This is a genomic window from Paenibacillus gallinarum, from assembly GCF_014836635.1.
GTDB classification, from domain to species: Bacteria; Bacillota; Bacilli; order Paenibacillales; family Paenibacillaceae; genus Paenibacillus; species Paenibacillus gallinarum.
The window spans coordinates 1-57,671 of the sequence record NZ_JACSQL010000016.1; the positions used below are offsets into that span (position 1 = coordinate 1).

The window sequence follows — 57,671 nt, forward strand, 5'->3', positions numbered from 1 at the left end:
GGGATGTAGCTCAGCTTGGTAGAGCACCTGGTTTGGGACCAGGGGGTCGCATGTTCAAATCGTGTCATCCCGATATTAGTACGCGGGTGTAGTTCAATGGTAGAACTTCAGCCTTCCAAGCTGATAGCGTGGGTTCGATTCCCATCACCCGCTTCCATATTTTTATTCAAGTCTGGTTATGTAACTAGGCTTTTTTTTGTATATATTGATAGAAGTTTCGATGTTTCGATTATACCTGCCACCATTTACGGAAGAGAATGTACTTTTTGATATTTCAGTAGTTGGGAGTCGTTAGAATACAAAAGTAATGAACTAGGTGAAGTTCCTTAAGAAAAAAGGGCGTTCGCCTTTGTTTTTTAACAGCCTTATCAGACAGCGTTTGTATTTGCTTAGGTTTTAAAAGTACACTATAATATTAGGCTAATCTACACATAGTCAGGAGGAAACAATGGGATTTATCAGAAATCAATTAGACGGATATGGAATGAGCGAAGCTACGGTTGGTTATCTATCAAACTTGATCATGGCTATTTTTATAGCGTTGGTCTGCATTCTAGCCAATTTTATAACCAAAAAAATCGTGCTGAAGACGATTATTCATATCATTAATAACAATCGGTATACGTGGGACAATATTATTTTAGAGAAAAAAGTGTTCCATAAGCTGTCGCATCTCGTGCCAGCTATCATTATCTATTCTTCTGCATCAATCTTTCCGTCATATCAAATTTCGATTAAGAAGCTGGCAATAATTTATATGATTATCGTAACCACCAGGGTGTTTAGTGCGCTGCTTAATGCTGTTGAAGCGATTTATCGTACGTTTGAGGTTTCCAAGATCAGACCGATCAAAGGATACATTCAGGTGGCAAAGATCTTACTATACATCATCGCTACGATTTTAGTGATATCAAGCCTCATTGGTCAGAATCCCTTGATCATTCTCAGCGGGTTTGGTGCCTTATCAGCTGTTCTGATGTTAGTTTTTAAGGACTCCATCTTAGGCCTCGTGGCAGGCGTTCAATTATCCTCGAATGATATGGTACGTGTAGGCGACTGGATAGAAATGCCTAAGTATGATGCGAACGGTGACGTAATTGATATTACATTAAATACGGTAATGGTCATGAACTTTGATAAGACAATCACCATGATTCCTAGCTATGCCCTTATTTCAGACTCATTCAAAAATTGGAGAGGTATGCAAGCATCCGGTGGAAGAAGAATTAAGCGTAGTATTAATATTGATACGAGCAGTATCTCTTTTTGTACAAAGGAAATGATTGAGGAACTTCAGAAGATACACTATCTCACTGATTATATCACGACGAGATTGGATGAAATTAATATTTATAATATGGAACACCAGATTAATACGGAGAGCAAGGTGAACGGTAGGCAGCTTACGAATATAGGTGTATTCCGAGAATACATTCATCAATATCTGAGGAATCACCCTAAAATTCATAAGGATATGACGCTGATTGTCAGACAGCTAGCTCCTGGCGATAACGGGCTACCACTGGAAATCTACGCTTTTAGCAATGATACCAACTGGGCGGTGTATGAATCAGTTCAGGCGGATATTTTTGATCATATCTTTGCAGTTGCGCCAACCTTTGGGCTTCGTGCCTTCCAAAATCCTACGGGCCATGATATCGTTCATTTAAAAGAAAGCAAAGAATATTCGCGAGAATACTCAAGCTATAATTAGAGAGATGTTGAAGCAAGTTCTGGCTTTATTGAATGCTAATTTAATTCGCACTGGATATATACAGCTTGATGATGACAATTAAAAACCACCTTCATGGTGGTTTTTTCGCTTTTATAGAGCATCTTATCAGGAGCAAACGAGAATCACTTAAGTGTGATCTAGAAATCTGTTCAGGATCAGCTTTACTCGCAATAACAATAAGTTTATCTAACAGCTTATTGTCTCTCTGTTTGCAAAATAAAATCTTACACAAATCCCTGTTTTCTGAGTAATTCGAGTACATTCAGCAACAGTGAATCTGGTGAATTTCTTTCTCTTCAAGAAGGGTAAGAATACTATCTATAATTGCCTTTTTCGTGTATATAACTCTTCGGTTTCCTTTAATGCCTACCATAACGAATCTCCTCATTTAAACACAAATCATCTAACTCATATAACATTTATCAATTTAACAAACTTGTTCATTATGTTGATTTCATAACACAAAGAAAATATGTGTCGTTGTTATTGGATTTTTGCTAATTTATAATATTAACGTACTATTAAACAAACAAGTTGTATATTTAATGGCGATATGAATCAATTGCATCACTCATTAATTCAATATGCATATAAAAACTAGGGATAGTTAATGGAGGAAGAGGATGTCGTATATCAAGATTCAGGATGTATATAAAAAATATAAGGTGGGAGATACCGTAGTTGTCGCTAATAATGGGATCTCTTTTTCTATTGAAAAGGGAGAATTCGTTGTTATATTAGGTCCAAGCGGAGCGGGAAAGTCAACTATACTTAATATTCTTGGAGGAATGGAAAGTTGTGATTCAGGAGAAATCATAGTGGACGAGCTTGCTATTTCTACATTTAATAATAAGCAGCTTACTAAATATAGGAGAGATGATGTAGGTTTTGTATTTCAGTTTTATAATTTGGTACAAAACTTAACAGCCAAGGAAAACGTAGAACTTGCTACTCGAATCACCAAGAATGCGTTAGATGTAGATCAAACGCTTGAATTGGTAGGTCTTGATCATAGAAAAGACAATTTCCCGTCTCAATTATCCGGCGGTGAGCAGCAAAGAGTTTCTATTGCAAGAGCAGTAGCCAAAAATCCTAAATTATTACTTTGCGATGAACCGACGGGTGCTCTCGATTACAATACCGGAAAGCAAGTATTACAAACCCTTCAAGATACATGCAGGAAAATGGGAACAACCGTTATCGTGATCACACATAACTCGGCAATTGCACAGATGGCAGATCGAGTGATTAAAATCAATGATGCGAAGGTTCGAAGTGTAGAAGTGAATAAGAATCCAATTCCCATTGAAAATATTGAGTGGTAGGGGTACATGATGAAGCTTAAGCCGTATACGAAATTAACGATTAGAGAAATTTTATCTTCTAAGGCCAGATTTATTTCGATATTGATTATTATTCTTTTAGGGGTTGCTTTTTATTCAGGTATAAAGTCGTCGGGACCGGATATGAACAAGGCGATCAATCATCTATTTAATGAATATCATTTGATGGATAGTAAAGTTGTATCGAATTTTGGATTAGATGATGACGATGTTGATGTGCTTAGAAATGATGATCGCATCTTGGATTTTTACGCTACACATAGCATAGATGTGAATCTTACAAACGCTAGTAATGTAGTCAGATTTATGGAATACGATAAGGAAAGTAATATCAATGATTTCATCATTGTAGAAGGTCGCTTACCTGAGAACAGTGGAGAAATCGCGATAGATGAAGAAGCCTTAAAGCTTAATAAGGACATACAGATCGGACAAGAATATACAATCAAGACTGACGATGAGACAATGGAGAATTTTAAGCAGTCAACGTTCACGGTCGTAGGTATTGTAAGAAGCCCAATGTATATTGAAAAAGGATCAAGAGGCATAACATCTGTTGGTAAAGGCAGTATTGATTACTTTGCTGTATTGAATCGTTCTGATCTATCTATGGATGCATACACCGAGCTATATGTAAGATTCAAGAATGTACAAGGCCTTGATGGATATAGTGATGAGTATCAAGATGTAATGGATGAAAATAGTGAATATCTTGAAAACCTTTTTGCTGCCAGAAAGGAAGAAAGAACAGAAGAATTAAAGGCAGCTTTACTAAAACAATTTTCTCAAAGTACGGATAATATGGATCAAGCATCTGTTGATGAACGGGCAGAAGGTATGATGGATGTAGATCAGTTAGCGTACTATGTGTCCGATCGAACGGATAACCCGGGGTATTTAGGATATAAAGATTCCATTCATAGTTTAGATAGTATTGCTTCCGTGTTGCCGGTATTTTTCTTCCTATTAGCAGTAATGATCTGTTTAACAACGATGACTAGAATGGTCGAAGAAAATAGAATTGAGATCGGTACGTTAAAAGCCTTGGGATATGGAAATTTTGAAATAGCGAAGAAATATATTATTTATGCATCCTTAGCAAGTATTTTAGGATCTGTATTAGGAATACTCATTGGAGCGAGTATACTCCCAGGCATTATCAGTAATGCGCATGAAAGTTTATACAGCTTGCCTAAAGTAAGCATCGTTTATTATCCGTCCTATATCGTTCAATCGCTAGTAATCTCCATATTATGTACGGTAGGAGCTAGTTTGTTTGTTTTGAGAGTTGAATTAAGAAATAAGCGAGCTAATTTGATGAAGGTAAAAGCTCCGAGGGTTGGTAAAAAGATACTCTTAGAGAGAGTCAAGCCGGTGTGGAGAAGATTCAATTTTAATTATAAGGTGACATTTCGAAATATTTTTAGATATAAACAACGTATGCTGATGACGATATTCGGAATATCAGGTTGTATGGCATTACTTGTTACCGGATTTGGACTTAAAGATTCAAATGTAGGTATGGTTGACAGGCAGTTTGGACAGTTGTGGAATTATGAAGCGATGGTCATCCTAGATGGCGATTCTACAGATGAAGAAATGAAAGAGTATGATGATACGCTGAATGTGTTATCTGGATATGAAGATAAGTTAGATCTGCACCAAGAGGCTGTTGTATTTAGTAAGGAAGATATGAATAATCAAGAAGCTACCTTGTATGTGCCGCAATCTACAGACCATTTAGATGAATTTATCATTTTGGGTAATCGTGAATCTGGAGAAAAGTATAAAATATCAGATGATGGTGTTGTGATAACCGAGAAATTAGCCAAGCTCTTAGATGTTTCTGTTGGAGATACGGTATCAATGACAGATGATGATAATCATACGTATGACATTAGGGTAGAAGCGATCGCTGAAAACTACGTTAAACATTATATCTATATGTCACCTACGTACTATGAAAAGGTATTTGAAAAGAAGCCTGTATATCAAACACAGCTACTCAATTTCGATAGAGATATAGCTGATGAAGATGAGATATCATCCAAGCTTATGGATCATGAAAATGTGATAAATGTGACGTTAACATCTAACATGCAAGAAGCTAGTGAAGACTCCGTTGCGAATATGAACCTAGTCATGATCGTCATCATTATATCTGCTGGATGCTTGGCCTTTGTGGTTCTATACAATTTGAATAATATCAATGTATCGGAGCGTATAAGGGAACTATCTACAATAAAAGTGCTAGGGTTCTATGACAATGAGGTAACGATGTATATCGTAAGAGAAAATGTCATACTCACCTTGCTAGGAATCGTTACGGGTTCATTTTTGGGAAATGGATTACACGCGTTTATCATTTATACAGCAGAAACGGATACGATGATGATGTATCCTGATGTTTCAATTCTTAGTCATATCTTCTCTGCAGCTATAACGATATTCTTTTCAACCATCGTTATGATGATCATGCATGCGAAGTTAAAGAAAGTGAATATGATTGATGCATTAAAATCTAACGAATAGTATAAAGTACGAATACTATCAATTTATTGGGCCTATTCTAAAAGAGGTAACTCTCAAGCTACGTGAGTTACCTCTTTTCTTTTTTTATCTAGAATCAACCATCCCCAACTTCATTTAATCAGCCTTATATCCATTTAAATATTTTTTATTTGTTTAAATAGTCTAAAGAATATGTATTGGAGTATATTCCTATACTCGAACTGTTTCTATAGTATATTTGAAATAAATGTAAGTGCTTTATGCTATAGTTATAGGTTCTTGTTTTTGTCATCGTAAGTGATTATAGAGGAGGTTGATTCATATTATGACAAAGGAAGTTTCGATCTTACCCATTCAATCTGTCTATTCTATTGATAATCACATGATTACTGCCACCGTTTTACATGAAGAACCTTTAGTAATGAAATTTGATGATGTATTAAATGAAGAGGAATGTCAGATGTTTATTGATGCTGCTGTATTACGTCTTACAAAATCGAAACTGGTGAATAAAGAAGAGAGTCAAATTCGGACGAGCAGCGGTATGTTTTTTGATGAAAATGAAAGCCCTTTAATAACAAAAATTGAAAACCGCATATCAAACTTAATGCATGTACCTATCTCACATGCGGAAGGACTACAAGTATTACATTATGAACCTGGGCAAGAGTTTAAAGAACATTATGATTTTTTTGGGACGGGTAGTCCTTCTAGTCATAACAATCGAATCAGTACATTAATTATATATTTAAATGATGTAGAAGAAGGAGGGGAAACAACCCTTCCGAGGTTAGGTATTACGGTGAAACCAGTGAAAGGTTCTGCGATTTACTTCGAATATTTCTATAACAATCAGGAGTTAAACGAATTAACTTTGCATAGTGGACAGCCCGTTATCCGCGGTGAAAAATGGGTAGCGACTCAGTGGATGCGAAAACAACGAATACGAGAAGGATTCTAAAATAGGGAGACCACTATGTAGAGGTGGTCTTTTTTTATTGTTTCTATACTTATTCACAGAATTAACCAATGATGGTAAAATCAAATGATTAGTAGTTTTAACTAGATTGAACTAAAGCTTTAATACATAGTTAAGCATTGAGGAGAGTCATAGAATGAACACCATTGAATCCTTGGACACTCTGATTACCATGATTCCAATCTTAAAGGCAGCAGTTCCTGCTGAACTATCGATTGCTATTTGTGATACAGAGAAATTTATTGCGTATTGGCCTGGAGAAGATATTAATTTGGAGATTCATGTCGGCCAACCTTTGCACCACGAAGAACCATTAACGCAGGCAATTCGGGATAATATAGCACTAAAGGCAGAGGTACCTGCTTCATTTTATGGTTTTGAATTTATAGGGACGGCTACACCGCTCCACAATTCAAGTGGCCATGTCATTGGCGGTATAGCCATTCAGCTACGCAAACAAAGTGAGCTAATAGCCATAGCGGACCAAATCTCGCTCTCACTAACACAAGCCAACAAACAGATCTCAGAAGTGGCAGAAGATTCATCAAAATTAGCCGATTCTGCTCAGGAGTTGCTTACGTTCGCCCATCAGACGGTAGAACAGGTGAAAGAAACAGATAAAGTTGTAACGATTGTCAAAAGAGTAGCAGATCAAACGAATTTATTAGGAATCAATGCAGCAATTGAAGCAGCTCATGCAGGAGATCTAGGAAGAGGATTCGGTGTTGTAGCGAGTGAGATACGGAAATTATCCAAGGAGTCGCTTAACTCTACGAATGTGATTCAAACTACACTGAAAACATTTGAAGAGGCAATTAACGAAATGCGTGTATCCATTGAACAAATGACGGCAATTGTTGAACGACAGGCGATATCGTCCCGCCAGGTTTCCGATTTTATAGAAGAAGTTGATCGGATGTCAGAACAGTTGAATGAATTTGCAAAAAAATTATAACTTAGCTCTAATTAGCGTCAAACTTCATATATCAGTGGGGTCAACGGCTCTAAGAGACGACTATAGAATCCATTTGATGCTCAGTAAAAAGAACCAAGCGGGTGCTTGGTCCTTTTTTGTATACACTCATAGGTTCTAAACTAGTGATAGCTTTCCTTATGCTTACCGTTGTCATCATGTTGCGATTGTTTTCGGCGATCATTACGAGCCTGTTGTTGTTGCTGAGCATCCAGGCTGTTTACTGGTGTTGATTCCAAATCGTTTACTTCGTTGATCAGATTTTTGTCAGGTTGGTTTGGGCTCAATTGATTGATCCTCCTTATGAATTGGATTAGTTATTAAGAGTATAATGTGCTGGATATTGTGTAACTATTCGTTTAGAAAAATGTAACAACCGTTTCCCGGTGTATACCCAGAAAACGGTTGCTGCTTAAAACTTATTTTGTTTCAATAGGTATATAACTGATGATTATTCTTATTTCCCGATTGTATCCAAAACCATCGTAGTTAGTTGATTTACGGTATTCTTATGTATTGGTCTTTGAATTTCGTATATATCCATATTGCTGGCTAAGCGGGCTGTCGTGTCAAAATGCCATTTTGCTAACCCACTGTCTTGTATAAGGGATTTACGGTATGTATGACGATATAGAAGCGGTAACCGTTCTAACTTCTGAATCGCTCTTATTTGGGGATTAACACAATCTGTTTTAATGAGCTCAAATATACCGGCTAGTGGAAGGGTATCGGAGGAGAAATGAGATTCCACAGGAACGGCGTATTTGTTTTCACGTTCGAATAGGGGGCGAAATTGATTTGAATTCATTCCCAAAGTATCTAAGCTTTCTTGCCATAGCTTTTGCTGTGGGTAGGCCGGTGTTACATAAGGAATATTCTGATGATCTAGCGTGACGGCGATGACATCATCTGTTAATAGTTGATACCCTTGTTGCAAGAGAGCCGAAGCAAGTGTGGATTTACCATGTCCGGAATGTCCAACGAAGGCGTAAGCTTTGCCGTTAATGACTATCGCACTGCCATGTAAGGGAAGGACTTTTCGCTGCATTAAAATAGCACCCATACATGTTCCAAGTATATACAATCGTATTTTATCTTCATCGGCACCCTTCTCAGGGGAAATAGAGATGGTTTTTCCGTACTCTATGGAAAAAACAGCTAGATTAGCGACCCTGAACATGACTATGTTCTCCATACATACGGATGTTTTCGATGTAATCGAGAGCTTTGTCCATTGTTCTGTTAAGTCAGTGTAGCGAATGACAATATTCACATTGTGATTAGGAGAATCCAGTTGTTGTACCTCAGGTAAGGCGATTTCGCTATGTATGGAATACCCGAAGGCCGTATATAGGTTTTTGTTAAGGATTTGAGTCACTGTCCTCACTCCATTGTTTGAAATACGAATATAAAAAAGGATAGCCCGTATACCCGGTAAGGCGTATAGGGGCTGCTCTTTTTAGAGGTAATAGCTTTTTTAGAATTAGCTGTAGTTAACTGGATCATCGATATCCAATTGAAGTTCATCCAAAATTTTTCTACCGGGACCAGCCATCGTCATATTAATATCAAGAACTTCTAAAACAGGTATGTTCCATTCCTTTTTCATATGTATTTCACCTCCTTTCAAAAGTTTTTTTGGAGAAATCGATACAAAATTAAGTTGCGCATTAACACTCTGATTGGCGGGTTGTAGGCTTGATTTGGATCCAAGCCAAGACGGGCCTCTGATAAGGCATCTTGAGTGACAGGCATGTTTAGAATGCTCTGCATTCTAGAATCGTTGACCATCTGGTCAAGCTCTTCAATAAAAACTGGCCAGTCATCTAGCATTCTATAGATAGTATCTGCTGCCTGTACCCCTCTCGTTCGTTGATTAAGTCTTATGGTATCAGGCAGATAGCCTTTTGTAGCTCTGCGGATTAATGCCCGATCTACGCCACCCTGTACGAATTGTTCGAATGGAGTTGATAGGCAGAATCGAATTACCCGGAGATCATTGGTAGGGTCATGACTCGATACAGAATATCGAAGCGAAAGTTTACCTCTGCTTGCTCCAGTAATATTCCAAATATTTATACTATTAAAATGTCGGATTCTAGCTTCAAGTGGATCTGCAGGTTGGTCTAATGCTGATCCAACATCAACGAACTTGGAATCGCTAAGCTTATCATAGACACCAGTTCTTTTAGCAAAGTCGGTATTGATTACTTGAGGGTAATCATAGGTGGACAAGGAAGGTTTTAGACGATCGAGTAAGGGAAATGCTTTACGACCAATCATAGAATAGATCCGCTTGCGCCCTACATCTATATTTTTGCTGTATTGATTAACTTCCTTCGTTAGGAGAAGTACATTAAACTTTTTCATGAGTTTGGAGTAATAGTCAATGGCCGATCCCCAAGAGATACTGTAATTTCCTCTCGCTCCATTAAGCAGAATACTAATTCCACGTTGATTCGCCTGCTCATAAATTCCTCTTAGCCAAAAAGTATTGTCGTAGAACTTATAAGGTGACTCCATGATATCGATCCAATCATCGATTTCTGAAAATGAGCTTCTTCCATTAAAATTCAAATAATGTTCGGTAATGTTTCCTACATATTGAACTGTCTGCCTGATAAGTGGCCTCTCGTCTGCGAGCCTTCGCTTGGGTGTCCAGTCCACGAATCCATCCTCTGGTACATAGCTGAAGGTGTGAAGCGGGCGGTTATCCTTCTTCAAGGCTTTCGCAGCGAAGCTGGCAATAGAGCCGGAATCTAATCCCCCACTAAGCTGTGCGCCTACACTCTGTTTTGTTCGCTGAATCCTCGCTATGACAGCATTACTAAATACTTCTTGGAAACCCTCCACATATTCTTGCGATGATGAAAGTCTCAAGGGAACAATATTCGAAAGGCTATGGTATCTGTCAATGTATACTTGATTATTCTTAATTGTTATCGTATGAGATGGTGGTAGCTGCTCGATATGCTTATAAATCGAAGTCGATACATCTGGCGGTTCAAAAACACCGCTGATGGTGAGAAATTCAGCCAGCCATATTTCGTTTAGTTCCTTATGTATATAAGGCAAGGAAAGCAATGGATTAATGACTGTGCAGAAGGAGAAGAACTCCTTATTACGGTGATAGTAAAGCGTGCGCGCACCGGAGAAATCTCTAGCACCAAAAAGGGTCTGTTTACGTTCATCCCAGATAATGAATACAAAATCTCCAACTAGCTTTTCCGGCATTTGCTCTGACCAACATTCATAAGCCAATAGTAGAATTTCACTGTCTGTCATTTCGGATCTTAGATTTCTGGCAACCTGCAATTGCTCCATTAGTTCTTCTCTGTTGTCAATAATGGCATCTGCCGTTATGGCAAGCCCCCGGATCGGATCATAAGCGGGTAAGACTTCGTGAGTGGACTGTTCCGTAATCCACTGAGCATGACAGCCTAGCATAACTTGTTCTTTGTTCCATGTCGCGCTTTGATTAGCGGGATATTTCCTTAACGCTTCCATTACAAGCCGGCCGTGCTCCATGTAAACAGGTGCTCCATTAAAACCATAAATACCGGCAATTGCGCTCATTGTATTTCCTCCGTTATACCTATTGCAGTGAGTTTAGTTGTTAAAAAATGGTTCCATAGTCATTATACACTAACGATACTGTTTGTATCAATGTTTTTATGTCATATCCATATATATAAAATATATTAATGGTTTTGGCTCTAATATTATTGTTCTTTATTTGAGTAAAAATAAACATATAGCTAAACAGGCAAGGCGTCCTCTAACGAATCGTACATATTTCATATTTACGTTGCAGGGGAAAGGAACTATTGAGTAATTTAAGCTAGCTATCCAAAACTGAGGTTATCTTCATTTTATACATGATTGCCCACTGCTAATCTCTTAAAGAGTTCTACTTATATAAATTTCGTTCAGATGAGGTATCCATCCTTTTATTAATTAAATGGATAGTGTTAAAACCCTCTTGACATGATACGATTTGTATCGTAAGTTATGGGATGTCGATATACAAGTGTGTTTTTCGAAATTGATATGCAACTAGAATTAACGCCTTTAACATCAATCAAATATCGAACGTTTAGATTAGAATGTTTCAGAATTTTCTTAGGGGGGGGACTATATGGATCTTAAACAGTATTTTGAAGTTATTAAAAAAAGATGGTGGTTGATCACAGCTATTGTGATGATTGCAGTCGTAGCAACAGGAATCAAGAGTTTTTACTTTACTAATCCAATATATGCAGCTAATGCCAAGCTTATCGTTAATCAGTCATCTGGTGATATAACTTCAACCCTTAATACTAACACAGTTCAAACAAGCATTATTCTTATTAATTCTTACAAGGAGATTATCAATTCCTCAGCTATTATGAATAAAGTTGTTGAAAAATATCCTGATTTGAATAAAAGTTCTGCAGAATTACTATCAGGAATATCTGTAACATCTTCAAATAACTCTCAGGTTATGAATTTGGTCTATCAAGATACCTCATACGCAAAAGCTGCCGCAATCGTAAATGCTGTCTCAACGGTGTTTAAAGAGCAAATTCCTCTTATTATGAAGATTGATAATATTACTATTTTGAGTATGGCAGACACGACGGTTACTCCTGGGCCAATCAACCTAAATCCTATAATGAATATATTAATTAGTATGGTTGTTTCTCTTATGTTAGCTGTCGGGCTAGTATTTCTTCTTGATTATTTTGATGACACATTAAAGACAGAAGCAGACATCACTGAAATATTTGAAGTGCCAGTGCTCGCCTCGGTTGCAAATATTACACAAGAGGACCTAAAAACTATTACAAGACCGAAATCATTAGAAGTAGGTGACGGTAAGTATGCGACGCTCAATCAATAATAATAGCCTAATTGTGTCTGAAAATAAAAAAACTCCCATATCAGAAGAGTATAGGTTACTCCGAACAAAAATTTCTTTTTCATCAAAGGATATGGATTTAAAGACTATTGTGGTGACATCATCCCAGTCAGGAGAAGGGAAAAGCACAACTATCAGTAACTTGGCTATTACTTATGCACAGGAGGGTAAAAGGGTGCTTCTTATCGATGCAGATCTACGTAATCCATCTCTGCACCGAATTTTCTCCCAATTAAACCACCAAGGCTTAAGCACATTGTTAACAGGCCAAACAAATGTGAAGGAATCCATTCAGGAAACGTTTATTAGTCAATTGTCGTTACTCCCTTCTGGGCCATTATCTCCAAATCCGTCTGAGTTAGTTAATTCACTTGCAATGCATAAACTATTAGAGCAAATGAAAGAGCAATATGAAATTATTCTTATAGACACTCCCTCGGTGCTTGCTGTAACAGACAGCTTAATAGTCAGCGCTTTATGCGATGGCGTCATTATTGTAGTTGCTGCAGGAAAAGTTAAAAAGGAAAAGTTGAAGAAAGCACAAGAACAATTAGAGCATGTTAACGCTAAAATTTTGGGTATTGTTATTAATCGGGTTAATTAATAAATTCATGCTTAGATTGTTATTAATTATCCCTAAAGATAGCGATGAAAGGTAACTTGTAGATACTCGTATATGTTGTGGGTACTAAGGAGTTTAGACTTTATTGTTGAAGGTATCATATAAAAAAGGGTCATATGCCCTTAATAGAGTGAATGTTCCTTTTAAGTATAAATTTAATACATAAGTTGATCAATTACAAAATATCATTGCTGTTATCTTAAAGAGATGAGAAAGAATCATCGAGACCATAAAGGTAAACGTTTCCTTGGATACTTGGAGATTACTTTGAACACCGATTTGAGTTGGAGAATAATTTGTTTAGCAAAGATAAATTGATGCATTACATCGCTCATAAAATACAAGTATTTAATATATTCGCAGCAAGATAGGAGCAAATATTGCATAAAACTTTTTTGAAAAGATGAACTGTTTTGCAATTTTCCTTGGGCAGTGTAAGGGATTCAAATAAGATGCAAAAATAAAAACTTATTATTTAGGAGGATTTCTTCTGAAGGAGAAAGTCGCATATTGTATATTAGCTCATAATGATCACAAACATTTTGGGCGTATGGTTAATATGTTGAATTACAAGGCGGATTTTTATGTACATATTGATAAGAAAACCTCAGAGATTGATTTTCAAAGCGAGGTTACTCATTTAACAAATGTTTTATTTTTGGAAGAACGGTATCCTATTTATTGGGCTGGCTTTAATGTGATTAAAGCGACGATAGCTTTATTAAAAAGATGTATTTCCTCAGGTGTTAAATACAAAAAAATAGTTTTATTGTCTGGTTCAGATTATCCCTTGGTCAGCAACATACAAATCCATGATTTTTTTGATTTGTATCCTGAAATTGAATTTATTAGAGCATCTAAGATATCAGATAGCAACAGTAAACATCATCGTAATCATATTCTACGATACTTTTTCATGGATATTAATATTAAGAATAATTTTTTATACAAAGTGATAACGAAAATGATTACGACTCTCAATGGTTGTATCCCGATACACAAAAAATTATTTATTGAGATGGGTAAACAGAGGTTTGATGTTTATATGGGTTCGCAGTGGTGGGCTATTACTCAAGAGTGCGCAGAGGATTTATTAAAAATGATAAGAGAATATCCAAGAATAGATACTTATTTTAAGTATTCATTTGCTCCAGACGAGAAATATTTTCACACGCTCATTTATAACTCTATGTATAAGAATAGAACTTTTCTAGGTAAAGAAGAACCATTTCTAATAAGAGACTATAAATGGCCTATATGGCCTAATATTCATCATATTCATCCTTCCTTACAGAAATGGTATACATTAAATGACTTGGATGAAGTGCTTTCCTCAGATAAACTGTTCATTCGAAAAGTTAATACATTCGACTCATCATCATTGTTGGATAGTATCGATAAGCAAATTAAACAGACCGAAAATAAATTTGCAAATGCATAAATTTATATGGAGATGTTCCAATGGGCGGTTTAAGTATGAAAAGAATTATTCGAAATGATAGCTTAATAGGCACAATACTGCTCTCAAGTATTACAAACTTCTCAGTAATGATGTTGACCATGATACACTCTATTATCATAGCGAGAATGCTTGGAGTAGAGGGTAGGGGTGAACTGGCTGTAATCGTTTTTTGGCCAGTGTTCTTATCAGGTCTTGTTGGACTGGGGCTGCCTACTTCACTAATATACAATGTCAAACAAAATAAAAGTAATAATAAGGTTTCTGCCTTTGTGAAAGTGATATTTATTTATCTAATACCTATAAGTTTAATTACTGGTATAGTTGCATGGTTTTGTCTTCCCATATGGTTAGAGAACTATTCATTAACTGCAATTCAATTAGCACAAATGTACACACTTTTTTCAATTCCTTTAACTTTATCAACGAATATTCTATCTGCATTAGCTAAAAGTTTTGATAAGTTTCATATAAGTAATGGATTGTTGTTATCTGTACCTCTGTTGAATGCTATTAGTTTAATAGTATTGGGATTGAGTGGATATTTAAATTTAATAACTGCAACTATAAGTTATTTAATTCCCTCCATTCTTGCAGTTATAGCTGGGGGAATAGTTCTTAAAAGACAGATTTCAAAAAGCCACTTATATAAATTACCTATTAATGCTGAATCAACAAAACAGCTATTTAGATATGGAGTTAAGGTTTATGGATTGGATCTAATGAGTACCATATATACTCAAGCAGATAAGCTCATTATAGTTTCATTATTAACGCCAAGGGATTTGGGATTATATTCTGTTGTTTTTGCATTATCGCGTGTCTTTAATACAGTACAATTAGCAATTACTGATGTCCTCTTCCCAAAGGTTACAGGTTTAGAACGAGAAGAGATTCTATCAATTGTAGGTAAGTCATTCCGTATATCGATGATGTTAATGGTTACGTTACTTATACCATCTTTATTTATAGGGCGTTTTTTACTTGGGATACTCTTTGGAAAGGAGTTTCTTGAGGCTAGTACTACCTTTTATATATTATCACTTGAATGCATAATAGGAGGGGGTTCCTGGATTTTAGCTTCTTCTTTTAATGCAATTGGTCGACCAGAATTAGTCCTAATTAGACAAGCAATAGCAATAGCAATAAATGTAGTATTATTTTTTATTTTTACTCCTTTATTGGGATTGGAAGGATTAGCATTAGCCCTCCTATCAGGCGCTGTAGTAAGGTTAATTATTACTTTGGTTCAAATACCACACGCTTTCAATGTACCTCTAAGATGTATTTTGTATGATCATGCTGATTTTGCATATTTGAAAAATATATTAAAAGAAAAAAGAATTAGAAAAGGGAGAATGGTTTCATGAAAACTACCATGGAAACTCATCCAATGGATGAATTAAAAGGAAAATTGAAAGATATACTTAAAGTAGTTCCCTCTGGTTCGAATATATACTACATAGATTATCCATTGCACGACAATGGGGGAGATTTACTAATAATGAAAGGAACAGAAAAGTTTTTTGAGGATTATAATATTAATGTCCTAGCGAGATATTGTATCAATGATTTCCCTAAAAAAATAACTATTCCAAAGGACTGCACGATTGTATTACATGGTGGTGGAAATTTTGGGGATTTATATCCCAATTATCAAGGATTAAGGGAGAGGATAATACAAAGATATCCTAATCATCGCATAGTTATCTTGCCACAAACCATATATTTTGAGAACCAATCGGAATGTGATAAGTCAGCTGCCATCATAAACAATCATAAAGATATTCATTTATTTGTAAGGGATAAGGTTAGTCTTGAACTAGCTCATGAAAAATTTTCTTCCTGTAATCTGTACCTTTCTCCAGATATGGCACATCAATTATGGCCTATAGTATCATTAAAAGAGTCAAGCAAAGAAATGCTTTGTTTTCTACGTCTTGATAAAGAGGCTAATGGCAGCCAAGAGAGAAAAGAATTGAAAAGTGACAATGACTATCAAGATTGGGGAACGTTATACACTTTTCGAGAACAGTTAACTATAAAGATAATTTCCAAAATGATTTCTCTAAAAGGAAGAGTTGGAATAAGATTACCGATGAATTCTATATGGTACCTCTACTCAGAACATTTGTTAAATAAAGCCCTGAATTTATTTGGCACCTACAAAATGGTGAAAACATCTAGACTTCATGGGCACATTCTATCATGTTTAATGGATAAACCACACATTCTAGTTGATAACTCATATGGAAAAAATTCAAATTATTATCATACTTGGACTTTTCGCTGTAAAAATGCTCAATTAAATATTAGTGGGAATTAGATAGATGTTATTGAATAGATAAAGAAGTCAAGTTTCATTGCATTGTTGAAAGGGGGAAAATACAGTGAAAGTTTGTTTAATAAGTTCTACAGGAGGTCATCTAGTCGAGTTGCAGAAATTTATTCCGGCAGTATCTACACATAATTACTTTATAGTTACAGAATTAAGCGAAATGAGCCGTTCCTTAGCGAAAAGAGAAAAAGTCTATTATCTCCGGCAACAAGAAAGGCATGGTTGGTTTTTTTATCTAAATTTATTATTAAACATAATTAAATCATTGAGAATTTTAATAAAAGAAAATCCTAAAATCATTATTACCACGGGGGCTGGCGCTGTTTTTCCTCTCTGCTTATTTGGTAAGATATTGGGGAAAAAAGTAGTCTATATTGAAAGTTTTGCAAAAATTCTAACCCCTAGTTTGACAGGGAAGGTCATTTATAAATTTGCAGATGAATTTTATATACAATGGCCGAGCCTTATCGCGCATTACCCTAAAGCAAAATATAGGGGGTCATTATATTGATTTTTGTTACTGTTGGAACTCAAAAATTTCCTTTTACTAGATTGTTTCAGATGGTCGAAAAACTTATTCAGTCACACCTGATCACAGATGAGGTAATCGCTCAAGTTGGTTATACAGAGTACGCTTCGGATAGAATGACTATTTATAAATTTTTACAAGAAACTGAGATGATGGAAAATATTCTAGCTTCAGATATCATCATTACGCATGCAGGAGTTGGAACAATAACTAATTGTTTGGAAAACAACAAAAAAATCATTGTGGTTCCACGAACAATGGAACTAGGAGAGCACATTGATAATCATCAAATGGAAATTACAGATGTTTTCAAAAAAAAGAATTTAATTATGACTGCTAACAACCAGAAGGACATTGAAAGGATTTTTAAAAATCTCGAAATGGTAAATCTGAAAAACTATGTGAAAACAGAGACATCATTAATATCGGCTATAAAAGATTATGTAGATCAATATAATTGACTAGACCTATTTTGTGAAAGGAGGCATTCATGATGAAACCAACGGTTGTGGTCGTGGGTTCTTCATTGAAAGATATGGGGGGGATTGTCACAGTTATTCGAAATATAGAACAATCAACGATATCTAATTTTTTTCAATTACTTAGAGTTGAAACTTATATAACTGGCAATGCATATGTGAAAATAAAAATTTTCCTTAATGCACTCTTTAAATACTTGAAGATTCTGATGACCAAGCATCCTGACATTATACATATACACATGTCCGAGAGAGGTAGTTTTTATAGAAAAGCTATTTTTTTATTAATTGGGAAAATGTTTCGAATTCCGGTTATTTTCCATCTTCATGGTGCAGATTTTAATGAGTTTTATAATAGTAATAAGTTACAAAAAAAAATTTGTGAATATATATTAAACAAAGCCAATAAACTAATAGTTTTATCAGTTGAGTGGAAGAATTATTATTCTAATATTGTTCCAGTTGATAAAGTTGAAGTTTTATACAATGGAGTTTTTACAAATAAGAATATGATTCCCGATGAAAAAGATAATGATTATCCAATGTGTTTATTTCTTGGAAGACTTGGAAAAAGAAAAGGTACGTACGATCTAATCGAAGCAATATTAATGCTGAAAAGTAAAGGAATTAAAGCAAAGTTTATATTCGCAGGAGATGGCGAAATTGAGGAAGTTAAGAGAGTCATATCAGAGAAAGAGCTACTTGATTATATAGATGTTTTAGGTTGGATTGATACCGATCAGAGAGAAAAACTTCTGAAATTAGTTGACATTCTAGTGTTGCCTTCATATAACGAAGGGTTACCGATGGCGGTTCTAGAGGCGATGAGTAATTCGTTGCCAATCGTTGCGACTTTTGTGGGGGGGATTCCTGAAGTAATCTTAAATGGGAAAAATGGTTTTTTAATCGATCCGGGAGATATAGATGGTCTTACTGAATCATTGGAGACACTTATAAATGATAAAAAATTAAGACAGGCAATGGGAATGGAGAATAGAATCATTATTAGTGAAAAATTTGACATGAATATTATAACAAAAAAATTAAGAACTATTTATCAAAGTATAATTTGTTAATACAATTAACAAAACTAAATTATTGGAAGGGAGAATGAGATGGTGATTAGGTATCTTACATTCATCAATTAGAGCAAGTGTCATATTTCTGTCACTTTGCTTTGCAGCTATTATTGGATTCTTCTTACCAGGAAATTTAGCTACATTACTAATGGTTTTAGGTGTGATTGGATATGTAGTCCTTGTATTTTTGGCTACAAATGAGGTTAATATTAAGAATGTTATACCTCCCTTTTTAATATTGATCCTTTTTCAAGATACAATACAAAATCTACTAGGACCAGCAGGTGTTTTTCTTACCTATTTAGATGAGATGTTCGTGTTTATATGTATCCCTGCCTTAATAATTAACTTTTTAAGAGGAAAGAAAATTTTTGGAGGTCTAATATTTCTAGCCATAGTAGGGGTGTTGTTTTTTGGAACAATGTCATCAATTAATAACAATAATCCATTCAATATAAGTTTGCAAGGAATGCAATTAATGATTAAAGGATTATTGTATCTATTTGTTTTTTCAAATATATCTTTTAGTAATAGTGATTTATTGAAATATGTTAAATGGGTAAAATATGCAGCTTTGGGAGTGCTGTTTTTTTCACTCGTAGATCTAGCAGCACCAAGTGCTTTTAGAAGTCTCATTGGAATTAAAACTTCTGTTGACTATCGGTTAGGAATAGCTAGTTTACAGTCTTTATTTATTCATCCGGGAATTTACGGGTGGTTTATGGCATTTATTGGAGTGTATTTAGCCGTAAACTATAAAGTGCAAAGTGATTTTCGATATTTTTATTTTGCATGCATTTTTTTCTTTTTTGCAGTATTGTCATTTAGGTTTAAAACTATTATTGCAATTTTGGTGATTATATCTATTTTTTATTTAATATCTGGTATAAAAAACGTGTTAACTTTAATTATACCCGTAACAATAATTTCTGTAGTCATTTTTTTGTTAGCTGGAAACTATTTAGTTGAATTAACTGATCTAACAGTGTCAAGGTATGTCGAGGTAGATGTAATGAAATCAGCAAGGAAAGCAATGTATCATTTTGCTTTTGTAATTGCCAATACTAATTTTCCTTTCGGGGTTGGCTTTGGTCGTTATGGAGGCTTCATTGCAAGAGAGGAATACTCACCGGTTTATTATGAGTATGGAATGAATAATATCTATGGTCTGTCTCCAGAAAACCCCATATGGGCAACTGATACTTATTGGCCCTATATACTAGGCGAATTAGGGTATTGTGGAACAATTATATTGTTGGTATTATTCGCCTACTTATTAATAAAGCTTTTCTCTAATTATAAAAATATAGGGAATAAAATAGCTAAGAGTTTTGTTTTGTTTGCTGCATTTGTTCTTATACAGGCGCTTGTGGAGAGTTTCGGTGAGCCTGTATTTAATAGTTCACCTCAAAGTGTATTTATTTTTGTTACAACAGGAATCGGATTTTCTTTGATTTGTTCTCAGAATAAACTATTAGATTCATCCAATTTAAAAATAGTATACCAGAGTGATATAGTTCAAAAAAAAATTACTGAGAGGTAATCTTATTTGAAAAATAAAATTGATTTATCAGAGTTTTCTAATGAATTATTGTTTATTTTAAAGATAATTAATGGGAATTTAATTAAAGAAGAATCAATTAAATTGATTTGCTCAAGAATAGATTGGGATAAGTTTTTGGAAATTATTGATTTTCATAGAATATATCCAGTTATGTATATGGAGCTAAGTAAATTAGACCTTGACTTGATACCTCCATTTGTTATGGGAAAGCTCAAAACAAAGTACAGAAACAATGTAATGAAAATGCTTCAATTATGTTCTGAAATGGAAAAAGTGAATAAAGAATTTACGGACAGAGGGATACGATCTATACATTTAAAAGGACCAGTGTTAGCAAAGAAACTTTACGGAGATATTTCGCTACGTACATCTAAAGATTTAGATATTCTAGTACAACTAGAAGATGTTAGAAAGGCAGAAGAAACTTTAATAAGTCTTGGATATGTAACCGATGAGAGATTATTAAATGTATGGAAGTGGAAAAGTCACCATATTAGTTATTATCATCCATTAAACCGTACCGAAATCGAACTCCATTGGCGTATAAATCCCGAGTCTAGCAGTGCCTCGTTCAATGAGGTCTGGGAAAGACGAAGTGAGATTGTTTTTTCTAGTAATCCGCTATATTTATTAGGAAATGAGGATTTACTTGTTTATTTAGTAACGCATGGGGCAAGACATGGATGGATGCGCTTGCGCTGGTTAATTGATATTGATCGAATGATCCAAAGAGAATGGCTAGACTTAAATGTACTAATTAAAAAATTTCAAAACGATGGTATCGATCACTTAGGTGGTCAAGCAATTATATTAGTTAGCCAGTTACTTTCAACACCAATTCCTGAAGAGTTGAAGGTAACTTTGTATAGCAATCGTTCGATTCAGCTAGCTCAGAAATCACTTTATATTCTAAATAATACATTTGAAATATCACCCAATGGAGACATCCTAGAGAGTAAGGAATTTAAACGTTATATTTTTTCTTTATTAACCACCAAACAAAAAATTCAATATTTTATAAATAGACTCTACCCTAGTACACATGACGCTTCATTATTACCCTTACCGAGATCACTTCATTTTCTTTATTTTCCTCTGCGTCCTTTTCTTTGGGTCTGGCGACAAATGAAGCGACAATATTTTTAATTGGTTTAAAACTGGTACAGATATTAATATTGGTGCTGTATTAACTTGTTTCAAGGCTATAAATAATCAGATTTGCTAAATCCAATCAGAAAAATTAGGTATCATTTCTTAATATAATTAAGATTAGATACATATTCTCAAAGTTAAACTGTTAATAAGTATAATTCTGCACCACGAACTGAAATTAAATATCGTAATTTAATATAAGATCTGTTTACGTACTACTATATTTACAACTATAGTCACATTTTTAGATGCGCTAAATACTTAACGCTGAGTTTACGGTTCAGGTAAACAGTCGCGTGGATCAAACAAGTTTAGTCGAAAAGTTAAATCAAATCCCATTTAGGAGGTTAATGTCTATGAACGTTGAATTCATCACAGCCGACGATCTTATAGTACAATCCAAAGGTTTCCTAGTTAGTGATATGGATGGCGAAAAGGTGATGCTTAGCATCGAGAACGGTAAGTATTATAATCTGGGTCAGATCGGCGGCCGCATCTGGGAACTGGCTGCTTCTCCTGTGACGATCGCTGGCATGGTTGAGCAATTAGTAACCGAATATGAGATTGAACCTGAGGTGTGCGAGCAGCAAGTACATACATTTCTGAAGCAGCTCATCTCTGAGGGGCTTGTGCAGGTGAAACATCAGTAATGTGTCTCTGTAGAAAAGCACGCAAGTTTATGTCTTATCCACTCGATATGAAGCGGATGTTCTTTGAAGCTTATTTTTACCTTGCCTGGGGGAGGGTGTTTAAGCTACTTCCCTTTTCCAAGGTAGCTCCCTCTTTAGGGGAGCATATGAAGGAAACCCCTTCTACAGGCTATACGGAACAGGATCTTTTGCTATTGCGTAAGATCTCCAGAACAGTCCATGTAATGAGTCGTCTTACTTTATGGGAGAGTCAGTGTTTGGTTAAGGCGGTCGCTGCGATGAAGATGCTTGAACGAAGAGGGGTTTCGTGCACACTCTATCTGGGGAGTGGCCGGGATGAGAAGGGACAGATGGTTGCTCACGCTTGGCTACGCAGCGGTCCATATATTGTAACCGGTAAAGAAGGTCATGAAAGGTATGCTGTTGTAGGGATATTTGGGAAGATCGTAAAGGGAGAAAATTTATTGCCCATGAAGCGGTGATCTGTCATCCGCACAAGGAGTTATGTATATTGAAGGATCTATTTTATTTTATTCATAAAATGCACCATTTCGCAGGTATAAAGTTATACATAAATATGTCCATGACATTGTTCATCAGTTTACTAGATGGTATAGGAATTTATTTGATCGTTCCTCTCCTCAGCATTATAGGTATATTTAACACCAATTTGGATGGGATACCGCTGATCTCCTTACTACAAGACTTCATCAATTCATGGTCATTTGAACTGAATTTACCGATGGTGCTGGCGTTATATGTCATGATTGTTGGGGGACAGGCACTGCTTCAGCGGAGTCAGACCTTATTGAATGCGAAGATTCTACAGGGTTTTATCCGCAGACTTAGGGTGGAGACGTACCAAGGATTGCTGCAGGCGAAGTGGGAGTTCTTCTTACGAAGAAGGAAGTCGGATTTTAATCATGTGATGTCTAATGAGCTCGGACGTGTGAATTACGGAACATCTTTATTCTTGCAAATGATTACTTCAGTTCTGTTCACGATAATACAGATTGGTCTTGCTCTATGGTTGTCACCCATGTTAACACTCGTTGTTCTCATTAGCGGCGGGCTGCTTGCTCTATTCGGGCGTAGGTTTATTAAGAAATCAAAGCGTATTGGGGAGCAGACAACAGAGCTGTCTAAGTATTACTATGCGGGAATTAATGATCATTTCAATGGAATTAAGGATATCAAAAGCAATCGGTTAGAGGAGTCTCATATTCACTGGTTCAAAAATTTATCTCGAAGAATGGAAGATAATTTTATCCAATTTGGAAAAATGAATTCTTTGTCCCAGCTCATATATCGTCTCTCCTCGGTCGTTCTTGTTGCGGGCTTTGTGTATTTGGCGCTTGAGGTATTCCATACCCCAGCAGAGGAATTGATTGTGGTTATTCTCATTTTCTCGCGTCTATGGCCAAGGTTTATTAGTATTCAATCGAATACAGAGCAGCTTGCTTCCAATTTCCCTGCGTTCCGAGCTATGCGTAAGTTACAGATGGAATATGAGGCAGATCAGGAACTTGAAGATGTAACTGCCGTTACTAAACCGCATGAGTTCCAAATGGAATATGGAATTGAATGCCAGGATGTTGATTATCGGTATGATTCGAATTCATCTGTGTATGCTTTAACTGATATTAATGTTCATATTCCTGCCAATCGTATGACAGCAATTGTAGGGAAATCTGGTGCCGGCAAGAGCACGCTTATTGACTTGCTCATGGGGTTAATTCAACCGGAAAATGGGGAAGTCTTGATCGATGGGGTATCACTTCGAGATGATCAGCAGCTTCTTGGACTGCGCGGAGCCATCGGTTATGTAGCGCAGGATCCATTTCTTTTCAATGAGAGTATCCGGGACAACCTGAAGCTCGTTGCTCCTAATGCAGACGATGCTGAGCTATGGGAAGCCTTGAAGTTCTCTGCCGCGGATGAATTTATTCGTAAGTCTCAGCAAGGGTTAGACACGATTATCGGTGACCGCGGAATCCGCTTATCGGGAGGAGAACGTCAGCGGCTCGTACTTTCAAGGGCTATCTTGAAACGTCCATCAATTCTTGTATTAGATGAAGCAACAAGTGCGCTAGACAGTGAAAATGAACGCCTTATCCAAGATGCGCTTGAGCTTCTTAAGGGAAAAATGACGATTATCGTTATTGCACACCGGCTGTCCACAATCCGAAATGCCGATCAGGTCATCGTAATGGAAGAGGGCAACGTTATTCAACAAGGCGGATACCAGCAATTGTCGCAGGAAAGTAAAGGTACCTTCAGACAGTTACTCAATTACCAGACGGGTATTCAGGCGTAGAGATTATCTAGCCTTATGAATCTGTGCAGGCAGCTGTTCCTTAGGATTAAAGAGGACAGCTGCCTTTTGTATTATTCAGAATAGGATAATGCTTATCTTACAAATTAATTTTGTACCTCGCATATAAAGGATTTGGCTCTATTGAGATCAAACGGTGGAAACAATGAATCGTAAATGTCAGCGCAATCGTTGAAGATGGTTGTAAATCATGTGATAAAAGCGATTGTGTCGGGTTCAATGTCGTTGAAGGCAACCGTGGACTAAAATAAAAATTTAATATTGAGTATGGAAACCCCACAAGCCTTAAGGCTGTGGGGTGTTGTTTCTTTAGAATCTATGTCTATAGAGTTAAATGTCCTACTGTTACTAATGTGGGAGGTTAGCTAACTGATAACCCTTTTCGCTTGCATAGGTAAAGGAACTAAATAACCCTTTACAGATCGTTATTTCTAATTTAGGTATGTTTGCAGGGTCTGTTTATAGCATGAGTAGTATGCTCAAAGGAATAAGCAAGGCTGATCAATTTTTTTCGCTGTATAAAAAATGAAATACCAATAGGTTGAGTTATCTCAGAAAAGAGTAGATATCCTGTCATTGCGAATGATCAAGTAGTCGTCAGAGCCTCATTCCAACTCTTTTTATGTACAATACATATGTATCGAATACTGTTTTTCCTTTTTAATTTAATGGCTTGATTTCATAAGAATTTATATGACCTAAAGCCTTTGGATTGAACAGTGTGTCTCTTACATGCTCTATCTCCTGCCTATGATCATTGATGGGTATGTGTTCTTTTTTGCAAATTTATAAAGCAGATAATTGATCCCGAAATATTCATGAATCATCTAACAAAAAGTGGAACTTATAAAGATCATGTTTGGTATAAAGATAAAAGATTGACTAAAAATCAAAAGCTAAACCGAGTAGATAGCTTCATGAGTAGAGCTTATTTCAAAGAATTAGTAACAGGCGCAAGAGTATACGCATCAGCCAGGGTAGGTTGATTGTTCAGAATTTTTGATAGTCTAGGAAAGTGGTGGAACTATAGAAAATTAGTCACACATGGTATGACAAGCTCATATTATGCTGTACATCAAGTAACTTGCTCGACGAATACAACTTAACTGACGAGTTAATAAATTGACAAACAAGTTTACGATAAGACTGAATCAGACCTAACTACGGAAATGGTTCATTGGAAATTCAATAAGTTGTATTATCAATGAATTATTTGTTATGTGCACGACCGATGTCATTACTAATTAAGTAGAGGACGGTGGCTTAAAATGGATTACGGAAAATTAGCTATAGAGAGAAACGGTAAGTTAAAGGAAGAATTGACTGACGTCGGAATTTTTATTTCGCAATTTGGTGCTTTAGGAAATGGTTCGGACGATTCACAAGCATTCAAGAAGGCTATAGAACAACTAGGGGGAAAGGCTGGAACTATTATATTAAACGGTTCGAAAACATATGGTATAAAGGATACAATTACGATTCCTCATAATGTAAGTATTGAGGGTAATCTAGCAAAGATCATCCCAATAGACGGTGGGACCTTTACAGGATCATACTTGTTTTATGTTAATTCAAGATTATCGAACAAAACCATTGAAAAATGGGGGGGAGAAGTTGTCTCTACAATAAGGAACTTAAAGTTTGAGAACCCGTTTCTTATTCCTAACGTGAAAGGGTTTTATACTAGAGGAAAAACTAGCTTTAGAAATATTACTTTCAAGTCTTTCTACAAAGGTTTATTAAAAGAAGGAACTGAGGATTTTGATTATACCGATATGATGCACATCGAAACTTTATACTTTATAAATTGTCTTGGAACCGAAGCTTTAGTCGAGATTAAGTATAACGGTGATGGATTGTTTATCGACCGATGTCACACTTCAGGATCTGGGGATAGCAACTATAATTTCCTTAACCTTGAGTTTTGCAATGGTGGCAAGATTGCTAATTGTATCAATGGGGATATCAAAATATATAAGTCATCTGCTGTTTCAATCGAGAATAATCACTGTGAGCACGGTAAAATAACAATAATATCTAGTCAAGTATCTCTTCGAGATGGGTATCATTGCTACCATAAGGAGTATCAGCCGATTCCAATATCTATCATCAGCGCAGCAAACGATAAGCCCTCTATGCCTTGTGTCATCGAAAATTATACAATAGTTCATCATAAGGATAAAGGCAATCTCGCGAAGAACTACACGGATACAGATTATTTTGATGCTTACTTCAAAAATGTCAATGTGAAAATCACAAACTTCTTCAGACGTTCGATGTTCGAAAGTGATCCATCATTTGGCATGTCTACAGCGGTTAAAATCTCATTAGATGGGACCACATTGTTCAGAGATTGGGAGAATGCAGGTCAGTTGTATTCCAAGGCTAGTTATGTTTCAGACAATAAAATATTCACTAGTATTAATGAAACAAGTTTTTTAAGCAATTTTATTTTGTTCGGTATCTCACTACCAAATCATTCTACTTTTGACGAGGAAGTAGGGACATATTATTATCAGATTATTTATTATTTTGGGTCTACAGATAGGCTGATAGGGAAATGGGGCGGAGGGGAACAACGCACTGATGTGACCGATGTGTTGAATCAAGTCCCTTACCTCAACATTTCATATAAACCTGAAATGCAGCTCTCCAAAATTTGTTTATATCGTGGTAAGGTTTCTGGAGAATATTCACATTATGTGTCTATACCTATTGGAAACGGGGTTAATATCTACGATTATGGATACTTCATTTCAACTGGAGAGCGTTGGATAATGAGGAAGAAGGGGTCTGCTGAACCTTTTAATTCAGCGTATATAAAAGTTAAGTTAGAGGGGGAAAATGTTATTGCGTATGGTACAGCGATTCCAGTTTACGGGATATGGAAAAAGGGAGATCGTATTGTTAATATTGAGAAGTATCAGCTTGGTGAACCAGGGAAAAAATACATTTTAGAAGAATGGGAATGTATTGCAACAGGAAGCCCAGGTTCTTGGATAGAAAAGCGGTATTTAACCAGCGACTAAGTTAAATATTAAAGGATGAAGTAGTAGCAATTATAGTTAGTGAAATATTACTGTAAGTATAAAAGTTATAAGCACAGCTTGTTATTCTGGCCGATTGTTAATTCAAGTGCGACATTTTTTCAAAAGATTATGGGCAGTTCTCCATCCTAAAAATTTCTGTTGGTTTATTGTTAATTGTTAATGAGATGGAGAGCATTTCCTAGTTCTTCTTCCATCACTTCTCATTGGAATCATGCTGCCATGGAGAATAAGGATCGGAAAAATAGACTCATAATCCATAGATCTCTTTATGTTCATTGTAGCTAACAAATTTTTACGCTGTTCGAGAGATGCTTTTGGGATGCCGTGCAGTTGAATAATACATCTTTATGATAGTCCTGTACGATTAGATATTTTTTTCTGCACAATCCTTATTTTTTGATTTTTGTATGAGTTTATGCAATGTAGTATGGGTGACCTGCATAAAGCCACTGGTAAATGGATAACCATTCTGAGCAGATTTTTATACGCTACCGCATGGAAATTTGCTCGGCAGACCAGGTTTCATAAAAATGTTTCTTAATCTCATTACCGTTTCCTTTCGTCCATTTTTCTCAGAAACTGCTACTCGATGCTGAAGATATTGCTACTCAGACATAATTACAACAATCTGAGTATTGAACTCGTTTCAACTCCCCGCTAGTTGTAGTGTGATGATGAACCAGTTCCTGTGCGATGGAGCCTAGGAAAAACCTTAGTTGTTAAAGGAGTTCTATATTACTTCTTTTGACTATAGTGATATGTGAGTAGCTCATAAACTGAGATATTGGATTGGCATATTTTTTTAAATAAAAGTAGCTTTTTAATTGGATCTATGCTATACTAAGTTTATTGAATTGTTGACCTGAAAAATTCGCATAGCGTAGAGGGTTATTCTTCTAAAATAATAACCTTGTCCCCTATGTGTATTTTTATTTAAGGTAAGAATTTCATGTAAATTTAAAAATTAGGTGGTAATAACAATGGAAACAGGAACAGTAAAATGGTTTAACGCAGAAAAAGGATTTGGCTTTATCGAAGTTGAAGGCGGAGACGATGTATTCGTACATTTCAGCGCTATCACTGGAGACGGATTCAAATCTTTGGACGAAGGACAACGTGTTGAATTCAACATTGTTCAAGGCCAACGTGGCGCACAAGCTGAAAATGTTGTAAAACTATAATATCAGCTTTAAAAAGCCCTAAACATTATGTTTAGGGCTTTTTTTTATTTGAAATTACATTCAACGGTAAAGGTGTGGAAGGGATCTATGTAACCTAGATTTCTTCACAAAAACCCCGTTCCCTGAGTAAACAAGGAACGAGGCTTTATATAAAGAACAGCTTTTTACAAACTCTCTACTGAATTAATGAAGATTCAGATAGAAGAGCCTTAAAGTCTGGGTTTATTGTCATCGGTTATTACTGTTCTCATTCTCCAACTTATAGTTCTAAGCTATAGGTTAGATTATCTCCAAGTGGTTACCGTCTCCACAGGCAGGCGGTAGGATTCGAATCCTTCGCTGGCTGCTTTGCCGATGGTAATGAGCATAATCGGTACATAACGATCTTTATCAAGGCCATACACTTCAGCGATTTGATCCTTCTCATAACCACCAATAGCATTGGTGTCGTAACCGTGTGCACGTGCAACAAGCATAAGCTGCATGGAGACAAGACCAGCATCTAATACATTGGTTTCTCTTAGTGTTGTTTCAGGCATAACATCATAAAATTGCTTGATTGCGCTCATCTGACCCTCTTTCACTTCATTAGGCATATATCCTAACTCAACCGCTTTTTCGTAAATTTCTTCGATATAATCAAAGTTATCCATATCAGCAAAAACAGCGATTACCGCTGAAGAACTCATGACTTTATCTTTGTTGAATTTCGCAAGGTGGCTAAGTGTTTCTTTTCCTTCTTCGCTATCGATAACTACAAAACGCCATGGTTGCAAATTGACGGATGAAGGAGCGCGTGTGGCTTTTGCTATTATTTCTGACATTTCCTCACGGCTAATTTTTACGGTAGGGTCATAAGTTTTAATGGAACGGCGTCCCAGTGTAATTTCATTAAAATCGTTTGTTTTCTGAATGTTATGCATAGTATATTCCTTCTTTCGGTATGTTCATTTAGTTGATCCGTCAATATTTGACCCATCAATGTTTGATGTATCAACAATATATAACACTCAAACCGTTTTTGCAAATACATAAAATGACATCACGAAAAAAGGCTCTGAAAATAAAGGGTTCTCCTCAATAATGAAGATAAGCATAAGATCAATTTTACTGAACGGCACGGTTTTTAAGACGAGAAAATATATAAATACATAAAAGGAGTAGCTTTTTAGTTGGAGCTGTGCTATAATAAGTTTATTGAAGTATTGACCTAGCGAATTCACATAGCGTAGAGGGTTATTCTTTAAAAATAATAACCTTGTCCCCTATGTGTATTTTTATTAAGGTAAGAATTTCATGTAAATTTAAAAATTAGGTGGTAATAACAATGGAAACAGGAACAGTAAAATGGTTTAACGCAGAAAAAGGATTTGGCTTTATCGAAGTTGAAGGCGGAGACGATGTATTCGTACATTTCAGCGCTATCACTGGAGACGGATTCAAATCTTTGGACGAAGGACAACGTGTTGAATTCAACATTGTTCAAGGCCAACGTGGCGCACAAGCTGAAAATGTTGTAAAACTATAATATCAGCTTTAAAAAGCCCTAAACATTATGTTTAGGGCTTTTTTTTATTTGTATTAAATTTATTTAAGTCTATATAGACGAGGTGGATCAGCGAAACTATGGCCTAATCTTATCGCTTTTTGATAGTACATGAATAGTAGTTAGAACATATGCGAACACTTTTGAGAGAATGTTTGTCGATAAAGTGGTCTATGCTCAAATACAGGCATCATGATAAATGGAGGAGTTATCAAATATAAATGGCTAAATCCATCGTAGAAAAATTAAATTTACATAAATACAATGAAGTGGCTGTTTTGAATGCCCCAGAAGGCTCTGATTACTTAGCTGAATTAACAGGTTATGATACAGAGCTTAGAGATCATCATGCATATGATCTTATTTTTGCTTTTGTGCTGGATATGGATTCATTAAAAGCCCTGGTAGATCGTGTGATTGCGAATCAGTATCTTCAGACAGGCGGATATCTCTTTGCAGCGTATCCTAAAAAGGGAAACAAAGTCTATCCCACATTTATTCACCGTGATGAATTGTTAGAAGGGCTTGGCAGTGATGAGAATGGATATGTAGGGACAAGTAATATCAAATTTGCGCGAATGGTGGGATTGGACTCCATCTTTACCGTAGTTGGACTTAAAGAAGACGCGAAGAACAAGCAGAAAGCTTCCTCTAAACCAAGCGGGTATGTAGATGATTATATTTCATACATACCAAGTGTCGAACAGGATCTCTTAGATACGCCGGATTTACTTGTCTTCTACCAATCATTAACCCCTGGCTATCGCAAAGACTGGGCACGTTATGTCTACAGTGCAAAACAAGAGGAAACGATAGAAAAACGACGTGAAGAGATGAAAATGATCCTTCGTAAGGGGTATAAAAGTCGTGAACTATATCGCCGAGACCAATCTTAGAAAGTCGTATAAAATAAGCGGTGGTACACTCATCTAAATGGGGGGCATCGCTTGTCCAATGAGAAGGAATAGCACCTATCTAATTTATTCCACATTATACCTGTATAAATGAGTAGCTAAATGTCCTCAGATGTGCTATAATAAGTTTATTGAAGTATTTGACCTAAGAAAATTCGCATAGCGTAGAGGGTTATTCTTTAAAAAAATAATAACCTTGTCCCCTATGTGTATTTTTATTAAAGGTAAGAATTTCATGTAAATTTAAAAATTAGGTGGTAATAACAATGGAAACAGGAACAGTAAAATGGTTTAACGCAGAAAAAGGATTTGGCTTTATCGAGGTTGAAGGCGGAAGCGACGTATTCGTTCACTTCAGCGCAATCACTGGAGACGGATTCAAATCTTTGGACGAAGGTCAACGTGTTGAATTCAACATCACACAAGGACAACGTGGTCCACAAGCTGAGAATGTTGTAAAACTGTAGTATTCAGTTTTCAAAAGTCCCAAACTTTAGGTTTGGGGCTTTTTTTATTTCTAATCTTTTATTCGGACACAAATAGAGCCAAAGCCATATTATATAATGGCTTTGGCTCTATTTGTTGTTTATACGTTCTTCTAAGGAACAATACATTATGAAGCCTCAAAAGTTCCACACATGTCATTGTATGTTATTCCTTAACAAGGAACAGCTGAATTAACATTTCGTAAGAATAAATGAGCATCGTGTTCACATCAAAATCATAATCTGTCATTTCGGATTCAAAGGCATGATTAATAACCGAAGACAAAATAAAGATTAATAATTCTACGGTTTGATCTTTACCCACTGGTGTAGGTGTATTCGGAATAGTTGGGCATTGAGGGATAAAGACCCCTTTTTCAACTCCCTCTCGATAGATTTCTCGAACACATTCTCTTCGATTTTCACTAAACGCTCTAAATTTCTCCCAATCCTCCGGAAAATACTTCTTCAGTTCATTAAGATGTCTCTTACGGAGCGTCTGGATGTTGTATAGATAAAAAACAGCGCGCAGTTTTTCGACATAATCATGTTTCTCATGAATGATTCGGTTCAGTTCCTCTCGGTCATTAGCGATAAACGAATCACAGATCGAGCTGATCAAATGATTTTTGTCTTTAAAATGGAGATAGATTGTTTTCTTGCTGATTCGCAAATTATCTGCCAGTTCGTGCATCGTGAATTTACGGAATCCATACTCGTCGATTAACTTTTTTCCTTCTTCGATAATCCGTTGTTCAGTATTCATATCAGCACCTCCTCTGTGAAGTTTATATATTCATGGAAAATATAAATACCGAGATACCTTATTATACAGATTATAGTCTCCAGTAAAAATGATAAAAAAACGAACTAATTTTAGAACCTGCTTATTTATATGGCTCTGCTAAAGAATTAACAGTTTGTTTCAGGTTTATGCAAAATGGCACAATACTTGCAGCGACCAAGCAAATGCTCATTACGATATATGCAGTTACAAAAGAGCCACCTGATTCAGTCACAAGATTGCCAATGATGATAGGGGCAATAATTCCTCCCATAAATGCCCCAATATTGATGACAGAGAAAGAGGAACCGATGATCTGATTGGATACTAAGCGATACGGTAACACCATGTAGGCCGTGAAGGCAAACATAAGTAAGATAGAAATGGCATACAAGAGTAGAACAGTGATGACAAAATGAGTCGAATAGATAAACCCGATTAGACAAGCTGCAGCAGCCAGAGAAGAGAGAGTAATGAATGTTTTCTCCTTCTGTTTAAAATATTTGTTGATCAAGATGCCAGCCGCCATCGTAGCAACTGCCATAAGTATAGAATTACTCGTTAGCAGATATCCAATTTTTGTGTTGTCCATCATATGAAAATTAGCTTTTAAGACGGATGGCAGCCAGGAGATAACTCCCGTAGCTACTAAGTTCGTAAATAACATGCCAAGCGCAATATAGAGTACATTTTTTTCTTTCCATGCATCAAAAAGAGATACAGACTTCTTCGATTTTGTTCTTTTCGGAGATTGCTCTTTTTCTTTCACAAATATAAACATCATCAACCACAAGGCAATATAAAAAACAGTGATTAACCAGTAAGCAACTCGCCAATTACTATTGATTATTTGTGTTCCAATAGTAAATGCGAGGACACCGCCAACTCCAGCTGTGGCAAGTGCTTTAGATTGAATAGAAGCATGATGCTCCCCGTCAAAATTTGTGCTTATAATTTTTGGTGTACCGGTTGTATAACTTGCATGCCCAAGACCAACACCCATCCGCATCAGGGCCAGTGCAATCAATGAGCTGGATAAACTAAAGAAGATGGTAAACAGAATGAGGACAAACAATGAGGATAAAATAAATTTACGATAACCAAATCGGTCCACCAGCCATCCTCCAGGAATCGTAATTAACGTAAAACCGATATAGTAGACACTAAGAATAATTCCCGTTTGATTCGGCAACCAGTGGAATTGATCACCCAAGGCCAAAACAGTCATCGAAATCATATTTTTATCCATAGAGATAAAACTGCCCATAATTAAAACAGTTATCGCAATTTTCCATTGTTCTTTTGTCAGTATCACGGTGTGCACCTCATATGCTGTAAACTTTATCGATCATTTTAATAAGATCAGCCTATTAAAAAAGCTAACTACAACCAATGAATATTGGCGAAATCGTTGTAGTTAGCTTTTATACTTATCAATTATCTGAAAAAGGGAGGAAAAAGGTTAGTTTTGTCAGGTATAGCCTTGATTAAGCGTTACTTCCGACTGCTTGTTCTGATTGTTGCAAAGATGCAGATTCATATTTAGGTTTTGTTTTAGCTGCAAGGAAGTACAAAGCGGCACTTACACAAGAAAGTACAATGAGCACAGTTAAAACTAAGCCATAAGAATTATTAATCCCATACACAACTCCACCAAATACGGCACTGAGTGCAGTTCCTAAGGAAGAGAACATAGAAACCGTCCCAAAGATGGAACTGAAATCTTTTTCACCAAATAGGTAAGCTGTAATGTAAGATGGAGCGATCGTAAGTGCAGTTGCACCAAATCCTGTGAATGTTGCATAGAGAATACCTGCGATTTGTCCATCTGCATGTCTTAAGAATACAAAGCTGAGTACGTTACAAATTCCTAAGAAGAAGATCATAAGTGTTAATCCCATCTTGTCAAACATTCTGCCGACGAGCAGCTTGCCGACAATGACCATTGCTGATCCCAAAGATAATAGGAATGCAGCTCTTGACGAAGTAGCACCGATATCTGTCAAGAATGGAGCAAGGTTGATAATCATGGTATTCGCAACGATACCGGTTACTATAATAGCAGCGCACAAGATCCAGAATGATGGTGTTCTTAATACATCTTTTTGGTTCATACCCGTTAACACTTGATTTTTATTTTTAGTAGGCGCTTGACCAAGTGGTGTCAAACCCATATCCGACGGGTGGAATCTGACAACAAACGCAGTCAGGGGAACGATGGTAACAGCAATCATAATCCCTATGATCAGGTAGGTTGTTCTCCAACCCACTGAACTAATCAAGGAACTTACGACGGGACTCAGAATAATACCACCTAAGCCGCTACCTGATAAGGCAATACCTAGTGCTAATCCACGTTTCTCATTAAACCAGTTCGTAATGAGCACGGAAGAGGGAACAATGGATCCTGCAATGAGTGAAATACCTTGAAGAACAGATAGTGCATAGAAAACATAGATGTTACTTGCAAAAGAAAATCCGACAAATGATAGTGCACCTAGAAGGGTACATACCGTCATAAAAACTCGAATATTCACTTTTTTAAGTATTTTCCCCGCGATCGGAGCTGCTACTAAACCAACCAATGTAACGATGGTAAAGTATAGACTGAACTGAGATCTTTCAATACCGAGCTCCTGTGATACAGGGTCTGTAAAAAATGAGATTAAGTTAACAATTGGTGTGAATAGGAATGTCATTGACATAAAGGCTGTGATTACGATCCACCAGCCATAGAACATTTTGTTGTTTTTAGCCATGATTTGCACCTTCCCGAGTTAGATATGAATAATCTCTATTCTTGTCCCAATAAATCCAAGATTAATTGAACTTCTACTTTTGTACCGTTAACCAATGCTTCTTCCATTACTCTGAATTTAGGATGGTGGTTCATATAACCGCATCCTTCCTCTTCTAAGCCGGCGCCTAATAACATGAAGCAGCCTGGAACGACTTTGGTATAAGCAGAGAAATCCTCACTTGCCATTAGCATAGGAGATTCATAGACTAAATCTTCACCAAGCACTTTCGTAGCAGATTGATATGCAAATTCAGCAAGTTCAGGTGTGCTGTAAACGGCAGAATATCCACGGACATAATCAAGTTCAACCGTAGCGCCGTATGCAGCAGCTACATAATCAATAATTTCTCTAACCCGTTTTTCCATTAAATTGCGAATTTCTTCATTTGTCGTACGAATGGAACAGCTTAATGTAGCCGTATCCGCAATAATATTAGGAGCTTGGCCGCTGTGGAATTCACCAATGCTTAAGATCGCCATTTCGCTCGCTGGAACATTACGAGATACAATACTTTGGAGTGCCATAACCATATGACTGCCGACTACAATGGGGTCAATCGACAATTCTGGTGTAGAAGCGTGAGATCCTTTGCCTTGGATTTTCAAGAAGAATCCATCAGCTGCAGTAGTGGTATAACCTGTTTTTACAATTCCAAGAGAGCCTGTTTTTAATCTTGGGATAATGTGAATGCCGAAGATTTGATCTACGTCCTTAAGTACACCTGCATCAACGAGTTCTTGAGCACCGCCAGGCACTTGTTCTTCTGCATGTTGGAAAATAAATTTAACGGTTCCGGCTAGTTTATCTTTCATACCGGATAGTACACTTGCTGCTCCGAGCAACATCGCAACATGAGTGTCATGTCCGCAAGCGTGCATTACACCGTCATTAACAGATTTGAAATCCACATTGGTTTCTTCTTGAATGGGCAAAGCATCCATATCTGCTCGAAGTGCAATCGTTTTTCCATCTCCCGCACTGCCGACTAAGGTAGCAACTACACTGGTTGGGGTAGGGCGTGTTAATTCAAGATTAGGAAAAGTAGATAACGTATCATAAATATATTGAGAAGTTTTAAATTCTTTGAATGAGAGTTCAGGATGTTGATGAAGATGTTGTCTCCATTCCGAAATTTTCTCTACAGGTATTTGATCAAACCAGTTCATCATATTAAAAAACTCCCTTCTAATTGAAAGATAATATTGTGAAACAATTCACACATCAAAATAAATATGAAAATAGAAAAGCTGACTTTAGTAGAAATAAAGGGTGAACGTTCTTTCTTGGGTACCAGCAACAAAGGACTGTTCTTGTCTATAAATCTAGAATATCACGAAACTAAAAAACTTTCTATAGTTTCCTAGTGTTTAATTTGTGAACGCAAAAAAGAGATTTCTAGTAGGTTTTGGAGAGCGTGTTGTGAAAAATAAGATGCCTATATGTGTTACAAACGCTTGTTATATTCACTACAAGGTGTGTTTTTATTTAAACGGTTAGGCGCAAAAACGTGCGTTTATAAATAAATTAAATTTTTATTGTTGTAAACTTTATCACTGATGGATAAAGCGATTTCTGTCCTTCGGTATCATGAATCAAAACATAACGAATAGAACAAATTGTAAAAAATAGAAGTTTTTAAATTCTAGGAAATCTGTTATTATGAAATCAGTAGGCGCATTCTTAGTAATATGCAAGCGCATACAATAGGAAATATGCAACTTAACATTCTAGTCTTATCAACATCATTACATATTCCTATTACTAGAATAGGGTAGATCAGGAGGAAATCATTTGAGTTCACAACTTATTGGAGTTCCATTAGAAGGCTTTGCAGAATTCAGTAGAAAAGTCGCGGCAGAAGGTGCAGTTCTCTTAAAAAACGAAGGAATGGTTCTTCCTATACAGGTTTCCGAAAACGTTTCCGTTTTTGGTCGCACTCAGGTTAATTACTATCGAAGCGGTACAGGATCAGGCGGAAGTGTAAATGTCGTATACACGACAAATCTGCTGGATGGACTCCGGGCCAAAGCACAAATTAGCGTTAATGAAGAACTGGCATCCGTATATGAGAAATGGATTGAAGAGAATCCATTCGATAATGGTGGAGGCGGCTGGGCTGCAGAGCCATGGCATCAACAAGAAATGCTTTTAACCGATGACTTGGTAGCTGCTGCAAGACAGAAATCAGCGAAAGCGATCATCGTCATTGGTCGTACCGCTGGAGAAGATCAAGATAATGCTAATGAGCAAGGAAGTTATCAGCTGACTGATGATGAAAAAGCAATGCTAAAGATCGTTACGAAATATTTTGAGCAGACGATTGTGGTACTAAACGTATCCAATATTATTGATATGAGCTGGCTGAATGATGAGAGCTTTGTGTATCCAGTATCAGGTGTGATTTACGCTTGGCAGGGCGGAATGGAAGGCGGAAATGCAATTGCGGACGTACTGGTCGGTGATGTAACACCAAGCGGGAAGTTGACGGATACGATTGCTTACTCTATTGAAGATTATCCATCCACACAGAATTACGGCAATGAATTTAAAAACCTCTATGAAGAGGATATTTATGTAGGTTACCGTTACTTTGAGACATTCTGTCCTGATAAGGTTCAATTTGAATTTGGTTATGGCCTGTCTTATACCACTTTCCAGGTAAAGCCTGAAGAAGCTAAGCAGATCACAAAAGACGGATCGAAGTATATTGAGATTGAGGTGACTGTCACAAATACCGGAGATACTTATGCAGGTAAAGAGACGGTACAAGTCTACTATGAAGCACCTCAAGGGAAGCTCGGGAAGCCGGCAAAAGCACTTGCTGCCTTTGCAAAAACAAAAATCATTCAGCCGGGTGAATCCGAACGTTTGACCCTGCAATTTTCTGTGAATTCAATGGCTTCGTATGATGACAGCGGGGTAACGGGATGCACATCTGCTTATGTTTTAGAAGGAGGAAGCTATCTATTTTATGTTGGTACAAGTGTAAAACAGTTAGAAAAAGTATCGGTGGATGGACAGAATGGTTACCATATGGAGGAACTTACTGTAGTTGAACAGCTGCAAGAAGCAATGGCGCCAACAGAAAAATTCAAAAGAATGATGCCGGGTGTTCGTAAAGAAGATGGGGTTTATGAATTGGCAGAAGCTGAAGTTCCTACCCGCCAAATTTCTTTAGCAGATCGAATTGAGGCAAATTTACCGCAAACATTAGATCAAACAGGAGATCAAGGTTACAAGCTGAGTGATGTACATGAACAGAAAGTCAGCATGGATGCTTTTATTGCTCAACTCAGTGATCAAGATTTAGCAGCTATTATTAGAGGTGAAGGCATGAGCAGCCCGCTTGTTACACCGGGGACAGCATCTGCTTTTGGCGGCGTAAGCGACAGTCTTCTTAGCTATGGTATTCCAGTCGGCTGTACATCTGACGGCCCTTCGGGGATCCGAATGGACAGTGGTCAGCAGGCCACACAGGTTGCGATCGGAACATTGCTTGCGGCAACTTGGGATATTGAACTAGTGGAAGAATTATATGTTTTGGAAGGCGAAGAGCTGGCGCGTAACAATATTGATACTTTGCTCGGACCAGGACTTAATATTCGCCGTAGTCCGCTAAATGGACGTAACTTTGAATATTTCTCAGAAGATCCGCTGATCTCTGGCTTATTCGCAGCAGCTTGTACCCGCGGAATTCGTAAGGGTGGTTCGCATGCAACTCTGAAACACTTTGCCTGCAACAACCAAGAGCAATACCGTACTAAAGTGGATGCGGTCGTATCTGAGCGCGCTTTGCGAGAAATCTATCTAAAAGGATTCGAAATCGCAGTAAAAGAAGGTGGAGCAAACTCCATTATGACTTCGTACAATCCGATCAATGGACATTGGGCTGCATCTAATTACGATCTGAATACGTCGATTCTCCGCGGTGAGTGGGGGTTTAAAGGGATTGTGATGACTGACTGGTGGGCTGTGATGAACGATGTCATCAACGGTGGACCGGCTGATCGTAAATATACGAATTACATGGCTCGCGCTCAAAATGATCTATATATGGTCGTTAGTAATTATGGAGCTGAAACGAATGTCTGGGGCGACAACACGATAGAGTCACTTGAAAATGGTACCCTTACCCGCGGTGAGTTACAGCGGAATGCAATGAATATTTGTGAATTTTTGATGCAAGCACCTGTATTCTCTAGAGATGAAGTTACGGAGGAGAACATCGAGACATGTAAGGCAGATGCTACCCTGCAAGCAGAAGAGGCGCAAATCGTAGGGCATGAGGAGCAGGTAAAAGTGATTCCATCAGGCTCAACAATTATAAAAGTGAATGAGTCAGGCGTATATCGTATGTTTGCTGGCCTGATGTCTCCAGATGGAGAGCTGTCACAAAGTGCGTGCAACCTCATTCTGAATGATCAAGTGGTAACGACCATTCAGACCAACGGTACAGAAGGCAAATGGATCAAGCTGAAACAAACGAAAGTAGAGCTGGAAGCAGGGCTTTACGAAATGAAGTTTGAACATATTAAGCCTGGTATGCATATCGATTGGATTGAATTTAAGCAGGTATAATCAGCGACAAAAACTTCTTTTTTGCTAAAAAGTCTGTAGTTATGGTCCTCCTAGAACAAAGAGGATCTCTACAGACTTTTTTCTATATAAATGAAGAAAGGGGATAGGTTTCCTCATTTCCATTTTATACATTTATAATATATGTGGCTAAATGTTCGGAGATATGCTATACTAAGTTTATTGAAGCATTGACCTAACGAATCCACATAGCGTAGAGGGTTATTCTTTAATAATAACCTTGTACCCTATGTGTATTTTTATTTTAAGGTAAGAATTTCATGTAAATTTAAAATTAGGTGGTAATAACAATGGAAACAGGAACAGTAAAATGGTTTAACGCAGAAAAAGGATTTGGCTTCATCGAGGTTGAAGGCGGAAGCGACGTATTCGTACACTTCAGCGCAATCACTGGAGACGGATTTAAATCTTTGGACGAAGGACAACGTGTTGAATTCAACATCGTTCAAGGCCAACGCGGTGCACAAGCTGAAAATGTTGTAAAACTCTAATTAAGAGTCTTATGCCTCAAACGTATCGTTTGGGGCATTTTTATTTATATAGCCTATTCAGATACAGAAAGAGGGATGCGAATGTACAATTCTCGAAGAAAACCAATGGAAGATGTACCGATGGAGTTAACGGCAATATGGTCTTGTTCAAACGACGGATGCAAAGGATGGATGAGAGATAACTTCGTGTTCTCCGTAGTTCCCGTATGCCCTCAGTGTCAGTCTAGCATGATAAAAGATGAGAAAATGCTTGCAACAGTGACGAACACGAGTCCTAACCAGAATAAAAAGTAAAGAATAAAGAGTTTTACTCTCTATTCCTCTATAAAGGCACCGATTCTATTGCTTCGGTGCTCTTTTTTTTATTTGCGGAGTCAATCGAATAAGAAAGGGTTGAATTCTATGCAGTTGTTTCAAGATTATAATTTAAAAGTGAAGAAGACATTTAACGCAACGAATACCGAAGAGGTACTTACCGTATCAGAGGCGGGGAATCTACTGGGTTTATCCAAAGACCAAATGAAATTATATGTAGATAAGAATAAATTAACCAAAGTTCCGATTAATAGAAGTGTACATCGATATCTTTTACTAAAAGAAGAAATTGATAAAATAGTTAAAACGTAATGAACACCAACGATATGGTGTTTTTTTTATTGGGTAAAAGATCAAGATGAAAGTAAAAAATAAGAAGGGTGTCTTAGGCAATTCATTAGATTGAAACCTACGCATCATTTTTTATGTATTATAAGGTAAAGATTCTTCTAAAGGAGGAGATATCCATCGGTATTCTTTCTAGATTCAGAGATATTATGAAAGCGAATATGCATGACTTGGTTACCAAAGCAGAAGATCCAGAGAAAATGATGAATCACTATATGAAGCAACTGAACATTGACATAGGTAAAGTGAAATCAGAGACGGCTTCGGTAGCAGCGGAAGAAAGAAGAGCGAAGAGAGCGCTGGATGAGGTCAAAGCAGAAGTCAGTAAACTGCAGCGATATGCTGAGAAAGCAGTGGAATCCGGAAATGAGGAGCAAGCTTTGCAGTTTCTGGACCGGAAGGTAGCACAGGTAGAAAAATTAGGCGAACTGGAAGCTATTTATGAACGTGCTTCTTCTAACAAGAAAAATATGAAGCAAATGCAGGATAAACTGAGCTCTGATCTTAATGTTCTTGAAGAACGCCGTGCAGAATTAAGCGGGAAGATAGCTGCTACGACTGCCCAACAGAAAATAAATGCGGTGGGCTCAAATAAGGATGTTAGTGGTTCTGTGTTCGATGTAATCGAAGAAAAGGTTAATAAAGCATATGATGAAGCCATGGCTATTACTGAACTCAGAGAGCAACCGAAGGACGATCTTGATGATCTTATTGCTCAGTTGGAGAGGGAGAACAATAAGAGTTCGGATAGGAATGCAGAAGAGGAGCTTGCCGCGATTAAAGAAAAACTCAACAACAAGAAGTCATAAATTCTTGGGTGGGTAGTGAGGTGAACATATGCCAGTCATAGAATATAAATGTCCGAACTGCGGAAGCAGCATGGTTTTTGACAGTGAGTCAGGGATGCTGCATTGCCCGAGTTGTGGCCGTGACGATAATATTGAGGAAATCCCGGATCCTTTAACCAGAAATGTGTTTACTGAAAATGAAGTGAATGAATACCACTGTACCAGTTGCGGCGCGGTCATCATGACAGAGGCAGAAACAACAGCTACGGTATGCAGTTTTTGCGGTTCTTCTGTTGTGCTTGGCGACCGGCTCACGGGAGAGCTGGCCCCGGCCAAGATTATCCCATTTTCGATCAGCAAAGAAGAAGCAATGCAAGCTTTTCGAAAATGGTGCAGAAATGGACTGCTTACGCCCAGTGATTTTATGACAGCGGACCGAATTAAAGGGATTACAGGAATCTACGTGCCGTTCTGGTTATATGGATTACATAATCACATTGAAGTTCGTGGTCTGGGTACAAAAGTGAGGAGTTACACAAGAGGAGATTATCATTACACGGAAACGATGCATTTTGAAGTATACCGTAAAATCCGGCTCAATTATGATAATGTACCGATTGATGCGGCAGAGAAAATGAATGATGAACTGATGGATAAGCTCGAACCCTTCCCATACGGACAGCTGAAAAGCTTTAAATCCCCTTATCTTGCTGGCTTTATTGCCGAAAAATATAGCTATGATGAATCAGAGCTGCTGCCGCGAGCAAAGGAAAAGATTCGTCAGTATATCGATTCTTACATTCAGTCATCAGCTTCTGGTTATGCCACGGTAAGTTTCACGGATAAGCAGATCGATACAACTTTAGCGCGTGCCGATTATGTCCTGCTTCCGGTATGGATGGTGCAATATGATTATAAAAAAGCCGAGCATACGTTTGCGATGAACGGACAGACAGGTAAAGTGGTGGGCAAACCTCCGATTAGCAAAGGGAAAGTAAGTGCTTGGTTTGCAGGAGTCTCTGGCATTTCATTTCTATCGCTGAAACTGATTTCCTGGATGATGGGAGGAGGATTTTGGTGAAAAAGATGAAAGCCATCCTATCTATTCTCCTGCTTTTTTCCTTTATTTTCGTTCTTGTTCCTCATGACCTGGCGGGAGCAGCCGAATCAAGTTCTACAGCTGCGGATAAACAGTTAATCTACGATGAAGCAGGGTTATTAACTCAGGCGCAAGTAGACAGCTTGAATGCAATGGCCAATGAGTATGGGGCCGAGCGGAACACGGATATTATCATCTATACGACATTAAACGAAGAAGGTATAGATGCTGGAATTTTGACGGAAGACTTCTATGATGAGCATGCTCCGGGATATGATCAGCCGCATGGGAATGCCGTTATTTTGACACTGGATATGAACAATAGAAAGACGTACTTAGCAGGGTTCTATAAAGGGCTGGATTATCTTAATGACAGCAGGCTTGATCAAATACGAAACAAGATTCGTTCTGACCTAAGCTATGGTAATTATGAACTTGCATTTGAGAATTATATTCTAACCGTCCACGAGTTTATGGAACACCGCCCAGGAGTTTTATTTAATATTTGGTTTCAACTGGCCGTTTCTCTGGGGATCGGGGCTCTAGTCGTCGGGATGATGGCTTATCGCTCTGGCGGACGTATCACGGTGAACCGGCAGACATATGAAGATGCAAGTACATCAGGCATACTGGATCGTCAAGATCGGTATCTGAGAACAACAGTGACCAAACGCAAGATTGAACGGAATAATAATAACGGCGGTCCTGGTGGCGGAGGTGGCGGAGGAATCAGCAAGGGTGGCCACTCGCATAGCGGAAGCAGAGGATCGTTCTAAACGGAAGGAATGAGAATAAATGTCTTTTTTCAAAAACCAGTTTGCAAACGTAGTCGAGTGGGAAGAGTTCAGAGATGATATGATTTTCTGGAAGTGGAGCAATAGAGAGATTAAAAAAGGAAGTAAGCTCCTTATCCGATCCGGGCAAGATGCGATCTTTATTCATAACGGAAAAATTGAAGGGATTTTTGAAGAAGAAGGCGAGTATAGCATTGAATCTGACATTGTTCCATTCCTGTCTACACTGAAAGGGTTTAAGTTTGGCTTTAACAGTGGAATGAGAGTGGAAGTGCTCTTCGTCAATACAAAAGAGTTCACTGTCAGATGGGGGACGCAGAACCCTATTCTAATTCCAACCTCGCAGTTACCGGGCGGAATGCCGATCCGTGCGAACGGTACGTTCAATTTCAAAGTAAATGATTATGTGACTCTCATTGATAAAATCGCAGGGGTGAAGAACAGTTATCTAGTAGAGGACGTTAAGATTCGGATTACTTCTGTGCTGGATCAGCTGCTGATGAAATGGATTAGCCGTGAAGGTAAGGATATGTTTAACTTGCAGGCCAATGCATCTGAAATCGCAAGTGGAATTCAGGAAGATTTGGATATGCAAGTGATGAATAATGGGATGACAATTACCGGGTTTCAGGTGATGAGTTTTAATTATCCAAAAGAGATTCAGGACATGATTACCAAGACGGCCTCTCATGAAATGATTGGTAATCTGCAAAAGTATCAGCAGGTCAGTATCACCGATGGAATTGCATCTGGCAACCTCAAAGGCGGCAGTACGGCTGCCGATATGATTGGTATACAAATGGGAATGAATGTAGCAAATCAGATGATGAAGAATATAGAAACTAACGAGAAACCCGCTGCTTCTGAAAATTCAAATGCGAAACCTTCGGCATCTTCTTCTGCAGAAGAAGGCCAGAAAAAACCTAACTTTTGCCCAAACTGTGGTACAAAAACAGAAGGAGCCAACTTTTGTCCAAACTGCGGTCAAAAATTGGGGTAAAAGATAACGTATTAATGTGAAATTACCAAAAGACACCTGAATGGTGTCTTTTTTTTGTATAGTTTCCATATAGATATGCCTCTTCATATATGAATAAAGTGTAGCAAGGGAACTTTATTTATATTTTTCGTTTATTAGCAGCTATGATACCATATGGGTGGAAAAGAGGGTGATGATATGATGAATGCTTCTTATTGGTTAACCAATGTAAGATTAGAACAGGGCTATATCGTGGAAGATGGACAAGTAGTGGGTACGAAGACAAAGATCTGTCACGTTCGAATCGAAGACAGTGTAATTGCTGAAGTTGTGGAGGCAGGTACCGAGATCGTGAGTCATCTTCCCAAATACGATGGCAAACAATTATTAATGCTTCCTTCTTTTGAAGAGGCGCATATTCATTTGGATAAAACGTATTATGATGGTCCTTGGCAAGCGGTACGAAAGGTAACCAGTATCTTCGAAAGGATTGAAGAAGAGAAGCGTTTATTACCGAAGCTCCTACCGACGGCAAGACAACAAGCAGAGCGTATTTTGGAACTTATACAGGGATATGGTTCTACATATGTTCGAAGCCATTGTAATATTGAACCGGTGAGCGGACTACATAGGTTAGAAGCAACAAAACAAGCTTTGGATACATTTTCGGGAAGAATCTCCTCTGAGATTGTAGCTTTTCCACAGCATGGATTGCTTAGATCTGATTCTGTACAGTTGGTAAAGCAGTCAATAGCTGAGGGCGCAACTCATGTAGGCGGGGTAGATCCATACACGGTTGATGGAGATATCGAGAAATCACTGCAGACAATGGTAGAGATAGCTGTAGCGGGGAAAGCGGGAATCGATATTCATCTGCATGATAGAAATGAAGCGGGTAAGCAAACATTAACGAGACTTGCTGATTTGACAGAGGAAGCAGGATTACAAGGGAAGGTTACTGTGAGTCATGCCTTCTGGTTTGCCAGCGCTGAAGCGCACGAAGCAGAAGAGTTAGCAGCCCGAATGGCTTCGCTTGGCATGTCGATCACATCAACCGTACCGATCGGAAGATCAACTATGCCTCTTCCTATGTTACATAAGATGGGAGTGAACGTTAAACTGTCAACGGACAGTCTAACAGATCACTGGTCCCCTTTTGGGAATGGTGATCAGCTAGAAAAGGTAGGGCGTTACGCAGAATTATATGGATGTAATGATGAGTTGTCTTTATCTCAGTCTCTTGGTTTCATCACAGGGGGGATAACACCGCTTAGTTCCAAGGGTGAACAAGTGTGGCCTAAAGTAGGAGACACGGCAAGTTTTGTGTTGGTGCATGCCAGTTGCGCCGCTGAAGCAGTTGCCCGAAGATCGGAACGAGCAGCCGTATGGTACAAGGGGCGTCTTGTGAGCGGTGCATTATTATAATTGCAGTCAGTGGATAACAAAAAGAGGTTTCCTATTAGGAAACCTCTTTTACTTGATTCGAGCGAAGGATTAGTTAAATGCACCTGCTTTTTCAAGCTTTTTCTTTCCATTAAACGCGAGGATAATCAGTACGATATTAATAACCATCATACACGCAATGCCAATCAACACAGGAGTGTAAGAACCGGTTGCATCGTAAATATATCCATATCCAGGCAACGCAATAATTCCTGCTACAGCGAGTCCTAGAGCTACGATTGCATAAATCTGACTGTACTCTTTGTTACCGAATAGAGCTGATGTCAGCAATGGTCCAAGTGTCCCGATCGCTGCCACAACAAATCCGAAGATTACCATTGCAATAGAGAACATAACCGAGTTATCAGCTGATGTTAATAGAATGGTTACAGGAACCAGACCTAATACCATCGCGAAAATTGCTGTGTTTCTCGCACCAATCTTATCAGATAAGAATCCGAAAGCTAAAGCACCAAGTAATGCACCGACCATCCATCCAGCCATTGCGTTACTTGCAAATATACCATCATAACCAAGTTGCTCTTCTGCAAATGTTGGAACATGCTGGGCGAAACATCCGATGGCAGTAATAAAGAAGAAGAATGCAATTAATGTATAGAGTGCAGACGATTTCTTCGCTACTCCAAGTGTAACCCCTTTTTCAAGTACAGGTGTTTTCGATTCATCTTCTTCAGTAACTTCATCTGCGCCATAAGGCTGCAGACCTTTTTCTTTTGGAGACATTCTAAGTGTGAAAAATACAACAGGAATGACGATGATGATAACTGCCGCACCAATGATAATATATGCGTTTCTCCAGCCCTCATTAGCAATCAAGGTCCCAACGATGGGTTGAAGTACTGCGCCCAAACCACCGGATACAGCCATCATAATACCGATCATCAGACCTTTATTCTTTTTAAACCAATTGTTGATCAGTACCGGACCTGCCATCTGTGTAAGAAAAACGGCTCCGACAGCCATAGGAATAGAGAACAAATACCAACCCCATACCGAGCTCATGAATCCAAACATAGCAAATGAACCAGCTTGCAGTACGGCCGCAACCATGAGTAAACCACGGATATTGTACTTAGCCATCATCTTACCAGCGATGGGTAGGAAAATCATAGTAACAATAGAAGCAATACTAAAGTATATGGATAAGTCCCCCTTACGAATGCCTAAATCCTGAGTAACTGGAGTTAGGAACAGTCCGCCTGAGCTATTGAGGCCACCTCTTGTTAATCCGACCATAATTGATACGCCAACAAGTATCCACCAAGCAAAGTGAATTTTTTTCTTATTCTTATTCATGATGTCTCCTTAATTCCCTTTTAGGGTATGTATAAATCTAAATTTTGTGTAGTTTTGTGAAAAGATATATTTCTAGATGTGCGAAAAATAATGATTAGAATGCGTAATACTTTTCCGTGTTCAGCGACTTTTTTCACAATAACAAGAAGTTTTTGTGTTGTATAAGATCGTCATTGGTACACATCGGTGGGGCAAAATGCTTGTCACTACTATAGCGCACTGTTTACAAAAATAGCTCTTCAGTTCTGGTCAACACTGCCCACTCCATCAGTGATATTCGTTGTTTTCTCTCTAGTTGTTTCTTCAGATGTAATTTCCTTCTTTTAAAAGGTAATGTAAGCGATTTTAAAACAGATCAAAGGAATAAAATTTTTCCATCTTTATGATCCCTGTACTTTCTTAATGAGACAAACCAATATTTTTCTATAGCTACACCTCTTGAAAGATTAGAATTTTAGGTAACTTTTTATATACGAGTTACTTTACATAACCATATTAACTCTTCGATAAATCTGTGTCAATATTGTGAACCTAAATAAAACGCAAGATTTGTCAAGATTTTAGAGTTGAAAAAGTTGTGGTAGAATAATATAAATAGGTTATTTAATGTTACTTAGTTATATATTTGAACATAAGGAAATAAAAGTAATGACGAAATAATTCGGAGGTGTAGGTTGTGACTGAGCAGAGCGATACACGGGAGGCATGTAATAAAGTCGAAGAGGGGTATAACTTTCTAGGTAAGAAGTGGATCGGTATTATCATTCATACCTTATCTAAAGAACCCAAGAGATTTAGTGAAATTTTAGGTGCTATTCCTGATTTGAGTAAGCGGATGTTGAATGAGCGGATGAAAGAATTAGAAGATTACGGCATTGTGGTTCGAAACGTGATAACGGATCGTCCTGTAAGAACGGAATATTCATTAACCCGAAAAGGAAACGAACTCGGAGTTACACTCCGTGTGTTTGAAAAATGGGCTGAGAAATGGATGTAAACTTAGAATGCGTGAGATCTCTCGTAAGTGGATTGTTGTAATGAAGTCTACATCTTTTTTGCGATATCCTAACTAACCACAACCGCTCGAGGTTGTGGTTAGTTCTATTTTTCAGGCTTGATGTATTTCGTCCAGACTTCTTATTCTTTCCATCGTCGTACATTCCTCTGTATCTTTAATTAAGCTTCTCAACACAATCTACATCAGGAAGTACATAATTATCGTCCAAATCTCAGAACATGTCATTATTTCTCGGGAAATAGCTAAAAACCATAACAATAATACCAAATTATAGTAAAATAACTCTAAAAGTGTAGAACAATTATCCTTTTACATAGATTGCAGGGGGAGATACATTGTGAGTTTACTACAGGTTAAGCAAGTTCGAAAAAATGCGGGCAGCAATGTGCTTATTCCCTATGTTGATTTCGAGGTTAAGCAAGGACAGTGTGTCGCTATTCAGTGTAATCATGAGCTGGGCAGCCAGCTTTTGGAGTCGATTATGGGGCGAATATCTATATCTGATGGTGAAATCTTTCTTGATGGAATACAGGTGAACATGGCCTCGCAAGAGATAGTAAGAAAAAGCGTAGGAGTTCAGCGCCTGAACGAAGGCGTATATGAGCGGCTCAAAGTAGCGGAGTTTCTACGTTTTTACGCGATGCTTCATGAAGTGAAGGCAGACCTTTATACGTTGCTCAGAAGATTAGGGCTCTCTGAAAAGGAAAATACGTTGATTAGCAAGTTATCACTGTCAGAGAAAAGAAGACTTTTAATAGCCAAGGCACTAGTTCATGAACCGAAGTTGTTGCTCCTAGAAGATCCGGAACAAAATGTGGACTTAGAAACCAGTTATATCTTACGTAATTTAATCGCCTCATTGGTTGAAGAAGGAAAGTCCGTACTTATTACAACGATGGTGCTCGAACAGGCGATATCGGTAACAAGTGAGGTATATTTGTACAGTCATTCTGGATTAAAAAAGTTGGACACTTCTTCAGAAGTTCCCGAGACAGAAGCGCCTGAAGACGGACTTAATGTTACTACGATAGCAGACGGAGATACGGATCGGACGGATGGTTTGCCCACAGACCAAGCGAACCGAGAGCTATCAGTTGATAACTCTGAGGAAGATATAAACACTTTACCCTACATAACAGAGAACGAGGTAATGACGAAGGAATCAGATACAGCACAAATAAAGAACAAAACGGCAAGGGATGAAGACAAGTCTGAGGTCTTTGTTCAACCCGTTCGCTTGGAGAAAATTCCGGCTAAGGTGGGAGACAAGCTCATTCTATTTGATCCGACAGAAGTGGATTATATTGAAAGTCAGGAGGGAGTAGCAAACCTCCATGTTTTGCAAGGAACATACCCGTGCTCTTTTTCTCTTACCGTTCTTGAAGAGAAACTCAAACCATATGGCTTCTTCCGCTGTCATCGTTCTTATCTCGTTAATTTGCAGAAGGTAAGAGAAGTCATCACTTGGACCAGGAACAGCTATAGTCTTATTTTGGAGGATACAGAGAAAAGTTCAATTCCATTATCTAAAGGGAAATATGATGAGTTAAAGCAGATTTTAGGCATCTAAGACAATTCTTCGCTCAAAATGATGCTTCATTCAGGTCCTTATATGCAGGTTTTAGCTCCGTTTATCCTCCTTTCATCCCTTATATAATGCGGTGTGGCGCGGTTTTTCGTAACATGAGGATATCAAAGCGATTGCGCCAAACGAAAGGGATGGATGACAAGTGGAAACAATCATTGAAGTAAACGGACTGGTCAAAGCATTCGGGAATAAACGAGCGCTCAGCAATATCAACTTTACTATTAATAAAGGTGAAATCTTCGGGTTTCTCGGACCGAGCGGGTCAGGCAAAACAACAACCGTGAAAATACTCACCTCTCAGCTGCTGGCGACTGGGGGAACAGTGAATGTGTTCGGGCAGGAAATTAGAAAGATGAATGATGCCGATCACAAACGCCGGATTGGGATTTTGACTGATAATAGTGCCCTATATGAGAGGCTTACGATTCAAGACAACTTGGAAATGTTCTGCAGCTTATATGATGTAGAGAATAAACGAATTGCTGAGGTACTGGAGGAAGTAAATCTTGCGAATGATCGTAAGACATTAGTAAAAAAATTATCTAAAGGAATGAAGCAACGCGTTATGCTTGCAAGAGCTATGTTACATAAACCTGACCTGCTATTTCTGGATGAGCCGACATCGGCACTTGATCCGGTGAACACTCTTCATATCCATGAAGGGTTACGCAAGCTGAACAGGGAGGGAACGACGATCTTCCTTACGACACATAACATGTCTGAAGCAGAGAGTTTATGTAATCGGGTTGCGTTTATTCACGAAGGTGTGATCAAGACCATAGGTACACCGGAAGAACTCCGTCTGCAGCATTCAGATGATTCCTTAACCGTAACCGTGAAAGAAGAGGGGCGAATGATACTTCAGCAAAATGAAGAGTCTGCCCGGCGGATTGCAGGTTGGATGCAAGCGGGTAAACTATTATCGATTCATTCCAATGAACCGACGTTAGGTGATATTTTCGTACAAATGACGGGGAGGGAACTACAATGACATTTTCAATGAAGAGATTTCAAGCAATCGTTCAAAAGGAATGGAAAGATAGCATTCGAAATCCGCAGGTACTAACGATGACCGCTTTTCCGATCGTGTTTGCCTTCTTATTTGCACGCATGGGCACAGACCGTACGGTTAGTGAAGATATCCTCATGGTAAGTTTCCCGATCCTTATGGCATTATCTATGACCGGTTCTTTCGTACTCGCGATGATGATTGCTGAGGAAAAAGAGAAGCATACCTTGCGGGCGCTTATGCTGTCTCCGGCCAGTACACTCGAAATATTGCTTGGTAAAAGCTTTTTGACAGCGGTGCTTACGGTGGTTGCCATTTTGTTCTCGATTATGGCGAGTGCAATCCCAGGTGTACCTGCAGGTATCCTGGCCCTGTTTATACTCATTAACCTTATTATGTTTATAGCCATCGGCCTTATGATCGGCCTGCTTTCACGTACGGTACAAGAATCTTCTATTATTGGTTTACCCGTGCTGCTTGTCTTTGTCATGGCACCTATGTTTGCTCCTATGCTAAATAATGAGCTATTAATACAAGTGGTAAGTATACTCCCTACACAGAAGTTTATGGACATGATGAACAGCATGGCGATGGGCCAAGGCTGGCAAGAAATAGGTGGAGGTCTCATGATCTCGATCCTTTGGATGATTGCTTCTATTGTAGCCGCAGTAGCCATTTACAGCCCCAGACGTTTTGATAACTAAGGTCTAGTAGACGAGAAGAATTGCATTCGTTACAAAAAAACAAACCCGAATTCTCTTAAAAGAATTCGGGTTTGTTTAGAGAGACTGAACTCTCTCTGATATTTTCGTTAAGTAAGATATCGGTGTTTTAATGAATGTAGATTCTACGTTGTTTTTCCTTATGCTCTTCTTGTCTTACGAAGAATAAGACTAAGAATAGCAACGAGAACGATCGCACCAATCAGTGCAGGGAAGATATAAAATCCACCTGTTTCAGGTCCCCATTCTCCGAGTAGAAGACCACCAAGCCAAGCCCCTACAAAACCAGCGATAATATTACCAACAATACCGAATGGAATATCCTTGCCGACGATTAGACCTGCTAACCAACCAATAATACCACCAATAATTAATGCCCATAACCAACCCATATTTAACATCACCTTTCAATTGTTTTTTCGTTTGCTGTTGATTTTATAACCGTATAATCGAAGTTCTAATCATAAACAGAGAAATTATTTGAATTTTGGGTGGTGTCTTAGTAAGGGTTCAATGGCATTAAATGATCGTTTTTCTGTGGTACAATAACAAAATGTGAGGATATGGAACGGATTGCTATATTGATTTGGAGAGTGATGGAACGTCATGCAGGAGTCTTTGTTAATGTTGCTTCAGCTGTTAGAACGCGCAGCCCTTTTGCTGATGTGTTTATTTGTGCTGACACGAATACCAGGATTTAAAGCTTTCTTTGAGCAAAGAGAAAAAACAGGATATGAACTTATTCTAGCAACCATCATTTTCAGTGGGTTTGCCTTATTTGGTACCTACAGCGGCATTAATGTAGAAGGTTCACTTGTGAATGTGCGAATTATTGCCATCTTATCGGGCGGGATCCTATTTGGACCTTGGGTCGGTCTTGCAACAGGGATTATCTCTGGAATTCATCGTTTTTTGATTGATATCGGGGGGGTTACTTCCTTGCCCTGCCTGATTACAAGTATTACAGCCGGATTAGTGGCGGGACAAATATACCGAATTACATCCCGGGAACGCAGATGGAAGATTGGCATCATCGCAGGTATGGCATGTGAAGCATTAACGATGATTCTAATTATCATATTGGCAGAGCCTACTTCGCTTGGTATGGTTATAGTTTCTCAAATTGGCTTCCCCATGATTGTCAGCCAAGTCAGTGTGGGTCTTATTGTCATGCTCGTACAGAGTGTTGAAGGGGAGAAGGAACTAGTTGCAGCCAAGCAGGCTAAACTGTCTCTCGATATTGCGAACAAAACACTGCCTTATTTTCGAAGCATCACTCCGGATTCGCTTCATACCATTTGCCATATTATCAAGGATGAGATTGGCGCAGATGCGGTGTCGATCACCGATACGAAGCAGATTCTGGCTTATATTGGCGTGGGTGAGGAGCATTATAAGGAGCGGCATGCCATCATCAGTGAGGAAACGAAAAACACGCTGAAAAGCGGGGAAATCATGATTCGTAACAATGATGCGGAACATACAAACCCTTTTATTAAATCCCTGATTATTATTCCGCTGAAAGAAAAGGGAGAAGTAACCGGAGCCCTTAAGATTTATTATGCGAAGGCACATAAAATTACGGATTCCCTACAAGCGCTGGCAGTAGGATTGTCGCAGATGATCTCTACACTCATGGAAGTGTCGAGAGTAGAGGGAATTAAAGCTATGGCAAATAAAGCAGAGCTGAAGGCACTTCAGACGAAGATCAATCCTCATTTTCTATTTAATGCGCTCAATGCCATCGCTTCTTCTATTCGGACTGATCCTGATAAAGCGAGAGAATTGATTGTAAACCTGTCTGGTTATATGCGTTTTAACCTGGAGCTTAGTGATGAAATGATTGATATCCGCAAAGAACTTCAGCAAGTAAACCATTACGTAGAGATTGAGAAAGCTAGATTCGGCAATCGGCTTGAAGTGGAATATGATATTGACGAAGTAGAAGTGTACATTCCAAGCCTTATTATTCAGCCGCTTGTTGAGAACGCAATAATCCATGGTATTCTGAAGGTTAAGGGGCCGGGTAAAGTGACGATCTCGGTCAAGGATCTCGGAGAAAACGTAAGGATTAGCATCACGGATACAGGAGCGGGAATAGCGCCGGAGATTATCCGAAAAGTGTACAGTGACAATATGCCTGATAACAAAATTGGACTATATAATGTTCATCAGCGTGTGAAGTTGATCTATGGAGAAGGTCTTCGTATCCGCCAGTTGGAGCAGGGGACAAGCATTGATTTTGATGTGACAAAAAGAGGTGTTCAGTAAATGAGAGCAATCATCGTGGAAGATGAAGTATTAGCGAGGCAAGAGCTGCGTTATTTAATAGAAACACATAGCAAGATCAAGGTAGAGGCCGAGTTTGAAGATGGTCTGGATGCACTGAAATTTTTGCAGAATCAAGAGGTTGACGTCCTGTTCTTGGATATCAATATTCCTTCTATTGACGGGGTATTACTTGCCCATAATATCAGCAAATTTTCTGTTAAACCTTACATCGTCTTTATTACTGCATATAAGGAACACGCCGTGGAGGCATTTGAGGTAGAGGCCTTTGACTATATTCTAAAACCTTACAGTGAGTCCCGCATTACATCTATGCTAACAAAATTGGAAACTGCACATATAGGGCAGCGCAGAGCGATCCCGGAACAGCATTTGCCTTCGATTACAAAGGTGAATCTATATAAGAATGAAAAAATAATCGTGGTTGATGCAGATGATATCTATTATGCCGTTGCTCAGGAGAAGACAACAGAGGTAGTGACGAAGAACGAGAAATATATGATGCAACTCAGTATCAGCGAATTTTATGAGCGCCTTCCTAAAGATATCTTCTTCCGCTGTCATCGTTCCTATCTTGTGAACACAGAGAAAATTAAGGAGATTGTCCCATGGTTTAATAATACATATTTACTTCGGTTAAGTGAGATTGATGCTGAGATTCCAGTCAGCCGCAGTAAAGCTAAAGAGTTCAGGCAACTTATGCGACTATAGAGGCATTTCATTCCGAATTCAGGTTATTTCATTCCGAATTCAGGTTATTTCATTCCTGTTTTCGCTTTTTTTCTAAATGTAAGCGCTACAATAAGAGTGTGTTAAGAGCTCAAGTACACTTACATTAGACAAAAGAAAGAAGGAAAGCAACATGAATGGAAAACCTGTAAATCGCCTTCTTATTGTTCTTGGTACCGTTATTATGCAGATGGGTCTTGGAACCATCTATACATGGAGTTTATTTAATTCACCGCTTGTTGATAAATTTGGATGGGAGCTTAGTTCGGTCTCCATTACCTTTTCAATAACTAGCTTTGCGCTCGCCTTTTCAACTCTTTTTGCAGGGAAAATACAAGAGAAAATCGGGCTTCGTAAATTGACAGCTGCAGCCGGCATTCTGCTTGGCATTGGGTTAATACTTAGTTCGCAAGCAAGTTCACTGGCTTCTCTGTATATTCTAGCTGGTGTTATTGTCGGATTCGCCGACGGTACAGCATATATAACTTCTTTATCAAATCTTATGAAATGGTTCCCTGATCGAAAAGGGCTTATCTCTGGTATCTCCGTTGGGGCATATGGTACAGGAAGTCTTATCTTTAAATATGTTAATGGTAGTTTGATTAATTCCGTTGGTGTTTCTCAAGCATTCCTGTATTGGGGACTCATTGTCATGGCTATGGTCTTGGTGGGTTCGATGCTCGTAAGAGAAGCATCAGTAGAATCCGAAGAAGCTAAGACTGGATCTAAAACGCAGACAACAACCTCGAACGCAGCAGTTCCTGTGCAGATGAATTATACGGTGGGAGAGATGCTTCGCACCAAACAAGCATATCTGTTGTTTGTTATCTTCTTCACCGCTTGTATGAGCGGATTGTATTTAATCGGTATTGTAAAAGATATCGGTGTTCAGCTAGCCCATCTGGATGCAGCGACGGCGGCTAATGCTGTAGCTCTTGTTGCTATCTTTAATACAGCTGGACGACTTATTCTCGGGGCGTTGTCTGATAAAGTCAGCCGCTTAAAACTTGTGGGCTGCACACTGGCTGTAACGGCAGCATCTGCGGTCGTACTTAGCATAGTTCCATTAAACTTTGGACTGTTCTTCGCTTGTGTAGCAGCGATTGCATTCTGTTTTGGAGGTAATATTACCGTATTTCCAGCGATAGTGAGTGACTTCTTCGGACTAAAAAATCAAACCAAAAACTATGGCGTTATCTATCAAGGTTTCGGTATTGGTGCACTGTCCGGTTCGTTTATCGCTGCTATGATGGGCGGATTTAAGTCAACCTTCATCGTTATTGGCGGACTATGTGTAATCTCCGTCCTGATTGCTTTAACGATGAATCCTCCAGTGAGCAAAAAAGCAGAGAAAGAGGCAACATTCAAAGCTTACAAACGTACAGCTTAAACCTATGAGAACAAATAAACATCCCCCAGCGTAGTTAACATCGGGGGATGTTTATTTGTTTTTCTTCACAATTCTTAGTGCTGTCACAGAAGGATTACATGGTCTTGTTAAGTCGCTTTGAATGCCTTCCTGCAAACAGGGTGAAGAGCAGGATCATTGCATAACAAAGTAGATGAGAGGTGATCAGTCCGGTGGTTTCATAAGATGTATTTATAAAAAGCTGACTAAATCCAAGAAGGCTGCCATAGAAGGGGAATAACAGAATAAAAGTGATACTGGAGTCTTGATTATATGTGTAAAAAAACAAAAAGAATGCCAGCCCGCCAAGCCAGTAGAGGGAAGTTAGAATCATGAAATCTACCCGACGGTTTCTCATCGACATAGAATAGAGTAGCCAGGTAAACAAGAAGAGAGCAGAAAAGACATACGTTCCAGCACTATCCTCCCCGTAGGTAATGGACCAGAGAACATTCATCCCTCCAAAGCAGAAATGGATAAGAAACATGAAGCATAGATGCATAGGATACAAAGCCCATCGTTCTGAGGGACTCATTTTCATAGTAATTCCCACCCTTACTTGTCGCTTATATTTACTTCTATACTTAACTTATAAACAACAGTAATGGGCAGGGGGTTGCATTATAATTGAAAAAGGAGAGACTTCTCAGCCCTCTCTTCAGGCAACAAAGTCTCTCCTTTTTATTTCGTTTTGCATAAAACCATTGATGAATGAGGCTTTACAGCCAGTTATCTCACCAATTTTTTTCGCCAGACAGATATTTTTCCGTAAGGACAGTCAGAAGCTGAATGCCTACTTGGTTATGTCCACCCTCAGGGATAATAATGTCAGCATATTTTTTAGAAGGCTCGATAAACGCTTCATGCATCGGTTTTACCGTTGCGAGGTACTGCTGATGAATGGACTGAATCGTCCGTCCACGTTCCTCAATATCACGCACAACACGACGCAGAATTCGTACATCGGGATCAGAGTCTACGAATACCTTAATGTCCAGCATCGCGCGTAGGTTCTCATCTGAAAGAACATGTAACCCTTCGATGATGATGATATTGTTTGGTTCTAGCTCGACTGTCTCTGATGCAGAACGTGCATGTATTGTAAAATCATAAACAGGAGCATAGGCAGTTTGTCCGCTTCTAAGAGCATTCAAATGCTGAATTAACAGCTCATTATCAAACGCAAACGGATGGTCATAGTTGGTGAGCTCACGCTCAGCCAGACTAAGATGAGCCTGATCTTTATAGTAGTTGTCCTGAGATATAAAAGTCACTTTACTCGAACCTAGACGTTCAATAACGGAACGAGCTACTGTTGTTTTACCTGAA

The 57,671-nt window shown here is 38.1% G+C and carries 52 protein-coding genes and 2 tRNA genes (1 of these 54 running past the window's edge); 41 read left to right on the top strand and 13 right to left on the bottom strand.

Annotation, left to right across the window (positions count from 1 at the left end; all coding sequences use genetic code 11):
* The 7 genes from H9647_RS22345 (at nucleotide 1) to H9647_RS22375 (ending at nucleotide 7,523) form a co-directional block, all read left to right on the top strand.
* Nucleotides 1-73, top strand: a tRNA-Pro gene (locus tag H9647_RS22345).
* A 9-nt stretch (nucleotides 74-82) separates the two neighbouring features.
* A tRNA-Gly gene (locus tag H9647_RS22350) sits at nucleotides 83-153 on the top strand.
* Nucleotides 154-448: 295 nt separating this feature from the next.
* Nucleotides 449-1,714, top strand: coding sequence for a mechanosensitive ion channel family protein (locus tag H9647_RS22355; RefSeq protein ID WP_191804232.1), 1,266 nt, complete (start codon nucleotides 449-451; stop codon nucleotides 1,712-1,714).
* A gap of 644 nt (nucleotides 1,715-2,358) precedes the next feature.
* On the top strand, nucleotides 2,359-3,060 hold the full coding sequence (locus H9647_RS22360) for an ABC transporter ATP-binding protein (RefSeq protein ID WP_191804234.1): 702 nt from the start codon (nucleotides 2,359-2,361) through the stop codon (nucleotides 3,058-3,060).
* A gap of 6 nt (nucleotides 3,061-3,066) precedes the next feature.
* Nucleotides 3,067-5,610: an ABC transporter permease gene (locus H9647_RS22365; RefSeq protein WP_225229504.1), complete on the top strand. Its 2,544-nt coding sequence runs from the start codon at nucleotides 3,067-3,069 to the stop codon at nucleotides 5,608-5,610.
* 304 nt (nucleotides 5,611-5,914) lie between these two features.
* A complete protein-coding gene (locus H9647_RS22370) occupies nucleotides 5,915-6,550 on the top strand; it encodes a 2OG-Fe(II) oxygenase (RefSeq protein WP_191804236.1) in 636 nt (211 codons plus the stop codon).
* 154 nt (nucleotides 6,551-6,704) lie between these two features.
* The gene (locus H9647_RS22375) at nucleotides 6,705-7,523 is read left to right on the top strand and encodes a methyl-accepting chemotaxis protein (RefSeq protein ID WP_191804238.1); all 819 of its coding nucleotides are present in this window, start codon (nucleotides 6,705-6,707) and stop codon (nucleotides 7,521-7,523) included.
* Between the two features lie 140 nt (nucleotides 7,524-7,663).
* On the opposite strand, the gene H9647_RS22380 is transcribed toward H9647_RS22375, so the two are convergent.
* From H9647_RS22380 to H9647_RS22395, 4 genes are all read right to left on the bottom strand, one after another.
* On the bottom strand, nucleotides 7,664-7,828 hold the full coding sequence (locus H9647_RS22380; RefSeq protein WP_191804240.1) for a hypothetical protein: 165 nt from the start codon (nucleotides 7,826-7,828) through the stop codon (nucleotides 7,664-7,666).
* Nucleotides 7,829-7,998: 170 nt separating this feature from the next.
* Nucleotides 7,999-8,919, bottom strand: a complete 921-nt coding sequence (locus H9647_RS22385) for a phosphoenolpyruvate carboxykinase (ATP) (RefSeq protein ID WP_191804242.1) — start codon at nucleotides 8,917-8,919, stop codon at nucleotides 7,999-8,001.
* Nucleotides 8,920-9,024: 105 nt separating this feature from the next.
* On the bottom strand, nucleotides 9,025-9,150 hold the full coding sequence (locus H9647_RS22390; RefSeq protein ID WP_191804244.1) for a paeninodin family lasso peptide: 126 nt from the start codon (nucleotides 9,148-9,150) through the stop codon (nucleotides 9,025-9,027).
* Nucleotides 9,151-9,167: 17 nt separating this feature from the next.
* Complete coding sequence (locus tag H9647_RS22395; RefSeq protein ID WP_191804246.1) at nucleotides 9,168-11,117, bottom strand: asparagine synthase-related protein; 1,950 nt, start codon at nucleotides 11,115-11,117, stop codon at nucleotides 9,168-9,170.
* Between the two features lie 562 nt (nucleotides 11,118-11,679).
* On the opposite strand from H9647_RS22395, the gene H9647_RS22400 reads away from it, so the two are divergent.
* The 15 genes from H9647_RS22400 (at nucleotide 11,680) to H9647_RS22470 (ending at nucleotide 28,879) form a co-directional block, all read left to right on the top strand.
* Nucleotides 11,680-12,423 carry a YveK family protein gene (locus H9647_RS22400; protein ID WP_191804248.1) on the top strand — a complete coding sequence of 248 codons (744 nt, stop codon included), beginning with the start codon at nucleotides 11,680-11,682 and terminating at the stop codon, nucleotides 12,421-12,423.
* A complete protein-coding gene (locus H9647_RS22405; RefSeq protein WP_191804250.1) occupies nucleotides 12,404-13,045 on the top strand; it encodes a CpsD/CapB family tyrosine-protein kinase in 642 nt (213 codons plus the stop codon). The genes H9647_RS22400 and H9647_RS22405 overlap by 20 nt, the downstream gene beginning before the upstream one ends.
* 532 nt (nucleotides 13,046-13,577) lie before the next feature.
* Nucleotides 13,578-14,504 carry a beta-1,6-N-acetylglucosaminyltransferase gene (locus H9647_RS22410; RefSeq protein WP_318245360.1) on the top strand — a complete coding sequence of 309 codons (927 nt, stop codon included), beginning with the start codon at nucleotides 13,578-13,580 and terminating at the stop codon, nucleotides 14,502-14,504.
* 35 nt (nucleotides 14,505-14,539) lie between these two features.
* Entirely contained in the window at nucleotides 14,540-15,892 is a 1,353-nt protein-coding gene (locus H9647_RS22415; RefSeq protein WP_225229505.1) for a lipopolysaccharide biosynthesis protein, read from the top strand.
* The gene (locus tag H9647_RS22420; protein WP_191804254.1) at nucleotides 15,889-16,848 is read left to right on the top strand and encodes a polysaccharide pyruvyl transferase family protein; all 960 of its coding nucleotides are present in this window, start codon (nucleotides 15,889-15,891) and stop codon (nucleotides 16,846-16,848) included. The genes H9647_RS22415 and H9647_RS22420 overlap by 4 nt, the downstream gene beginning before the upstream one ends.
* Nucleotides 16,849-16,912: 64 nt before the next feature.
* Nucleotides 16,913-17,371, top strand: coding sequence for a PssD/Cps14F family polysaccharide biosynthesis glycosyltransferase (pssD, locus tag H9647_RS22425; protein ID WP_191804256.1), 459 nt, complete (start codon nucleotides 16,913-16,915; stop codon nucleotides 17,369-17,371).
* On the top strand, nucleotides 17,368-17,850 hold the full coding sequence (gene pssE / locus H9647_RS22430) for a PssE/Cps14G family polysaccharide biosynthesis glycosyltransferase (RefSeq protein ID WP_191804259.1): 483 nt from the start codon (nucleotides 17,368-17,370) through the stop codon (nucleotides 17,848-17,850). The genes pssD and pssE overlap by 4 nt, the downstream gene beginning before the upstream one ends.
* A gap of 29 nt (nucleotides 17,851-17,879) precedes the next feature.
* The gene (locus H9647_RS22435; protein WP_191804261.1) at nucleotides 17,880-18,944 is read left to right on the top strand and encodes a glycosyltransferase family 4 protein; all 1,065 of its coding nucleotides are present in this window, start codon (nucleotides 17,880-17,882) and stop codon (nucleotides 18,942-18,944) included.
* Between the two features lie 151 nt (nucleotides 18,945-19,095).
* Complete coding sequence (locus tag H9647_RS22440; protein WP_191804263.1) at nucleotides 19,096-20,490, top strand: hypothetical protein; 1,395 nt, start codon at nucleotides 19,096-19,098, stop codon at nucleotides 20,488-20,490.
* 6 nt (nucleotides 20,491-20,496) lie between these two features.
* Entirely contained in the window at nucleotides 20,497-21,657 is a 1,161-nt protein-coding gene (locus H9647_RS22445; protein ID WP_191804265.1) for a nucleotidyltransferase domain-containing protein, read from the top strand.
* A gap of 362 nt (nucleotides 21,658-22,019) precedes the next feature.
* Complete coding sequence (locus tag H9647_RS22450; RefSeq protein ID WP_404822647.1) at nucleotides 22,020-22,313, top strand: lasso peptide biosynthesis PqqD family chaperone; 294 nt, start codon at nucleotides 22,020-22,022, stop codon at nucleotides 22,311-22,313.
* The gene (locus H9647_RS22455; protein WP_191804269.1) at nucleotides 22,313-22,795 is read left to right on the top strand and encodes a lasso peptide biosynthesis B2 protein; all 483 of its coding nucleotides are present in this window, start codon (nucleotides 22,313-22,315) and stop codon (nucleotides 22,793-22,795) included. Before H9647_RS22450 ends, H9647_RS22455 begins: the two co-directional genes overlap by 1 nt.
* Before the next feature lie 29 nt (nucleotides 22,796-22,824).
* Nucleotides 22,825-24,630: an ABC transporter ATP-binding protein gene (locus H9647_RS22460; RefSeq protein WP_191804271.1), complete on the top strand. Its 1,806-nt coding sequence runs from the start codon at nucleotides 22,825-22,827 to the stop codon at nucleotides 24,628-24,630.
* Nucleotides 24,631-25,916: 1,286 nt separating this feature from the next.
* Nucleotides 25,917-27,677 (top strand): hypothetical protein, encoded by a 1,761-nt coding sequence (locus H9647_RS22465; protein WP_191804273.1) that lies wholly within the window; start codon nucleotides 25,917-25,919, stop codon nucleotides 27,675-27,677.
* A gap of 1,001 nt (nucleotides 27,678-28,678) precedes the next feature.
* Nucleotides 28,679-28,879: a cold-shock protein gene (locus H9647_RS22470; RefSeq protein WP_160036789.1), complete on the top strand. Its 201-nt coding sequence runs from the start codon at nucleotides 28,679-28,681 to the stop codon at nucleotides 28,877-28,879.
* A gap of 284 nt (nucleotides 28,880-29,163) precedes the next feature.
* On the opposite strand, the gene H9647_RS22475 is transcribed toward H9647_RS22470, so the two are convergent.
* Complete coding sequence (locus tag H9647_RS22475) at nucleotides 29,164-29,802, bottom strand: nitroreductase family protein (protein ID WP_191804275.1); 639 nt, start codon at nucleotides 29,800-29,802, stop codon at nucleotides 29,164-29,166.
* Nucleotides 29,803-30,206: 404 nt separating this feature from the next.
* Between H9647_RS22475 and H9647_RS22480 the strand changes: the two genes are divergently transcribed.
* From H9647_RS22480 to H9647_RS22490, 3 genes are all read left to right on the top strand, one after another.
* Nucleotides 30,207-30,407, top strand: a complete 201-nt coding sequence (locus tag H9647_RS22480) for a cold-shock protein (RefSeq protein ID WP_160036789.1) — start codon at nucleotides 30,207-30,209, stop codon at nucleotides 30,405-30,407.
* Between the two features lie 239 nt (nucleotides 30,408-30,646).
* Complete coding sequence (locus H9647_RS22485; protein WP_191804277.1) at nucleotides 30,647-31,321, top strand: YdeI/OmpD-associated family protein; 675 nt, start codon at nucleotides 30,647-30,649, stop codon at nucleotides 31,319-31,321.
* A gap of 284 nt (nucleotides 31,322-31,605) precedes the next feature.
* A complete protein-coding gene (locus H9647_RS22490) occupies nucleotides 31,606-31,806 on the top strand; it encodes a cold-shock protein (protein ID WP_160036793.1) in 201 nt (66 codons plus the stop codon).
* Between the two features lie 184 nt (nucleotides 31,807-31,990).
* Here H9647_RS22490 and H9647_RS22495 read toward each other — a convergent pair whose 3' ends face one another.
* The 4 genes from H9647_RS22495 to H9647_RS22510 form a co-directional block, all read right to left on the bottom strand.
* Nucleotides 31,991-32,590, bottom strand: a complete 600-nt coding sequence (locus H9647_RS22495; RefSeq protein WP_191804279.1) for a TetR/AcrR family transcriptional regulator — start codon at nucleotides 32,588-32,590, stop codon at nucleotides 31,991-31,993.
* Between the two features lie 121 nt (nucleotides 32,591-32,711).
* Nucleotides 32,712-33,923 (bottom strand): MFS transporter, encoded by a 1,212-nt coding sequence (locus H9647_RS22500; protein ID WP_191804281.1) that lies wholly within the window; start codon nucleotides 33,921-33,923, stop codon nucleotides 32,712-32,714.
* Between the two features lie 172 nt (nucleotides 33,924-34,095).
* Nucleotides 34,096-35,367, bottom strand: coding sequence for an MFS transporter (locus H9647_RS22505; protein WP_191804283.1), 1,272 nt, complete (start codon nucleotides 35,365-35,367; stop codon nucleotides 34,096-34,098).
* Between the two features lie 35 nt (nucleotides 35,368-35,402).
* Nucleotides 35,403-36,578, bottom strand: a complete 1,176-nt coding sequence (locus tag H9647_RS22510; protein WP_225229506.1) for a M20 metallopeptidase family protein — start codon at nucleotides 36,576-36,578, stop codon at nucleotides 35,403-35,405.
* 622 nt (nucleotides 36,579-37,200) lie between these two features.
* Here H9647_RS22510 and H9647_RS22515 point away from each other — a divergent pair.
* The 9 genes from H9647_RS22515 (at nucleotide 37,201) to H9647_RS22555 (ending at nucleotide 46,244) form a co-directional block, all read left to right on the top strand.
* Nucleotides 37,201-39,987 carry a glycoside hydrolase family 3 C-terminal domain-containing protein gene (locus H9647_RS22515; protein WP_191804285.1) on the top strand — a complete coding sequence of 929 codons (2,787 nt, stop codon included), beginning with the start codon at nucleotides 37,201-37,203 and terminating at the stop codon, nucleotides 39,985-39,987.
* 308 nt (nucleotides 39,988-40,295) lie between these two features.
* Complete coding sequence (locus tag H9647_RS22520; RefSeq protein ID WP_191804286.1) at nucleotides 40,296-40,496, top strand: cold-shock protein; 201 nt, start codon at nucleotides 40,296-40,298, stop codon at nucleotides 40,494-40,496.
* An 81-nt stretch (nucleotides 40,497-40,577) separates the two neighbouring features.
* Nucleotides 40,578-40,790: a cold-shock protein gene (locus H9647_RS22525; protein ID WP_191804288.1), complete on the top strand. Its 213-nt coding sequence runs from the start codon at nucleotides 40,578-40,580 to the stop codon at nucleotides 40,788-40,790.
* A gap of 108 nt (nucleotides 40,791-40,898) precedes the next feature.
* Nucleotides 40,899-41,123 (top strand): DNA-binding protein, encoded by a 225-nt coding sequence (locus H9647_RS22530; protein ID WP_191804345.1) that lies wholly within the window; start codon nucleotides 40,899-40,901, stop codon nucleotides 41,121-41,123.
* Between the two features lie 155 nt (nucleotides 41,124-41,278).
* Nucleotides 41,279-41,968, top strand: coding sequence for a PspA/IM30 family protein (locus tag H9647_RS22535; protein ID WP_191804347.1), 690 nt, complete (start codon nucleotides 41,279-41,281; stop codon nucleotides 41,966-41,968).
* A 28-nt stretch (nucleotides 41,969-41,996) separates the two neighbouring features.
* Nucleotides 41,997-43,028: a TFIIB-type zinc ribbon-containing protein gene (locus H9647_RS22540; RefSeq protein ID WP_191804290.1), complete on the top strand. Its 1,032-nt coding sequence runs from the start codon at nucleotides 41,997-41,999 to the stop codon at nucleotides 43,026-43,028.
* Nucleotides 43,025-43,822, top strand: coding sequence for a TPM domain-containing protein (locus H9647_RS22545; RefSeq protein WP_191804292.1), 798 nt, complete (start codon nucleotides 43,025-43,027; stop codon nucleotides 43,820-43,822). The genes H9647_RS22540 and H9647_RS22545 overlap by 4 nt, the downstream gene beginning before the upstream one ends.
* A 19-nt stretch (nucleotides 43,823-43,841) precedes the next feature.
* Nucleotides 43,842-44,840, top strand: coding sequence for an SPFH domain-containing protein (locus H9647_RS22550; RefSeq protein WP_191804294.1), 999 nt, complete (start codon nucleotides 43,842-43,844; stop codon nucleotides 44,838-44,840).
* 180 nt (nucleotides 44,841-45,020) lie between these two features.
* Nucleotides 45,021-46,244 (top strand): amidohydrolase, encoded by a 1,224-nt coding sequence (locus H9647_RS22555; protein WP_191804349.1) that lies wholly within the window; start codon nucleotides 45,021-45,023, stop codon nucleotides 46,242-46,244.
* A gap of 69 nt (nucleotides 46,245-46,313) precedes the next feature.
* Here H9647_RS22555 and H9647_RS22560 read toward each other — a convergent pair whose 3' ends face one another.
* Nucleotides 46,314-47,579 (bottom strand): MFS transporter, encoded by a 1,266-nt coding sequence (locus H9647_RS22560; protein ID WP_191804296.1) that lies wholly within the window; start codon nucleotides 47,577-47,579, stop codon nucleotides 46,314-46,316.
* A gap of 676 nt (nucleotides 47,580-48,255) precedes the next feature.
* On the opposite strand from H9647_RS22560, the gene H9647_RS22565 reads away from it, so the two are divergent.
* From H9647_RS22565 to H9647_RS22580, 4 genes are all read left to right on the top strand, one after another.
* Nucleotides 48,256-48,576, top strand: coding sequence for a winged helix-turn-helix transcriptional regulator (locus H9647_RS22565; protein ID WP_191804299.1), 321 nt, complete (start codon nucleotides 48,256-48,258; stop codon nucleotides 48,574-48,576).
* 358 nt (nucleotides 48,577-48,934) lie between these two features.
* Nucleotides 48,935-50,167 carry a LytTR family transcriptional regulator DNA-binding domain-containing protein gene (locus tag H9647_RS22570; RefSeq protein ID WP_191804301.1) on the top strand — a complete coding sequence of 411 codons (1,233 nt, stop codon included), beginning with the start codon at nucleotides 48,935-48,937 and terminating at the stop codon, nucleotides 50,165-50,167.
* 160 nt (nucleotides 50,168-50,327) lie between these two features.
* On the top strand, nucleotides 50,328-51,176 hold the full coding sequence (locus H9647_RS22575; protein WP_191804303.1) for an ABC transporter ATP-binding protein: 849 nt from the start codon (nucleotides 50,328-50,330) through the stop codon (nucleotides 51,174-51,176).
* Entirely contained in the window at nucleotides 51,173-51,898 is a 726-nt protein-coding gene (locus H9647_RS22580; RefSeq protein WP_191804305.1) for an ABC transporter permease, read from the top strand. Before H9647_RS22575 ends, H9647_RS22580 begins: the two co-directional genes overlap by 4 nt.
* A gap of 158 nt (nucleotides 51,899-52,056) precedes the next feature.
* On the opposite strand, the gene H9647_RS22585 is transcribed toward H9647_RS22580, so the two are convergent.
* A complete protein-coding gene (locus H9647_RS22585) occupies nucleotides 52,057-52,308 on the bottom strand; it encodes a GlsB/YeaQ/YmgE family stress response membrane protein (protein WP_191804307.1) in 252 nt (83 codons plus the stop codon).
* Nucleotides 52,309-52,522: 214 nt separating this feature from the next.
* On the opposite strand from H9647_RS22585, the gene H9647_RS22590 reads away from it, so the two are divergent.
* The 3 genes from H9647_RS22590 (at nucleotide 52,523) to H9647_RS22600 (ending at nucleotide 56,324) form a co-directional block, all read left to right on the top strand.
* On the top strand, nucleotides 52,523-54,187 hold the full coding sequence (locus tag H9647_RS22590) for a sensor histidine kinase (RefSeq protein WP_191804309.1): 1,665 nt from the start codon (nucleotides 52,523-52,525) through the stop codon (nucleotides 54,185-54,187).
* Entirely contained in the window at nucleotides 54,188-54,916 is a 729-nt protein-coding gene (locus H9647_RS22595; RefSeq protein WP_191804311.1) for a LytR/AlgR family response regulator transcription factor, read from the top strand. It abuts the gene before it with no gap.
* Between the two features lie 151 nt (nucleotides 54,917-55,067).
* Entirely contained in the window at nucleotides 55,068-56,324 is a 1,257-nt protein-coding gene (locus H9647_RS22600; RefSeq protein ID WP_191804312.1) for an L-lactate MFS transporter, read from the top strand.
* 94 nt (nucleotides 56,325-56,418) lie between these two features.
* Here the strand turns inward: H9647_RS22600 and H9647_RS22605 are convergent, their stop codons facing one another.
* Nucleotides 56,419-56,883 (bottom strand): hypothetical protein, encoded by a 465-nt coding sequence (locus tag H9647_RS22605; RefSeq protein ID WP_191804313.1) that lies wholly within the window; start codon nucleotides 56,881-56,883, stop codon nucleotides 56,419-56,421.
* Nucleotides 56,884-57,076: 193 nt separating this feature from the next.
* Nucleotides 57,077-57,671 carry the 3' portion of a uridine kinase gene (gene udk, locus H9647_RS22610; RefSeq protein ID WP_191804314.1) on the bottom strand. 32 nt of this gene lie beyond the right edge of the window, so the window shows 595 of its 627 coding nt (coding positions 33-627); its start codon lies beyond the right edge, outside the window — the gene reads right to left on this strand; the stop codon is at nucleotides 57,077-57,079.

What these genes read in the sequence shown, in the direction of transcription:
- H9647_RS22395 (WP_191804246.1), bottom strand. Translation starts at nt 11,117, where the DNA reads ATGAGCGCAATTGCCGGTATTTATGGTTTTAATGGAGCACCTGTTTAC.
- H9647_RS22450 (WP_404822647.1), top strand. Translation starts at nt 22,020, where the DNA reads ATGAACGTTGAATTCATCACAGCCGACGATCTTATAGTACAATCCAAA.
- H9647_RS22480 (WP_160036789.1), top strand. Translation starts at nt 30,207, where the DNA reads ATGGAAACAGGAACAGTAAAATGGTTTAACGCAGAAAAAGGATTTGGC.
- H9647_RS22415 (WP_225229505.1), top strand. Translation starts at nt 14,540, where the DNA reads ATGAAAAGAATTATTCGAAATGATAGCTTAATAGGCACAATACTGCTC.
- H9647_RS22485 (WP_191804277.1), top strand. Translation starts at nt 30,647, where the DNA reads ATGGCTAAATCCATCGTAGAAAAATTAAATTTACATAAATACAATGAA.
- H9647_RS22600 (WP_191804312.1), top strand. Translation starts at nt 55,068, where the DNA reads ATGAATGGAAAACCTGTAAATCGCCTTCTTATTGTTCTTGGTACCGTT.
- H9647_RS22525 (WP_191804288.1), top strand. Translation starts at nt 40,578, where the DNA reads ATGTACAATTCTCGAAGAAAACCAATGGAAGATGTACCGATGGAGTTA.
- H9647_RS22550 (WP_191804294.1), top strand. Translation starts at nt 43,842, where the DNA reads ATGTCTTTTTTCAAAAACCAGTTTGCAAACGTAGTCGAGTGGGAAGAG.
- H9647_RS22405 (WP_191804250.1), top strand. Translation starts at nt 12,404, where the DNA reads ATGCGACGCTCAATCAATAATAATAGCCTAATTGTGTCTGAAAATAAA.
- H9647_RS22505 (WP_191804283.1), bottom strand. Translation starts at nt 35,367, where the DNA reads ATGGCTAAAAACAACAAAATGTTCTATGGCTGGTGGATCGTAATCACA.
- H9647_RS22560 (WP_191804296.1), bottom strand. Translation starts at nt 47,579, where the DNA reads ATGAATAAGAATAAGAAAAAAATTCACTTTGCTTGGTGGATACTTGTT.
- H9647_RS22590 (WP_191804309.1), top strand. Translation starts at nt 52,523, where the DNA reads ATGCAGGAGTCTTTGTTAATGTTGCTTCAGCTGTTAGAACGCGCAGCC.
- H9647_RS22465 (WP_191804273.1), top strand. Translation starts at nt 25,917, where the DNA reads ATGGATTACGGAAAATTAGCTATAGAGAGAAACGGTAAGTTAAAGGAA.
- H9647_RS22555 (WP_191804349.1), top strand. Translation starts at nt 45,021, where the DNA reads ATGAATGCTTCTTATTGGTTAACCAATGTAAGATTAGAACAGGGCTAT.
- H9647_RS22455 (WP_191804269.1), top strand. Translation starts at nt 22,313, where the DNA reads ATGTGTCTCTGTAGAAAAGCACGCAAGTTTATGTCTTATCCACTCGAT.
- H9647_RS22435 (WP_191804261.1), top strand. Translation starts at nt 17,880, where the DNA reads ATGATGAAACCAACGGTTGTGGTCGTGGGTTCTTCATTGAAAGATATG.
- H9647_RS22365 (WP_225229504.1), top strand. Translation starts at nt 3,067, where the DNA reads ATGATGAAGCTTAAGCCGTATACGAAATTAACGATTAGAGAAATTTTA.
- H9647_RS22355 (WP_191804232.1), top strand. Translation starts at nt 449, where the DNA reads ATGGGATTTATCAGAAATCAATTAGACGGATATGGAATGAGCGAAGCT.
- H9647_RS22605 (WP_191804313.1), bottom strand. Translation starts at nt 56,883, where the DNA reads ATGAAAATGAGTCCCTCAGAACGATGGGCTTTGTATCCTATGCATCTA.
- H9647_RS22375 (WP_191804238.1), top strand. Translation starts at nt 6,705, where the DNA reads ATGAACACCATTGAATCCTTGGACACTCTGATTACCATGATTCCAATC.
- H9647_RS22420 (WP_191804254.1), top strand. Translation starts at nt 15,889, where the DNA reads ATGAAAACTACCATGGAAACTCATCCAATGGATGAATTAAAAGGAAAA.
- H9647_RS22495 (WP_191804279.1), bottom strand. Translation starts at nt 32,590, where the DNA reads ATGAATACTGAACAACGGATTATCGAAGAAGGAAAAAAGTTAATCGAC.
- H9647_RS22370 (WP_191804236.1), top strand. Translation starts at nt 5,915, where the DNA reads ATGACAAAGGAAGTTTCGATCTTACCCATTCAATCTGTCTATTCTATT.
- H9647_RS22540 (WP_191804290.1), top strand. Translation starts at nt 41,997, where the DNA reads ATGCCAGTCATAGAATATAAATGTCCGAACTGCGGAAGCAGCATGGTT.
- H9647_RS22585 (WP_191804307.1), bottom strand. Translation starts at nt 52,308, where the DNA reads ATGGGTTGGTTATGGGCATTAATTATTGGTGGTATTATTGGTTGGTTA.
- H9647_RS22475 (WP_191804275.1), bottom strand. Translation starts at nt 29,802, where the DNA reads ATGCATAACATTCAGAAAACAAACGATTTTAATGAAATTACACTGGGA.
- H9647_RS22580 (WP_191804305.1), top strand. Translation starts at nt 51,173, where the DNA reads ATGACATTTTCAATGAAGAGATTTCAAGCAATCGTTCAAAAGGAATGG.
- H9647_RS22530 (WP_191804345.1), top strand. Translation starts at nt 40,899, where the DNA reads ATGCAGTTGTTTCAAGATTATAATTTAAAAGTGAAGAAGACATTTAAC.
- H9647_RS22390 (WP_191804244.1), bottom strand. Translation starts at nt 9,150, where the DNA reads ATGAAAAAGGAATGGAACATACCTGTTTTAGAAGTTCTTGATATTAAT.
- H9647_RS22360 (WP_191804234.1), top strand. Translation starts at nt 2,359, where the DNA reads ATGTCGTATATCAAGATTCAGGATGTATATAAAAAATATAAGGTGGGA.
- H9647_RS22400 (WP_191804248.1), top strand. Translation starts at nt 11,680, where the DNA reads ATGGATCTTAAACAGTATTTTGAAGTTATTAAAAAAAGATGGTGGTTG.
- H9647_RS22440 (WP_191804263.1), top strand. Translation starts at nt 19,096, where the DNA reads ATGGTTTTAGGTGTGATTGGATATGTAGTCCTTGTATTTTTGGCTACA.
- H9647_RS22490 (WP_160036793.1), top strand. Translation starts at nt 31,606, where the DNA reads ATGGAAACAGGAACAGTAAAATGGTTTAACGCAGAAAAAGGATTTGGC.
- H9647_RS22520 (WP_191804286.1), top strand. Translation starts at nt 40,296, where the DNA reads ATGGAAACAGGAACAGTAAAATGGTTTAACGCAGAAAAAGGATTTGGC.
- H9647_RS22470 (WP_160036789.1), top strand. Translation starts at nt 28,679, where the DNA reads ATGGAAACAGGAACAGTAAAATGGTTTAACGCAGAAAAAGGATTTGGC.
- H9647_RS22595 (WP_191804311.1), top strand. Translation starts at nt 54,188, where the DNA reads ATGAGAGCAATCATCGTGGAAGATGAAGTATTAGCGAGGCAAGAGCTG.
- H9647_RS22510 (WP_225229506.1), bottom strand. Translation starts at nt 36,578, where the DNA reads ATGATGAACTGGTTTGATCAAATACCTGTAGAGAAAATTTCGGAATGG.